The organism is Nocardioides sp., from assembly GCF_025964975.1.
GTDB lineage: Bacteria > Actinomycetota > Actinomycetes > Propionibacteriales > Nocardioidaceae > Nocardioides.
The window spans coordinates 1-55792 of record NZ_JAOPXV010000192.1 but is presented as its reverse complement, the minus strand read 5'-3'; the positions used below and the strand labels follow the sequence as shown (position 1 = coordinate 55792).

The window sequence follows — 55792 nt, the reverse complement described above, 5'->3', positions numbered from 1 at the left end:
TGCCTGGTCGGTCTGCCGCTGCACTACGGCTACCTCCTGTTCCCCGAGGCGATGCCGCAAGGTGGCACGGCCTACGAGATCGGCGCCGGCATCTCGCAGTACCTCGGCGTCGCGCACGGCTGGCTCTACCTCATCTTCCTCATCGTCGCGTTCATGCTGGGTCGGCGCGCAGGCTGGGAGATGCCCTACCTCGTGGTCACCCTCATCTGCGGCACCATCCCGCTGCTCTCGTTCTGGGCCGAGCACCGCGCCACCCAGCGGGTCCGGTCCGAGCACGCAGAGCTGGCCTGACCCGTGACCACCGCATTCGTGCTGGGCGGTGGTGGGGTGCTGGGGGCGGTCGAGGTCGGCATGCTCCGCGCGGTCTTCGAGCGGGAGATCACCCCCGACCTCGTGCTGGGGACCAGCGTAGGTGCCCTCAACGGCGCGATGGTCGCGCGCGACCCCACCCTCGCCGTGATCGACCGGCTCACCGACCTGTGGGCCACCACCGCGCAGGCGGGTTCGACCGACGGCGTCGACCTCTTCCGGGAGCGACCGCTGCGGACCGTACGCCGCGTCGTGGCCACCGGCGGTCGCAACATCTACTCCTCGAAGCCGCTCACCGAGCGCCTGATGGACGAGTTCGGCGACCTGACCTTCGAGGACCTCCCGGTCAGGTTCGGCGTCTGCGCGGCCAGCATCGAGCGAGCCGCCGAGCACTGGTTCACCAGCGGCCCGCTCGTGCCCGCCATCGTCGCCAGCGCGGCCGTCCCGGGCCTGCTCCCGCCCGCGCGGGCCACGACGGAGTACGGCGAGGAGCACTTCCTCGACGGCGGCATCGTCAACTCCATCCCCGTGGGCCGCGCTGCAGCGCTCGGAGCGACGCGGATCTTCGTGCTCCAGGTCGGCCGGATCGACCGCCCGCTCCAGGTGCCGAGACGACCGTGGGAGGTCGCCCGGGTCAGCTTCGAGGTGGCCCGTCGTCACCGCTTCATGCGCGAGCTGGCGGAGATCCCCGACGACGTCGAGGTGCACGTCCTACCCGCTGCCGGGACGTCGCCCAAGGACGACACCATGCTCGCCTTCCGCGACTTCAACTCCGTGCAGCGGCGCATCGATGCGACGTACGCCGCGTCTCGGACCTACCTCGACGAGCACCTGGCCGCCCGATGACCTGGGCGCTGCGACGGTTCGTGATCGCGCCGACGCTCGTGCTGATCACGACGTTCCTCGTGGTGACCCTGCCGCTGTGGCTGATCGCCACCCTGGCCCTGTCGCCGCTGCTGCCGGGACGCTGGCGCGCGCTGAGGCTGCTGTGGGTGGCGATGCTCTACCTCGTCGCCGAGTCGCTGCTGCTGCTGGTCCTGCTCGGGCTGTGGCTGGCCTCCGGCTTCGGCTGGCGGCTGCGCTCGCCCTACTTCGCCGGCATCCACTACGACCTGGCGCAGTGGGTGCTCGTGCTGTTCTTCGGTGAGGCGAAGCGGGTGCTCGCGCTGCGGATCCGCACCGACGGCCCGGGCCCCGACGCGCACCCGGACAAACCGATCCTGGTCTGCTGTCGCCACGCCGGCCCGGGCGACTCGTTCACGCTGATGTATGCCCTGCTGCACTGGTACGGCCGTGAACCCCGCGTGGTGCTGAAGGACACGCTGGCGTGGGACCCGGCGATCGACGTCCTGCTCAACCGGATCCCGTCCGCCTTCATCTCCACCAACCCCGGCCCCGGCGAGGACTTCGAGAGCAAGATCGCGCGACTCGCGAGCGGCCTCGACTCCAACGATGCCTTCGTGATCTTCCCCGAGGGCGGCAACTTCACCGCCGCGCGCCGCGAGCGGGCGATCGCCCGGCTGCGCAAGCTCGGACTGGGGAGGATGGCCGACCGGGCAGAGCAGATGACCAACGTGCTCGCGCCGCGTCCGGGCGGGTTCCTGGCCGCGCTCGACGCGGCGCCAGAGGCGGACGTGGTGCTCGTCGCGCACACAGGCCTGGACCACATGCTCACGGTCACCGACGTGTGGCGTGAGCTGCCGATGGACAAGGAGCTCATCATGCGCTGGTGGGAGGTGCCCCGATCGGAGATCCCGGACGGTCGCGACGAGCGGATCGAGTGGCTCTTCGACTGGTGGGAGAAGATCGACGCCTGGATCGACGACAACCGGCCGCAGGACCTGCCGCGGCGTTGACCTCGCGGAGCCTCGGACCAGTCGTTGTCCGGCGAGCGCCAACCGGAGCGTCAGCAGGCGGCGTACGGCGACTTCATCACGTCCGACGCGCCGGCGGTGGGTCTCGGACTCCATGGGCGGGTCGTCACCTTCACTCGTGTTGCAACCCGCGTGAACGTTCGATTCCCCCGGCTACCCGGGGGATCAGCGGGGCAAGCGCCACAACGCAGCGAGCCCCGGACCAGGACGGTCCGGGGCTCGCGAGCGGAAGGGTCAGGACTTCTTCTGGTCCGGCACGTCGTCGACGTCGACGACCTCGGCCGGGGCGTCGGGCGTCGACACCTCGTGCGGGGTGTCCACGGCGTCGCTGAGCGCCTCACCGGGCGCACCGCCACCGACGTCCTCGGTGGCGTCCGCCGCGTCCGTCGCGGTCGGGGTCGCCGGGTCGACCGAGGTGAGCGGGTCGCTCAACGGGTCACCATGAGGACGGGAGGAGGGTGCGGACGGCCTGGGTGCAGCAGCGGGCTTCGTCGGCGGGGTGGGCGCTGCCTTCGGTGCCGGCGGCGGGGTCGGGGTGTAGGACGACTGCCAGTTGTCCGTGCCGGCCGACTTCTTGCGCAGCTTGCCGGCGATCGCACCACCGATGGCGAGCAGACCGGTGAGAAGCAGGAGCTTCTTCCACTTCGAGGTGGGCTCGGGCTCGGGCTCGCGGCGCAGCTCGGCGACCTTGGCGGCGGCGAAGTCGCGGGACGCGGCTGCGGTGCCTGCTGCCATCGCGGCGGTCGCGACAGCGGCCTCGGCGGCGCGGGCACGTCCCTCGGTCAGGATCGGGCCGGCCTTCTCGTGGGCGTCGTGCAGGAGAGGTACGGCGCGATCGCGCGCGTCGGCGAAGACGGGTGCCGCCTTGTCGCGTGCGTCGGCGATTGCCGGGCCTGCCTTGTCTCGCGCTGTCTCCAGCGCGGCCTCGAGCTGCGGGATGACGGTCTCTGCGACGGACTCCACATAGTCGTGGGCCCGGTCCATGATCGACTTCTGCCTGCCGATGCGCATTGCGTGGCCTCCTAGATGGTTAGGTCTCCATCTCACCATGTCCCCCATGAGCCGACCAGCCCCCCGTCGGGTGAACGGCCTCATGGCAGGATCGAGGGCGAAGACCACCAACGCGAGAGGCACTCCCATGGCGGACCCCAAAGCCACCCTCAAGACCAACCAGGGTGACATCGTCATCAACCTGTTCCCCAACCACGCTCCCGAGACCGTTGACAACTTCGTCGGTCTCGCCGAGGGCACCAAGGAGTACACCGCGGGCGACCGCTCCGGCCCGTTCTACGACGGCCTCGGCTTCCACCGTGTCATCGAGGGCTTCATGATCCAGGGCGGCTGCCCCCAGGGCACCGGCACCGGCGGCCCGGGCTACACCTTCAAGGACGAGATCCACCCCGAGCTCGTCTTCGACAAGCCCTACCTGCTCGCCATGGCCAACGCCGGCCCCGGCACCAACGGCTCGCAGTTCTTCATCACCCTGGGGGCCACCCCCTGGCTGAACCGCAAGCACACGATCTTCGGCGAGGTCGCCGACCAGTCGTCGCGCGACGTGGTCGACAAGATCGGCAACACCCGCACCGGTGCGGGTGACCGCCCGGTCGACGCCGTGGTCATCGAGTCCGTCACGATCGAGCGCTGAATCACTCCCCCACACCGCCGATGAGTGCCACGACTCCTCCGGAGTCCGCCGCCGGCGTGCCGATCTGCTATCGGCACGCCGGCCGTGAGACCTGGATCCGCTGTCAGCGGTGTGAGCGACCGATCTGCCCTGACTGCATGCGCGACGCCTCCGTCGGCTTCCAGTGCCCCTCCTGCGTCAAGGAGGGCTCGAAGCAGACGCGGTCCGGGCGCGCGACGTACGGCGGACGCCGCTCGGACAACCCGACGCTCACCTCGAACGTCCTGATCGGTGTCAACGTCGCCGTCTGGCTGGCGGTGCTGGTGACGGGTTTCGCCGCCAGCCAATTGGTGGATCTGCTGGGGCTGCTGCCGCGTGGTCGTTGCGACGCGCCTGGCGGCGGGTTCTTCCCGGGCGCTGCGGACGCCCAGACGTGCGCCTTGGCGACCCCTGGCACATGGGTGCCCGGCGTCGCCGACGGAGCGTTCTGGCAGCTCGTCACCAGTCAGTTCCTGCACGTGCAGCCGTGGCACATCGCCGCCAACATGCTGGCCCTGTGGTCGCTGGGGCCCGAGGTGGAGCGGTCCTTCGGGCGGGCGCGCTTCCTCGCGCTCTACCTGCTGTCCGGCCTGGCCGGCTCCGTCGCCGTGCTGTGGTTCTCCGCGCCGGTCGATCTGACGCTGGGGGCCTCTGGGGCCATCTACGGACTCTTCGGGGCCATCGCGGTGATCACCTTCAAGGTGAAGGCTGACCTGCGCAGCATCGGCGTGCTGCTGGCAATCAACGTGTTCATCACGTTCGCCGTACCCAACATCTCCTGGCAGGGCCACCTCGGCGGGCTCCTGGGAGGCGCGGCGATCGCCGCGATCATCGTCTACTCACCCCGCGCGCGCCGTACACAAATCCAGGTCCTCGGCCTGGTCGGCATCACGGCCCTGCTCGCGGCGCTGATCGCGCTGCGCATCGACACCCTCGGCTGAGGCCTCGGGATCCTCCCTCGTCGCGTTCAGTTCCCCCGGCTACCCGGGGGAGTAGAAGGTTCGCACGTGTTGCAACACGTGCGAACATGACGGAACCCCGGCTACCCGGGGGATCAGCGGCGGTTGGGCGGTACGGCGACGGGCGTCGTACACAGGTGTGGAATGCCCTGTGGATAACTACACCCGTGTAGTTCACCTGCATCGGGCAACGAAATGCAGAGAGCCGCCGGCCCGACAGGACCGGCGGCTCTCGCGAGACGAGTGGGAGCGGGAGCCTACTCCCAGCGCGTGGCGTAGGTGAAGCCGACCGCCATGAAGGCGATGCCGACACCGAGGTTCCACTGGCCGAGGTCGTTGAAGACCCACAGCGGGGTGAGGTCGTCGGAGAAGACGTAGAAGGTGCAGATCCACAGCAGGCCGATCAGGAAGCAGCCGAGCATGCCGACCACGACGCCGCGGCCGCGACCCAGCGGGGTGCTCGGGTGCGCAGCGACGGCCAAACCGACGAGCAGCGCGCCGAAGCCGATGACGTAGTTCCACAGGCCGAGGTCGGCGATCGCCTTGGGCTTGCCCTCGGGGACCGGGAAGACCGAGGGATCCGGGCGCACGGAGACGTAGTAGAAGGCGATCCACGCGATGCCGCCGATGATCAGCAGCAGCGCGATCACGAACCTCACCGTGAGGATCTTCGCCTCGGTCTCGACGTACGCCGCGTTGGACTTGGCCACAACTACTCCCTGGAAGGCTGATGGGACTGCGGCGGGGGCACCCACCGGGGGGTTAGCGTAGTCGGCATGTCCCCGGAGTCCGACTCGCGCCCCACCGCTGGGGCGCACAGCCACCAGGGCAAGCGGCTGGCGCTCGGATGGCGGATCGGGACGCCGGTGATGGTGCTGCTCAGCGGCGCCCTGTTCGCCACCAGTGCCGAGCACAGTGGCGGCACCGACCTGCGTGCCGGGCGTTACACCGACCTCGCCTCGGTCGTGCTGGCAGAGCGCCGTACGGCCGACGAGCTGATCGCCGAGGTGACCAGCCTGACCACGCAGGTCCAGACCTTGAGCGCGGGGCTCGGCGACCGCAGCGTCGACCGTGCACAACGTCAGATCGAGCTGCTCTCCGACCCGGCCGGCCTCACGGCCCGGACCGGGCCTGCCGTCAAGGTGACCCTGTCGGACGCACCACCGGACGTGCTGGACGACACGACCCGCGACCCCCTCGACGTGATCGTGCACCAGCAGGACATCCAGGCAACGGTCAACGCCCTGTGGCGCGCCGGCGCCGAAGCGGTCACCGTCCAGGGCCAGCGGCTGATCTCCACGACCGGCATCAAGTGCGACGGCAACTCCGTGAGCCTGCAGGGACTCTCCTACTCCCCGCCCTACGAGATCGTCGCGATCGGCGTGCCGACCAGGCTGGTCACCTCGCTCGAGAGTGACAGCTATCTCGACATCTATCGCGAGGCGGCCGCCGATCCCCGGGGTGGTGTGGGCTACCAGGTCGAGGTCCTGGCCCAGGCGGTGGCGCCTGCCTACGACGGGCTGCTCGACCTCGGCTACGCGAAGCCGATGCCCGACGCCCAGCGCTGAGAGCCCCGAGCACAGAGCTCAGACCGGCGAGCTGGAGGACGGGGTCCCGGATCAGGGTCGCCGCCGAGCAGACGGCGTGGGCGCCGGCGTGGTCGGAACCGCGGTCGGCGTCGGGGTCTCGGTCGGCACTGGGATCGTCGGGGTCTCGGTCGGCACTGGGATCGTTGGGGTCTCGGTCGGTGTCTCGGTCGGCGTGGGCTCCGGCTTGACGAACGTCGAGACGAAGATCGTGATCGTGGCGCCCTGGTCGGCCGTGCCCCCCTCGGGGATCTGGCGGACCACCGTCCCCTTCGGCTCGGTCGTCTCGGCGGTCGTGACCACCTCGACGTCGAAGCCTGCGGCACGCAACGCGCTCTCGGCCGCCCCCTGCCTGAGCCCGACGACCCTGGGCACCTCGTTGGGGCCCAGGGAGACGAAGAGCGTCACCACGGTCCCCTCCGCCACCTGCTGGCCGCTCTCTGGCTCGGTACGCACGACCGTGTCCTTGGGCTGGTCGGACTCCTCGTCGACGAGCTTGACCTTGAGGTCGTTGCCCTCCAGCAACGTCCGCGCACTCTCCTTGGGCTGGCCGAGGACATAGGGCACCTCGACCTCGGGTGGTCCGAGGGAGAGGGTGAAGCCCACGGCGCTGCCGGGGTCGACGTAGAGGTCGCGGTTGGGGGTCTGCTCGATGACCCGGTCGACCGGCACGCTCTGCGAGGCCCGGGTGTTGACGGTGCCGACACTCAGCCCGGCCTTCCGGATCGCCGCGCGTGCCTCGTTCTCGGTCAGGCCGAGCAGGGACGGGACCTGCTCTCTGTCCACCGGCTGCTCGAACAGCCTCGGAGCGAAGTAGAGCCCAGCAGCGATGAGGCCCACGACGAGGAAGCCGAGGAAGAACAGCAACCCGGTGCGGGAGTCGGAGCCCTGCCCTGACGGCGGTGCGGCCGGCGAGCTGCCGGTGGCCGCTGCGGCCGGGAACAGGGCGGTCGCGGCGGTGGCCGGACCGGGGTCGTCGAAGCTCGCCAAGGGGGGCGGCGCGGCCTGGATCGGGTGGCCCGCGAGGTAGCGCTCGATGTCGGCTCGCATGGCCGCCGAGCTCTGGTAGCGGTCCTCGACCCGCTTGGCCAGCGACTTGAGCACGATCGCGTCGATCTCCGCGTCCAGCGAGTCGTCGTGGTCGGACGGCGGCGAGGGGTTCTCGCGCACGTGCTGGTAGGCCACAGCGACCGGACTGTCCCCGACGAAGGGCGGTCGCCCGGTGAGCAGCTCGTAGAGCAGGCAGCCGGTGGAGTAGACGTCCGAGCGCGAGTCCACCGTCTCACCACGAGCCTGTTCCGGTGAGAGGTACTGCGCCGTACCGACCACGGCGGCGGTCTGGGTCATCGTCGAGCTGGCGTCGGAGACGGCTCGGGCGATGCCGAAGTCCATCACCTTCACGTCGCCGGTCGGCGTGAGCATCACGTTGGCCGGCTTGATGTCGCGGTGGATGATGCCCGTGCGGTGGCTGTAGTCGAGGGCCGCCAGCACGTCGCTGGTGATCTCCAGTGCCCGCTCGGGCAGGATCTTGCGCCCCTCGCGGATGATGTCGCGCAGGGTCCGGCCCTGCACGCACTCCATGACGATGTAGGGCTGCGCCACGTCCGAGCCGTCGGTCGACATCTCCTCGCCGGTGTCGTAGACCGACACGATCGAGGGGTGGTTGAGCGAGGCAGAGGACTGCGCCTCGCGCCGGAAGCGGGCCTGGAAGGTGGCGTCGCTCGCGAGGTCGGTGCGGAGGCGCTTGACCGCGACCGTCCGGCCCAGCCGGGTGTCGCGGGCCTGGCGGACCTCTGCCATGCCGCCTCGGCCCAGCAGCTCGCCGAGCTCGTAGCGGCCGCCGATCACGATCGGCTCAGTGCTCATCGTCGTCTCTCACTCGGTCGTTGCCGTGTCGGTGGGGCTGGTGCCGGGATCCTCGGGCGGGACCGTCTCCTCGGGCTTGCCCGAGACCTTGCCCCAGTAGCTCAGCGTGACGGTGTCGCCCTCGGCCAGGGTCCCCGACGGCTGCACGCTCTCGACGGTGTCCTCCACCTGGTCGCCGGGATTGTCGAGCCGCACCTTCTGCACCTTGAGGCCGAGCTCGCGCAACCTGTCCTCGGCGTCCTTGAGGTCGGAGCCCACGTAGTCTGCCTCGTCCACCTCGATGCCGGTCTCGGCGGGAGGCTCCGTGGGCGTCTCGGTGGCGGTCTCGGCCGGCGGCTCGGTCTCGGCGGGGGCCTCGGTCTGCGTGCGATTGCTCTGCACCGGGGTGGTCGCTGCCTGCCGGCGCTCGGCGTCGTCCGCCGAGATGAGCTGCCAGATGACCAGCGCGCCGACGACGACGACCGCGGCCAGGAGTGCCCAGGGCACCCAGTTCGTACGCCGAGGGCCACCGTTCGCCGGCGGGGGCGTCGACTCCCGGGTGGTCGAGGTCTGCACCGCGGCGGGCGCGGCGGGCAGGACGCTGGTCGGCGGCGGGGCGACGGCAGCCGCGCCCAGCACCTGCGTGGGTGCCTGCGCTGTCGTCGGCGCCACACCGGCGGCCCACTCCGGGTCACGGAGCGCCGCCGCGAAGGCCGCCCCGTCGGCGTACCTCTCGGAGGGCTGCTTCGCCAGCGCCCGGGTCGCCACGGCTGCCAGCGGAGCGGGGACGTGGTCGGGGATCTCCGGGACGGGCTGGCGCAGGTGCGCGAGCGCGGTCGCGACGGCGGTGTCGGCGACGAAGGGCCGGCGGCCCACCAGGCACTCGAAGGCCACGACTCCGAGGCTGTAGACGTCGGAGGCGGCGGTGGCCGTCCCGCCCTCGGCCTGCTCGGGCGAGATGTAGGCCGGAGTGCCCATCACCTGACCGGTCTGGGTCAACGCCAACCCCTCGGCGGCGCGCGCGATGCCGAAGTCGGTGACCTTGATCCGCCGGTCAGGGGTGACGATGAGGTTGGCGGGCTTCACGTCGCGGTGCACGATGCCGGCACGGTGGGCGGCGCCCAGCGCGTCGGCGGTCTGCGCCATCAGGTCGCGCGTGACGTCGGGGTCCATCGGGGCACTCGGGCGCAGCAGGTCGGAGAGAGGCTGGCCCTCGACGAGCTCCATCACGAGGTAGGGACGCGGGGTGCTCGAGCCGTCGAGCGGGGAGGCCTCACCGAAGTCGAAGACGCCGGCGATGCCCGGGTGATGGAGCGAGGCGGCGTGCTGGGCCTCGGTCTCGAAGCGGGTACGGAAGAGCGCGTCGTCGGCATACTCGGCCTTCAACAGCTTCACCGCCACCGGCCGGCCCAGCACCTGGTCGCGACCGCGCCAGACCTCACCCATGCCACCAGTGGCGATCCGGGAGACGAGGGCGTAGCGGTGGGCGTCGTCGGCGAAGCGGTCGTGCTGGACGTTCACTGGGCCATCACCGCCTCCATGATCGCCTTCGCGATCGGCCCGCCCAGGCTGCCGCCCGCGATCTCCTCGCGGGCCGTCTCGCTCGCCTCCACCATCACGGCGACCGCGACCTGGGGGTCGTCGGCGGGCGCGAAGGAGACGAACCAGGCGTACGGCGGCCGGGAGCCGGTCGACTGGGCGGTGCCGGTCTTGCCGGCCACCCGGACCCCCGGGATGGCGGCGACGACAGCCGTGCCGCTGTCGACGGTGGCGACCATCATCTCGGTCAGCTCGTCGGCGGTGTTGCTCGAGACCGCCTGGGAGTACGTCGACGCCTCGGTCTTGTCGAGGAGGGAGGCGTTCGGCGCGCGCACCTCGTCGACGAGGTAGGGCCGCTTCACCTGACCGTCGTTGGCGATCCCGGCGGCGACCATGGCCATCTGCAGCGGAGTGGCGGTGACACTGGACTGGCCGATCCCGGAGAGGGCCGTCTGCGGCGCGTCCATCTCGGGGTAGAGCGAGGGAGCCTGACCCGGCAGGTCCTCGAGCGCGGTCGAGTTGAAGCCGAAGGCCTCGGCCTGCTCGGTCATCGCCTCCGCGCCGAGCTCGTTGGCCAGGCTGAGGAAGCTGACGTTGCAGGAGACCTGCAACGCCTGGGTCAAGGTGATCTTGGTGCCGCCGCAGTTGCCCTGGTCGTAGTTGCCGACCTTGCTGTCCGACTGCGGGAGCTGGAACTGGAAGCCCCCGGGAACGATGGAGTCCTTGTCGTAGTTTCCGGACTCGATGGCGGCGGCCGCCGTGACCAGCTTGAACGTCGAGCCGGGTGGCAGCGTCGTGCCGATGGCGCGGTTGATCAGCGGTGTGGCGGGGTCAGCCTCGAGCCGCTTCCCCTCCGCCTCGACGGCCTGGAGGTCGTGCGAGGCCAGGAGGTTGGGGTCGAACGTCGGCGTCGAGGCCATGGCCAGCACCTTGCCTGTGCTTGGCTCGAGCGCGACCACGGCGCCCTTCGCCTCACCGGACAGGGCCTGCAGCCCCTCGAAGGCGGCGGCCTGCGCGGCCGGGTTGATCGTCAGCTGGACGTTGCCGCCCTTGGGCTCGGCGTTGCTCAGCATGTCGACGAGCCGGGTGACGAAGAGGCGCTCGTCGTCACCGGAGAGCACGTCGCTCTGGGACCGCTCGATGCCGGTCTGGGCGTAGTAGGCGAAGTAGCCCGTGATCGGCGCATACATGAACCGCTGCGGGTAGGTCCGCTGGAAGTCGTACTTGTCGTCCGACGGGACGCTGCGGGCGACGGGGTCCTTGCCCACCAGGATCGCACCGCGCTCGCGGGAGAAGGCGGCGTTGATCACCCGCCGGTTCTTGGCGTCCGCGGCAAGCTCGTCGGCGCGGAAGTACATGACGTAGGAGGCGTTGACCAGCAACGCCAGGAACAGCAGGAGGCAGAAGATCGAGATGGTGCGGATCGGCTTGTTCACGTCAGCTTCACCACCTGGGTGGTCTCGCTGTCGAAGGTGCCACTGAGGTCGGTCATCCTCGGGATGGGTCGGCGGGCCTGGTCGGAGATGCGGATGAGCAGCGCGATGATCACCCAGTTGGCGACCAGCGACGACCCGCCATACGACAGGAACGGCGTCGTCAGGCCCGTGAGCGGGATCAGTCCGGTGACGCCGCCGACGACGACGAAGACCTGCAGCGCGACGATGCTGCCGAGGCCGACGGCCAGCAGCTTGCCGAACCCGTCGCGCGAGATCAGGGCGATGCGCAGGGCACGCTCGACGATGAGGCCGTAGCAGAGGATGACGGCCATGACAGCGGTCAGCCCGAGCTCCTCGCCGATCGCGGCGATGATGAAGTCGGAGTTGGCGTACGGCACGCTCGAGGGCGACCCCTCGCCGAAGCCACGGCCGATGAGCCCGCCCCAGCCCATGCCGAACATGCCCTCCACGAGCTGCCCGCTGCCGGGAGACTCGTAGTAGTAGTCCATCGGGTGCAGCCAGAAGTTGAACCGGTTCTGCACGTTGCCGACGAAGGTGTAGGCGGCCAGCGCGCCACCCGCGAACAGCAGGCCGCCCACGACCAACCAGCCCGGACGCTCCGTGGCGACGTAGAGCGTCACCAGGAAGAGCCCGAAGAAGAGCAGGGACGACCCCAGGTCGTTCTGCGCGACCAGGATCATCATCGAGACGGCGAACATGGCCAGGATCGGTCCGAGGTCCCGTCCGCGCGGCAGGTCGATGAACAGCACCCGTCGTCCCGCCAGTGCCAAGGCGTCCCGGTGCCGGACCAGGTAGCCGGAGAAGGCGACCACCAGGAGCAGCTTGGCGACCTCACCGGGTTGGAAGCTGAAGCCGGCGACGTTGATCCAGATCCGGGCGCCGTTGATCTCGTTGCCGACGATCGGCATGAACGGCAGCAGGAGCAGCGCGATCCCGGCGGCGCCCGAGGTGTAGGTCAGGCGCTGCAGGCTGCGGTGGTCGCGCAGCAGGATGATGGTGACAATGAACAGGACGATTCCCAGCGTCATCCAGGTCAGCTGTTGCTGGGCGAAGCTGTGGGGCTTGTCGACGGCTTCGTAGGCGAGGTCGAGCCGGTGGATGACCGCGAGGCCCAGCCCGTTGAGGGCTGCCACGAGCGGCAGGAGCACGGGATCGGCGTACGGCGCCACCAACCGCACCGCGACGTGGGCCGCGATCGTCAGCGCGGCCAGCCAGCCGCTGTAACCGATGATGTTCGCCGGGACCGTGCCCTGCACGCCCAGGCCGACCGCGACGTAGGCACCGATGCCGACCACCAGGGCGGCCAGCAGCAGGAACAGCTCAGCGCCGCGTCGTGGGCGGTGCACGAAGCCCGGGGCGCCGGGTTCACTCATCCGGGACGTCCTGGAGGGCTGCGTAGTTGTCCACCGTGGCGCGGGCGTCCTCGAGGTCGGTGGCCTCGATGCCCCGGGTCACGGCGTCGGCCTCGATCTCGCTCAGGTTGTTGACGTCGACGTCGCTGACTTCAAAGGGGTGCGCGATGTCGACACCGGGGATCTGGGCGTTGATCCCCCGGAAGATCGTCACCTTGTCGTCCTCGACGCCGACGAAGAACTGGCTCTGGCTCCACGACCACGCGAAGGCCAGGGCGATCCAGGCCAGACCCAGAACCACCGCGGTCGCCAGCAACCGCCTGGACCAGGTGAAGCGGGCCGGCGGGCGCGGGGCGTAGCGGGCAGCCTCGGGGTCGACGGGCTCGACCGGGTCGGCCGGGTCGGCCGGGTCGGGCACCGCGTCGATCTCACCGGTGTCGCCCGTCCGGTGGCCGTGCGCGGCACGGCTCTTCGCGGAGTCGCCGCCGGTGAGGGTGCGCGGCAGCTCGGCAGCAGCACCGACGAGCAGCGGCTCGAGCGGGGGGTCGGGGGGATTCGCGACGACCTCCGCCACGACGCACGTGACGTTGTCGCTGCTGCCCGCCTCGAGGCTGGCGCGGACGATCTCGACCGCGGCGTAGTCGGGCGAGCCGGTGCGCAGGATGTCGGCCATCCGGTCGTCGGTCAGGACACCGCAGGCCCCGTCGCTGCACACGAAGAGTCGGTCCCCGGCCTGGACCGGCAGCTCGAAGAGGTCGGGCTCCTCGTGCCGGATCCCGTCGACGGCCTTGAGGATGAGGTTGCGGTGTGGGTGGGTCCGCGACTGCTCCTCGGTGATCCGGCCCTCGTCGATGAGGCTCTGGACGAACGTGTGGTCGTGGGTGAGCTGGCGCAGCTCACCGTCGCGCATGAGGTAGGCCCGGCTGTCACCGAGGTGTCCGACCGCGACCTTGGTGCCGTCGAAGAGCAGCACGGAGGCGGTGGTGCTGGTGCCGTTGAGCGCGGGGTCCTCGTCGATGAGCTCGGAGATCCGGTCGTTGGCGCGGTGGATGGCGCCGGCGACCTGACCGAGGAGGTCGTCGCTGGGTCGCGCATCGAGCTTGCGCAGGGCCTGGACCGCGGTGGCCGACGCCAGGTCGCCACGAACGGCGCCGCCGACGCCGTCGCAGACGGTCAACAGCCACGGCCCGGCGTATCCGGAGTCCTGATTGTTCTTGCGGATGCGTCCGACGTCGGAGATCGCGGAGTAGTGGAGGAAGAGCGCGTCGGTGTCGGTCACTCGTCCCTCACTTCCGCAGCTCGAGGATCGTCTTGCCGATGCGCACCTGGACGCCGAGCCCGATGGTGGTCGGCTGGGTGATGCGTGCGGCGCCGACGTAGGTGCCGTTGGTCGAGCCGAGGTCCTCCACGAACCACTCGTCGCCGCTGGCGGCGACCCGCGCGTGCCGGGTGGAGACGTAGTCGTCGTCCAGCTTGATGGCGGCGTCGCTGCCGCGCCCGATTAGCAGGGGCGCCTGCGACAGCTCGGCGCGAGCGCCCACGTTGTCGCCCTCGACCACGACCAGGTGGGTCGGCGATCCGCGGCGCGGCGTCGACGCCTTGGCCTTGGACTTGCCAGCCTTGCCGCGGGCCGGGGTCGCGTCCCGGGCGGTCTCGGGCACGCGTGCGCCGAACATGTCGGAGCGGATGACCGAGATGGCTGAGAGGACGAAGATCCACAGGATCGCCAGGTAGGCGAAGCGGATCAGGAAGAGCGTCAGTTCGGACACGCGTCAGTCCCTGCCGTCGGTGTCGGTGAGGTGGACGATCACCGTGGTGCGGCCGATCTTGACCTCGGTCCCGTCGCGCAGGGCGGCGCGCGGGACCTTGGTGCCGTCAACGAGCATGCCGTTGGTCGAGCCGAGGTCGACGACCTCGAGGACGTCGCCGTTGACGAGGAACTCGACGTGCCGACGACTCACGCCGGGGTCGTCGATGCGCAGGTCGGCGTCGGTGCCGCGACCGACCACGAGGCTCGGCCCGCGGAGTGGGTGGCGGGTGCCGTTGACGTCGAGGATGGCCTTCGCCGCCCTCGTCCGGGTGTGGTGGTCGTTGTCGGTGACCTTTGCCTGGGCCTGGCTGCGGATCCGGAAGCGCCCGGTGGTGAGGTCGTCAGAGGCCTCGAAGCCGACGGTGACCGGGCCGGCGAACACGTAGCCCTGCGAGTCGGCGTGGTCCTTGAGCTGCTCGATGAGCTCGCGGCTCATCGCGTCGCCGTACCCCTGCAGGCGCTCGAGGTCGACGGCGGCGAGCTCGACGTGGAAGGTGTTGGGGACCAGGCGCCGGTCCCGGCTGAGGATCTGCGCGTTGTTGTCGCACTCGCGCTGCAGCGCGGCCGCGATCTCCACGGGTTGCACCGCGCTGCGGAAGGCGCGGGCGAAGGCACCGGAGATCAGCTGCTCCAGCCGGTGCTCGAAACGTTGCAGGGCGTTCATTCCTCCAGCGCCTCCTCTCCGGGGTCAGGGGTCAAGAGCGGTGGGTCGTGCGCGCGACAGCATCCGCCGTGGGGGTCCCGCGATGGTGCAGGTGTCGCCGATCGTACTCACCAGCCCCGGGAGGCCGGCTGGCCCGGGCGGCGCGCCTCCCATGTTCTCAGGTGTGCTCCCGTGCCGTGCCCTCGTCCGATTGGGAGCGCCGAGAGCCGTGGGATAGCCTGTGCTCGCTTCTTTGCGCGAGTGGCGGAACGGCAGACGCGCTGGCTTCAGGTGCCAGTGTCCGAAAGGGCGTGGGGGTTCAAATCCCCCCTCGCGCACGTACGTAGACGAAGGCCCCGGTTCTCCGGGGCCTTCGTGCCTGCCGGCTCATCGTGGTCATAGCGCGGGTAGCGCCTTCTCGAGCTGCGCGACGGTGAACACATCAGCGTACTTGTGGTGCAGATCGAACAGGCTCACCTTGTGGGAGAGCTCGCTGCGGTCGAACGTGCAGTCCTCGACGACCACTGCGTGCAGTCCGTAGGAATAGGCATCGACCGCGGTCGCTCGGACGCAACCGCTGGTGCTCTGTCCACAGATCACCAGGGTATCCACCTGCAACCGGGTCAGGTGAGTGATGAGCGGGGTGCCGAAGAAGCAGCTCGCGCGTTCCTTGAGGATGACCCGATCACCGTGTCGCGGAGTGAGTTCCTTGCGAATGTCGTACCACTCGGCCCGGTAGGAACTGTCCTGGCGCAGTGTCGCGCCAGCCGGGTCGGGGGCGGACGTGGAGTAGAAGACCGGAAACTGTCGCTCCCTCGCCATGGCCAGCAGTCGCTGTGTCGGTTCGATCGCTCGATGAGCATGGATTCCCGCGGAGCTCGGGTGCTCGCGAATCACGTCGCGCACCGGGCGGGCGCCCCCTTGATAGGCGAGTTCGTAGAGGTCCACGAGCAGCACCGCAGGCCGTGGTCCCACATGGAGCGGTCGATGGTAGGAACGGTAGATCTCCAGGAGTTCGTCATCGACGACGTCTTGCCAGCAGTGGTCTTCGAACGGGTCCAAGATCAGCATCCTTTTCGTTTGGGATGAGGCGTCACGGCACAAGAAACCGGTCGCTGTCGGCAGAAGTCTATGCAGACAACAACTGGCATGTGTATCGTATAGAGGACAGGTGTTCGCATCGCGCACACAAAGTGCCCGACTTCACAGCGTTTTTCGCCTCCCGGGTTCAACCGGCCGTCCTACGGAGTAGCAACCATGCGCAGACTTACCAAGAGCGTCCTCGGGGCCGCGACCACACTCGTTCTTCTTGCCGCCGCAGGATGCGGTTCCGATTCGAGCGGCGACGGGTCCACCGCCGACGGGACCGACGGCTTGCGCAAGGTCAGTGTCGGGATCATCCCGGTGGTTGATGTGGCGCCGCTGTACCTCGGCGTCGAGAAGGGCTTCTTCGCCGAGCGCAACATCGAGCTCTCGTTGGAGGCGGGCCAAGGTGGCGCTGCCATCATCCCCGGCGTCGTGAGCGGCCAGTTCCAGTTCGGTTCCAGCAACGTGACCTCGTTGATGTTGGCCCGCCACGAAGGGCTGCCGGTGAAGATTGTCGTCTCGGGCAATGCCTCCACGGGTCAGGACCCCGACATCAGCGCGGTGGTGGTCAAGGGCGACAGCGACATCAAGTCGGCCAAGGACCTCGAGGGCAAGACGGTTGCGGTCAACACCCTGAACAACCTTGGCGACACGACCGTGCGCCAGTCCATCCGCAAGGACGGCGGGGACCCCGACGAGGTGGAGTTCGTCGAGCTGGGCTTCCCCGACATGCCGGCGGCGGTTGCCAACGGTCAGATCGACGCAGCCTGGGTGGTGGAGCCGTTCGTGGCGATCAGCAAGAGCCAAGGGGACCGGGTCGTCGCCTGGAACCTGGTCGACACAGCGCCAGATCTGATGCTTTCGGGCTACTTCACGTCGGAGAAGCTGCTGCAGGAGGACCCGGAGCTGGTGGAGGACTTCGTCGCCGCCGTCACCGAGTCGCAGGAGTACGCCATGGAGCACCCTGAGGAGGCGCGTGCAATCGTCAAGACCTACACGGAGATTGCCGATGACGTCCTCGCCGCCCTCACCCTGCCCGTGTGGACCCCGGCCGTGAACCGGGAGTCGACCCAGACGCTGGCAGACCTCGCGATGCAGGACGGTCTCGTGGACCAGCCCGTCGACGTAGCCGCTCTCCTGCACTGACTGAAGTCTGACGCGACGAATGCGTAATACATTCGTGCTCAGGTGGGGGCAGGGCCTGATCGGGCTCGCCGCACTGATCGCAGTGCTCGAGCTCTTGCCGAGGACCAGCTTGGTCTCGGCGAGGTACCTGCCCCCCTTCAGCACCATGATGACGGCGCTGCGGCGCCAACTCGGGGAAGCGTCCTTCTGGTCGGCATTGCTGAACACGGCCCAGGCGTGGGCGATCGGTCTAACGATCGCGATGATTCTGGGCATTGTCCTCGGCCTGGTCATCGGCAGCTTCCCGCTGCTCCGCGAGCTCACGTTCTCGACGATCGAGTTCCTGCGCCCGATCCCCTCGGTGGCGCTCATTCCCCTGGTGGTGCTGATGTTCGGCACCCGCATGCAAGGGACGCTGGTGTTGGTGGTGTACGCCTCCCTGTGGCAGGTCCTGATTCAGGTCCTCTACGGGGTGCAGGACGTCGATCCGGTCGTCCGCGAGACCGCTAGGTCCTATCGCTTCGGGCGCATGGCGCAAGTGCGTCACGTCGTGTGGCCGACAGCCCTTCCCTTCGTCATGACCGGGTTCCGTCTCGCTGCAACCGTGGCTCTGGTGTTGACCATCACTGCCGAACTGGTGATCGGGAGCCCGGGCATCGGCAAGCAGATCGCAGTCGCCCAGTCCAGTGGTGCGGTGGCGACCATGTACTCCCTGGTCATCGTGACCGGGGCCCTGGGCGTTCTCGTCAATCTGCTCGCACGCGCACTCGAGCGGCGCGTCCTGGCGTGGCACCCATCGCATCGATCGGAGGTCATCGCGTGACCGCGGAGAAACTCGCACGCACGGCGACCCTGGGTGCCGCCCTGCCAGCCCTGCTGCTCGCGCTCTGGTGGGTGGCTACCGCTGACAGCACCGATCCATACGTCCCCCCGCTGAGCCTCATCTTCTCGACGTTCCCTGAGACCTGGACGGCCGAGCGGCTACAGCACGACGTCATACCCAGCCTTGCCCGGCTCCTGAGTGGATTCGTGCTTGCCGTCGTCATCGGTGTCGCAGCGGGTGTCGCCGTGGGCAGCTTCCACGGCCTGCGTCACACGCTCGAGCCCGTGCTGGAGTTCCTCCGGGCCATCCCGTCGCCCGTGCTCATCCCCGTCGTCATCTTGTTCGCGGGGATCGACGACACCATGAAGATCCTCGTGATCGTCTACGGCTGCGTGTGGCCGGTGCTTCTGAACACCGTGGAAGGCGTCCGCGCAATTGACAGCGTGCTGACCGACACCAGCCGGTGCTACGGCATCAACCGGTCGGCGAGACTCCGCCATCTCATCCTTCCAGGCGCAAGCCCGCACATCTTCGCCGGCATGCGCCAGGCCCTGTCGCTCTCGATCATCTTGATGGTCATCGGTGAGATGTTCGCGGCGAGCAACGGTCTGGGTTTCAGCATCGTCCAGTTCCAGCGGAGCTTCGCCATTCCCGAGATGTGGACCGGCATCATCGTCCTAGGTCTCGTCGGCATCGCCCTGTCCTTGCTCCTCGGGCTGATCGAGCGCCGTGCACTCGCGTGGTACTTCGGCCTGCGACGTTCCCAACGAAGAGAGTGATCCATGACTTCCACCGTTAGCAAGCCGCCCCTGACCGACACCCGTCCGATGCTCGACGTGCGTGGTCTGAAGAAGGTCTACGGCGGGGGGCGCACCGATCCGGTCGAGGCGGTGCGCGACCTGACATTCAGCGTCGCTCCAGGCGAACTGGTGTGCATCGTCGGGCCGTCGGGCGCCGGCAAGACGACCCTGCTCAAGTGCATCGCAGGACTGATGCAGCCCACAGAGGGAGAGGTCGTGCTCGGGGCACAGACCGTTTCCGGGCCGCCAGCCGGCATGGCAGTCGTCTTCCAGGAGTATGGGCGCAGCCTGTTCCCTTGGCTCACCGTGCGCCAGAACGTCGAGCTGCCGCTGAAGGAGAAGAAGCTCCCCAAGGCGCGACGTACGGAACTGGTGGTCAAGGCGTTGTCCGCTGTCGGGCTGGAGCACGTGCACGACTCCTATCCGTGGCAGCTCTCCGGCGGTATGCAGCAGCGCGTAGCGATCGCGCGAGCCGTCGCCTACGAGCCCCAAGTGCTGTTGATGGACGAGCCCTTCGCTGCCGTGGACGCACAGACGCGCGCGGATCTCGAGGACCTGGTCCGAGAGCTCTGGCGCCGGCTCGGCGTCACCATTGTCTTTGTCACCCACGACATCGACGAGTCGGTGTACCTCGGCCAACGTGTCATCGTGCTGTCCTCGTCACCGACCGTGGTCATGGAGGACGTCACCGTGGATCTGCCGGCCGAGCGGGACCAGATCGGCACTCGTTCGAGCCAGAGGTTCGGCGAACTTCGGACGCGGGTCTACTCGCTGATCCAGCAGGCCAAGCACCACCACGACCTCTGAGTCGTTCCGGCACGGCACCTCGGGCCGGTCGTGGGCCCAGCGCCCACGACCGGCCCGACGGCGTCTCGGGGCCGGGCTCGGCGAGCGTGCACCAGCGCGCCAGGCGTCCCCACCGAGCCACCGAGCCGGTGTGTTCGCGGTCGAACGGGACCTGGGGCTGGCGGAGTCCCGAAGGGGATGCGGCCGCGTGCCGGGAGGCTGTGCGGTGGTCGGAGCAGATCGCTCGGTTGGTGCGGCGCGACGCCGGCGGCGGCAGGTCGATATACGGGTCCCAACGAAGGACATGGGGGCGCCCCTGGGCGGGGGCGAGGCGCTGCGCCGTCGAGCCCCCACGCAGGCGGTGCTCGGCTCCTAGGCTACGACAGCACGCGCGAGCTCGACCAGGCCACCCGGCGCCAACGTCAGGACGACGACCTGGAGGGGAACGAGGACGACGAAGTCGTCACGCGGTCGGGTGATGCGCTGGAAGACGATGAAGTTGAGGAGGAGCAGCAGAGCCCCAACGGCTGCGAGCTGGACCAGAACACCGGAGAAGTACGAGATCGCCACAAGGATCTGGCTGAGGGGGACGACATATCCAATCTCCTTGGCTCGTGGCACCAGGAACCGGGCGACGAAGCTGCGGTAGAGCGCAACCGGGTGCCCCGCAGCGCGAACCCCGATGAGCTGGGCGATCAGGTGGGGCGTTCCCTTGGCAATCGCCTCGACGCCGGACATCAGCCACACGACGCCGGACACGACGGCCAGAAGGGATGCCCAGTGCTCCAGGACCAGATCGCCGGACCGGACGACGTCGTGAAGCGCGGCGACGCCGAACAGGACGGTGGACGACACGATCGCACGCTTGGTGTGCGCCGTCAGGGCCGTTGATCTCACGTGCAGGTGTCCTCGAGGAAGGGAGGTGGCGGCAGCCGATCTACGGCTTGGAGGTTGCGGGTGCTTCGGGCGTGCGGCGCGCCGTCTCTGAACTCCACTTGCGCCAGGTGGTGACGGAGATGTCGGGCCGGAACAGTTTCTCCGGCGGGATGCTCATCATGGAGACCATGCGATCGTCTTCCCACCGGTTGAGCATGATGTGGTGGAAGGGCCTGACGTAGGCGTGGTAGTAGAGCTTCCACCAGGCCTTGCCGAGACGGGAGGGCCACTTTGCCGAGACCATGACAGCGAGGTGATGGTGCTCGTCGACCGGCACGAAGAACTGGTAGTCACTCCAGGTCTTGTGGCTGATCCTGAAGATCGCGGGCAGCCGAGCAGCGAAAGTCGAGACGCCCCCGCCGACGCGCCACCACTCACGCCCGGGCCAGGACCCGAGCTCGCCGTACGTCTGGCTGTCGAAGACCTGCTTGCCGGTCCGGACGAGCCACTTGCCGTCCTCCGCGACCTCCATCCGGACGTCCGTGGAGTACACCGGGAACTTGCTGAAGAAATAGAAGGGGGTCCGGCGGTGAAGATACTTGGCGTGGGCCTCGTCGACGGCGTTCTCCATGCCGTAGCGCCAGTTGCCCTTGCGCGTCTCGACCATCACCATGGGGACAGTGCCCGCCTTGAGGAGTTCCTCCGGCACGTCCTCCTCGATCGGCGGAGCAGGTGCGTCCCCGATGTAGACCCAGATCAGGCCGGCACGTTCCTCGACCGGGTAGGCGGCGATCCTGACGGACCTCTTCCCACAGATCGGCGAGTCCGGCCCATCTGTGAGCGCAGCGACGAGGTTGCCGTCCTTCAGGTCGTAGGTCCACCCGTGGTAGGCGCACGAGATGGTTCCGGGGAACTGTCTACGTCCCATGGACAGCGGGACCCCGCGGTGGGGGCAACGGTCGTTGAGCGCGTAGGCGCGTCCGTTGTCGCGGACGAGAACGACGTCCTCCCCGAGCAGCTTGACCGCCTGCGGTCGCTTGCCCAGCGATGACGACGCCATGGCGGGGTACCAATAGTTGCGGAAGCCCAGGTGCGCCTCGGCATACTCGGGCCACTGGCCCGTCACCACTATCTTGCTAGCGGACTGTCGATCTTCCACCGCGGTGCGCTCCTTCTGTGACGTCGACCCGTTCGCGAGGTCCAGACCCGCCCGCGACCCGGGCTCTCCGGTTCCGGAAAGGCCCTGTGACCGGGCTTCGCCGTCCGCGGATCCTTGACGTGGGTCCTCGGCCGTCATGGTGCCCGGCAATGTGGCAGGGTCGACGGGTTCTGACGTCGACGAACGACACGAGTGTTCGCTATGCGTACGGTCGTGCCTATTACGAACAGAAGCATAAGTCGATGGTCGGCGTGCGTCAAATGGGTACGCCGTCTGTGCATTCTCGCCGCAACTGGCGCGGCGCTCGCTGCGTGCCGTGCCAGCGATCGGTGGGCGCACCCGACACGAGCGCGAACCCGTCGTCGGCGTCGCGAGCACCTACAACTCGAGCGACGCACATCGCGGACACCTCGTCGCGTCGTGGAGGTGACGACGCAGCTGGCCGTCGATGGCCGATGGACGCGTATGACCGGGGCGTCGCCGCCGATCAGGGGCTGGTCAGGACGGACGGAGGTCGGTCTCGATCCGCTGCGCCGCCTCGAGCAGGAGCGGGAGGAACTGGCGTCGGGCCTTGTCCTTGCTTAAGCGGCTCACGTGTGCCGACACGCTGATGGCCGCGATTACACGTCCTTGGCGGTCGTGCACGGGCGCTGCCAGGGCGCGCAGGCCTTGTTCGATCTCCTGGTCGACGAGGGAGAATCCCTGGTTCCGGACCTGTTTGAGCGCTGCGTGCAGGTCCTCGAGAGTGGCTGCTGCCCCCTCGGGCGCCGTGCTCAGGTCGATGCCGGCGAGGTAGGGATCCAGCTGATCCCTCTCCAGCCCCGCGAGAAGAACCAGGCCCATCGAGGTGGCGTGAGCCGGGAATCGGGTTCCGACGCTGATGGCAACGGTCATGATTCGTGTGGTGGGCACCCGCGCGACATAGACGATCTCGCTGGAGTCCAGAACCGACATCGAAGAGGACTCTCCGGTCTCGCGCACCAGCCACTCAAGGTGTGGTCCGGCGACGCGAGGCAGCGACAGGCTCGAGAGATAGGCGTACCCCAGCTCCAGGATCCGTGGTGCCAGCCGGAACAGCCGGCCGTCGGTGCGCATGTAGCCGAGATCGACGAGCGTCAGGAGGTAGCGACGCGCTGCAGCACGCGTGAGACCCCCTTCACGGGCCACGTCGCTCAACGACATCTCTGCGCGGTGCGGTCCGAAGACCTTGATGACTTGCAATCCTCGGGCAAGCGATTGGACAAAGTGGTCTTCGCGCGGTGAGTCGTCATTCACGTTCCTACCTTTGCACGCCCGGGCGGTTGACGCACGTGGGGGCGATATGAGTACAGTGTGTGCGTGGAAAGCACGTCTGTACGCCTAGCGAACAATGCACCCGTGGGCCGCCTCAGGGTCCCGATGCCTGACCGACCGACGGATCCCACGCCTTTTGCCACCGCTGCAACGGAAGAGGTGCAGGCATGACTGACTCACACGCCCAAGCGTCGTATCAGTGGGAGCACCGTCCGCGCCTCCCCGAGAGACCTGCGTGGTTCACCTCGTGGCCGCAGGGCGCCCGGATCGCCGTCAACATCACGATCCTTCACGAGTGGGAGTCGGTGCCACGCCCTGTGCGCCCGATGCCCGTAGGCGCCGCCCACCACTTCGACTACCTCGCACTCGGACAGCGCGAATATGGAGTCAGGGCCGGGCTGCCGAGGCTGTTGGACTGTGTCGAGAGGCACGGCGTCTCCGCGACCGTCATCTGCAACGGGCTCGTCGCCGAACTGTTCCCCGAGTCGGTGCAGGACGCTCAGCGACGTGGACACGAGATCGCGACGCACCAGTGGGACCAAGCGGTGCATCCGCCGGTCTACGCCACCAAGGAGATCGAACTCGAAGCCCTCGACCGCGCCGTGTCCGCTCTGGAGCGTGTGACGGGGGAGCGGACCGCGGGCTACATGTCGCAAGGCCCCAGGCCGACGATCAACACCCTCGAACTCGTCGCGGAGAAGGGTTTCATGTGGACCGGCGACTACGCCGACTCCGACTTCCCCTATCTGATCGACGTCAATGGCACGAAGATCGTCTCCGTCGGATACGGGATGCCCGCCTCGGTGGACTGGGACATCGCGTCCCTGGGGGCGCGGGGAACGCGCGACCAGCTGACCGCGGAGTTCGACGCAGTCTATGCCGAGTCCAGTCAGCATCCGATGATGTTCCGCTACGCGATCCACACGCACATCGGTGGTCGACCCGCCATGGCGAAGGTCCTCGATGACCTGCTTACGCACGTGGGATCGCACGAGGGCGTGTGGTTCTGCCGCAACATCGAGATGGCCACCTTCTGGCTCGAGCGGCAGGCGGCTTGGGAGCAGAGGCAATGAGCGGCGTCGCAGTCGTCACCGGCGGCATCGCCGGCATCGGCCGGGCCGTCTCCTTGGCCCTTGGCGACCGCGGATTCGACGTGGCCGTCCTGGATCCCGGACCAGACGACGAGCATGTGGTCAGCTCGCTCACCTCGTCGGGACGCAAGGCGCTGCACCTGCCGATCGACGTCTCCCATGAAGCAGACGTCGAGGCGGCGGCGGCGACCATCAGCGCGGAACTCGGCGACCCTGTGGTGCTCGTGAACAACGCCGGTGTCTTCCCGAGGTTCGCGGCGCTCGAGGGGTCCTACTCCGAATGGATGGACGTCGTACGCATCAACCTCGGTGGCGCGTTCCTCTGCAGCCGGACGTTTGCCCCCGGCATGCTTCGCGGCGGTCAGGGTGCGATCGTCAACCTGTCCTCGGGCCGTGCCCTGGCCGGTGCTCCGCGTGGCAGTCACTATGCCGCGTCCAAGGGGGGAATCATCGCCCTGACCCGAAGCCTGGCCCTGGAGTGGGCCCCGACAATCCGGGTCAACACGGTGATCCCCGGCTTGACAGACACCAGTCAGCCCCGGGTGGACATGAGCGAGGACGATCTGCAGGAGGCCGCGCGAGCCATCCCGCTGGGGCGTATCGGTCAGCCGAGGGACGCCGCGGAGCTGGTGTGCTTCCTGGTCAGCTCCTCGGCGGACTACATCACGGGTCAGAGCTATGCCGTCAATGGGGGGGCGATCCTCCAGTGAACGAAGACGTCGTCGAGCTCGAGCACCCCGGCAGCCTCGGGGCCTCGCAGCGCCACGGACGATTCGACTACTCGCCGATAGTTGCCCGCCCGCCTCTGCGATGGCCGGGGGGTGCACGTGTTGCCGTGTGGATGGTCCTCAACCTCGAGTATTTCCACTTCAGCGAGACGTTCCCAGGTAGCCCGGACCCCGGTGCGGTTCCGGACGTCCCCGGCTATTCCTTGCGGGAATACGGGAACCGGGTCGGTGTGTGGCGATTGATGGAGATCTTGGACCGTCACCAGATCAGGGCGACGGCCGCCGTGAACTCAGAGCTCTGCCTCCATGCACCCGCGATCATCGAGGCGGGACAGGCGCGGTCCTGGGAGTGGATGGGGCACGGCGTGTCGAACTCGGTCCGGATCCCTGGCCGGACCGCGTCGGAGCAGGGAGCGATGATCGAGTCGACCTTGACCGGCATCAGCGCTGCCACTGGCGTGCGACCCACAGGTTGGCTGGGCCCTGGACTGGCTGAGACGCAGGAGACTCCCGACCTGCTACGCCAGGCGGGCCTGACCTACGTTGCTGATTGGGTCAACGACGATCAACCGTTCCCTATGACGACCGCCTACGGCGATCTGTACAGCATCCCCTACACGTTCGAATTGAACGACAAGCTGATCTTCGGTTCCCGCGGTGCCCCTGCTTCGGAATTGCACGACATGATCGTCGACCAGTTCGACGTCCTGCACCGAGAAGGTGCCGACTCTGGCCGCGTCATGGCGATAGCGCTGCACCCGTACCTGACCGGTCAGCCGTTCCGTTCGGCGCACCTGGACCGCGCCCTCACGCACCTGCGGCAGCGAGACGACGTGTGGTGGGCCACGGGCAGCGAAATCATCGAGGCCTACCGCCGTAGCACCGAGATGCAGGAGCACGAGTGAGTGCCTCGCTCCCGGGCCCGCGACGGCGAATCCTGGGTCTGGCCGGCCCGTGTCGAGCGACATTTAGCGTCGAGGTGGACGAATGACTGACATCAACGTGGACATCCTCATCGTGGGTGCCGGCCCTGCCGGACTCTACGCCGCCTACTGCGCAGGGTTCCGGGGGATGCGCACCGCTGTGATCGACTCACTGCCCGAGGCGGGTGGTCAGATCACGGCGCTGTACCCGGAGAAGCGGGTCTACGACGTGGCTGGGCTCCCGGGAGTGAAGGGCCGCGAACTGGTGGCGGGGCTTCTGGAGCAGTGCAGGACCTTCGAGCACACCTTCCTCCTCGGAGATCAGGCGCGCACCCTCCAGTCGGGGGACCAGGAGGGACGCTTCGAGGTGGGCACGAGCGCCGGACGTCGCATCAGGTGCGACGCCATCGTTGTCACGGGTGGCATCGGGACGTTCACCCCCCGCCCGTTGCCCGCTGCCGCCGGTTTCACCGGTGCGGGCATCAGCTATTTCGTGCCCGACCCGACCCAGTTCACAGATCTCGACGTCGTCATCGTGGGGGGCGGCGACAGTGCCTGCGACTGGGCCCTGACGCTCGAGCCGCTGGCACGTTCGGTAACTCTGGTGCACCGACGTGAGCAGTTCCGCGCCCACGAGCACACCGTCGCGTTGATGCGTGAATCCTCCGTGGACGTGCGCACGTGCGCGAACGTGGGGCGGATCCTCGGCGAGGGAGCGGTCGAGGCCGTGGAGATCGTCGACATCTCCGGGAACACCATCGAGACGATCAAGGCCCAGGGCGTCATCGCCGCTCTGGGCTTCGTGGCCAACCTCGGTCCACTGCTGACGTGGGGGATCGAGACCAGGGACCGCCGCATCGTGGTCGACACCCACATGTCGACCTCGGTGCACGGGATCTTCGCCGCCGGCGACATCACCCAGTATCCCGGCAAGGTGCGCCTCATATCCGTCGGCTTCGGCGAAGCCGCCACCGCGGTCAACAACGCGGCCGTCCTGCTCGACCCCACCCTCGATCTCTTCCCGGGGCACTCGACCGACGCGGTCTAGGCCTCGTTCCCCACACGTTCCAGATAGGAGTCATCATGCCGTACGTTGTCTCAGGGTCCTGTGTCGACGTCATGGATCGCTCATGCGTCGAAGAGTGCCCCGTCGACTGCATCTACGAGGGCTCGCGCAAGATGTACATCCAGCCCGCCGAGTGCATCGACTGTGGCGCGTGCGCCCTCGTCTGCCCAGTGGACGCCATCCATTCCGACGGCACCCTCCCCGACGAGCAGGCACATCACAAGCAGGACAACCTGGCGTTCTTCGTCGAGATCCTCCCCGGTCTGACCGAGCCCCTGGGTGTACCAGGGGGCGCGACCGCACTGGGTCCGGTGGACGCCGACACGCCCTCGGTCTCGGTCATCGAGCGGAGCGGGTGAGGAACAAGCGCCCCAGGGACGCGGACGGCCCAGGACGCATCTCGAGAACTACCGCAGCCGGGGGCGCGTCGGCGTCCCCGCCCGGACATAAGGAGTTGAGTGGCTGTGTACGCATGGAGAGCCAGGATCGGGTTCATCAGTCCCACGCACCGTGGCAAGGTGTTCGCCTTCTGGTATCAGAACGCGCCGGACGGCGTCGAGATCATCCCGACGTACATCGGGTTCCGCCAGAGCACTCCGGAGACCTTCCGTGCCGGAATCCAGCGCGCCGAGGAGCTCGCCGAACAGTTGGCCGGCTACGGGTGCACGGCGATCGTCGTCAGCGGGAGCCCACCTTTCCTCCTGGAGGGGCCCGTCTTCGAGCAGGAGTGGGGCGAGGCGCTCTCGAAGCGCCTCGGCATCCCGGTGATCACGCCGATGGCTCCTCACATCGTTGCGTCGAAAGCGCAGGGCATCACGTCGGTGGCCATCGCTTCCTACTACGGCACGGAACTTGTCGACGCCATCGTCAGGTACTTCGACCACTTCGGGATCGATGCCCAGGCGTTCCCCGGCTACAGCAGGCCCGGGGCGGAACCGTCTGCGCTGTACTCGACCTCCCTGTCCGATCTGGATGCGGTGGATCGCTACGAGGTCTACCGCTATTGCAAGCAGGGCTTCGCGGAACTGGCGAGGCCGGTCGACGCGATCTACATCAACGGTGGTGGCTGGGATGCCGCTCCTGCGGTCGACCTGCTCGAACGGGACCTCCGGATGCCGGTGGTCTTCGCGCTTGCGGCCGAGATGTGGCGCACGTACCGAGTGCTGCAGATTGAGGCGGGCATCACCGACTGCGGTGCGCTTCTGCGCGGCGACACCTCCACCGCACAGATCAGGACCGCGGCCGCCGGGCGCGGAGACCGAGCAGGGCAATCGTGGCCGCAGGGGCGCGGCGAGGGCATGACCCAGTGACTGTCTTCATGGTCGTCTACACCTACCGCCAGGACGCGGCGGGCCGGGAGCACGTCCGAGATGCCCATGTGGAGTTCCTCCGCGAGCTCGCCGAGCAAGGCGTGAACCTCCTGTCCGGGCCGCTGGATGACGGCTCGTCCTCAGGCATGCAGCTGATGCGGTCCGACAGCGCACAGGGGCTGACCGAGCTGCTGTCACGCGATCCGTACGCCGTCCACGGATTCCTGACCAGTACCCAGGTGCACGAATGGAAGCCGATGCTCGGCTGGCTGACGTCGTATGTCGACCCTGCCGGTGGTCCGCGGTGAAGGTGGTCGTGACAGGTGGTCTCGGGAAGCTGGGCCGCTGGGTCGTCGACGAGCTCCTGACCGCTCGGGCCGGCCGCTGCGAGTACGACGTCATCGTCTTCGACCGTGCCGGCAGCGAGGCCCCGCAAGACGCTCGTCGGATCCACGGCGACATCCAGGACCTCGACCAGGTCGCGCGGGCGCTGGACGGAGCAGACGCGGTCGTGCACCTGGCAAGCGTGCCCACGAACGGACTCGTGCCCGACGAACAGACCTTCGGGGTCAACGTCATGGGGACGTTCAACGTCTACGAGGCGGCCCATCGCTCGGGAGTTCCGCGAGTCGTCACGGTGGGCAGTGAGGCGGTCCTCGGCTGGGCGCCCTCGGCACGGAACGAGACGACCGCACCTCGCTACTTCCCCATCGACGAAGAACACCCGACCGAGCCCCAGGACACGTACGGCTTGTCCAAGCTGGTCGTCGAGACGATCGCACGGTCCTACGCTGCGCGCTCGAACCTGGTGACCGTCGTGCTCCGACCGCCGTGGATCCTCGAGCCCCACGAGCTGGAACACCTGCGCGAGCAAGGTGGTGTGGTCCCGGAGGCGTTCAGCCTGCTGCACTACGTCGACGCCCGCGATCTCGCCCGCGCCTGTCGGTGCGCCCTCGAGCAGCCCCTGGTCGGTTGCCACGTCCTGTTTGTCGGCTCCGGCGAGAGCCTGGCGGCCGAACCGCTCAGCTCGTTGCTGCCGAGACTGAGACCACAGCTCGGACGCCTGGCCGACAGCTTGGAGAAGGGCGGGGGCTCGGTCTCGGTGGCGCGTGCGGCTGAGGTCCTGAACTGGCGACCGCAGCACTTCTGGCGCGAGGACTAGAGGGTATGGAGTGACCGCTCAGGCCTGCTGAGCGGTGTCTACCGAGCGTACGAGCGTTGTGCTCGATGTGCACGCACGACCGGTCGCGGCAGCAGCGATCGACGGCGTCACAGGCGAGCCCATTCAGGCGAAGCTGACCCCGTCACACGAGCACATCCGATCCTGGGTCCGGGGCCTGCCTGGTCCGGTAGCTGTGAGCAACGGTCACCACGGCCGCGACGCTGGTCGGCATGGACATGAGGGCCCGACGCGGATGCGCCCAGCCCTCATGCCGCAGCCGGTCAGATGAAGATGGACAGGTTCTTCGCCATCAGCACCGACTGGTCGAGCAGCAGGGTGCGCTTGACGACCTGCCAGTCCTCGCCGACCTGACGCAGGATGTCGGTACGACGGCCCACCATGATGTCCGTCTCGTCGGAGACGCGGTTGCGGTAGACGAGGAAGCGGCTCGAGACCTCGACCTCGGGCAGGGCGACGCGCTTGAGGCGAAGGTTGGTCACCAGGTGCGACACCCGCGACACCGGTTCCTCGGCCCAGTGGACGCCCGTCATCAACTGCATGACACGGCTCACCTGCGTGTCCTTCGGCTCGTCGAACCAGCACACCTCGGTGAGCGCCTTGGTCTCTTCGCGTGCGACGACGTCCTGGAAGGGGACGTTCATCCGCAGCGGCACGGTGTACCGGTAGTCGTCGGCCAGCAGGTCCAGCCACTCCGTGTACCGGCGCTCGTCGAGCAGGTCGGCCTCGCGGTACAGGAAGTCGCTCACGTCAGCGAGGAGGTCACGAAGCTCCGCCCTGCTCAGGCCGGTCTCGTTGACGAACTGGGGCTGGCCTTCGTTCGCGCTCAGCGTGCCGGTCATGACCGCGCCTCCTCAGCAGCATCAGCAGCCTGTCGTTCCTGGATCTTCGGTATGCGGTCGTCGACCGCTGCCGACGCCCGCAATTCGTCCTGAGGGGTGTTGTCGACGTATTCGACCCAGCGGCGGTAGAAGGCGCGGGCATTGACCTCGCCGGCGATGGCGTGGTCGGAGTGGACCGCACCTTCGAGGGTGCTCAACTGCTCACGTCCGAGGCCCTGCTGGTAGTTGTAGGCGTGGCGACGGGCCACGACACCCAGGCTCGCCTGCGTGGCGTAGTCCCAGTTCTCCATGTCGTCCTGCTCGGTCATGCCAGCGGGGCCGCCGTACCTCATGTAGTACTCACGCAGCCAGGTGCGCACGAAGTCGGGCGCGTCCTTGTCCACGAGGAACCAGCGCCACACCTCGGTCTCCGTCGCGCTGATCGGGTGCGCGACCAGGATCGAGCGCGGGAACCCTCCCGCGAACGACATGTTGGGAAACATCGTGGCTGGACCCCGACCGCCGAGCGGTCGGCCCTCAGCCCTGAGCTTCTCGGAACGCTTGTTCCACGCGTTGTCGAAGTACTCCGTCAGCTCGGGCTCTGCGAACTCCGGGTAGGGGAGCTCGTAGTCGAGGTTGTCCGAAGCGCCGTGCCCGAGGCGAAAGGAGGTCTTCATGCGGCCCTTCGAGAAGCCACCCTGGTTCTGGCGCTCACCGTGACGACGCTTGCCCCGGCCGCCCGGGCCGATTCCGACGGCCTCGACGGACGCGTGCGTCGAGGCGCCGTGGTAGGTGTCGCCGAGGAAGTTCTCCGAGACGAACTTCCAGTTCGCCTTGATGCGCCACTTCAGCACACCATGGAACACCTCGGTACCCGCCTCGGTGCCGTCGAAGGCATCGGCGAGGTTGTCGAGCCACCAGTGGAACTCGCCGACGTACTCGTCGAAGTCAGGCGCTTCCGAGTCCCAGGTCGCGAAGACCAGGCCCTTGTAGTTGTGGACGCGCGGCGCGCGGACCAGGCCCCACTTCGCCTTGTCGAGCATGCCTTGGTAGGCCGACTTCATGTGCGGGACGCCGTGGAGATCGCCAGGGACGTCGACGAGCGAACCGTCGATGCTGTAAGACCACGCGTGGTAGGGGCAGGTGAACTGCATCGTGTTGCCCTCGTCGTAGCGCGAGACCTTCATGCCGCGGTGGCGGCAGGAGTTGAGCAGGACATAGACCTCACCCTGGTCGTCTCGCGTGAGCAGCACCGGGTCCGAACCCATCCAGGAGCTGAAGTAGTCGCCTGGATTCGGAACCTGCGAGGCATGCCCGACGAAGAGCCAGGCTCGCGGGAAGAGGTTCGTGAGCTCTTGGCGGAAGATCGCCTCGTCGACGAAGATCTCGCGCGAGACCTCGCCGTTGGCGACGTCGACGAGCGGCGCCACCTCGCGGTTCGGCAGGGGGTGTGCTGGGGCGGCCAGACGCGGCGGCTGGGGAGATTCGCACGCGGCTGACGGGTCCCCGCGGGTGTGTTCGACGGTCATTGTTGATCCTTTCGTTGACGTCTCAGAGCGCAGCGGTGCGGCGGCGGTCGGCAAGTTCGGACAGCGTCGAGACAAGGGCGTCCACGTCGGCCCTCGCCTCCCACGCGTGGCGGCAGGCGGCGATGGCGCGCGGCCAGCCGAGGGTGACGGCAGCAGCGACCACGCCGTTCGCCTCGTAGATCGCCACGGTCTTCTCGGTGCCCGACACGTTGAAGCGATGCATGGTGACCGCGTCCGCCTCGGCCGGCCGGCCGACCATCTGGACCTTGAGGTCGAACTGGTCAGACCAGAAGTACGGCGCCTTGAGGGGCTGGGGCGCCGACGTCGGATCGACGATCTGACGCGCCACGGCGTGGGCGTGCTCGACGGCGTTGGTCCAGTGCTCGACCCGGTAGTCCTTGTTGGTCACCGGATCGACCTGGCGCGCGACGTCGCCGATGGCGTAGACGCCCTCTGCGTGCGGGCCGAATCCCTGGGCGAGAACCGCGCAGCCGGCGTCGACCCAGACGCCATCGGCGATCTTCAGGCCCGAGTCGCCGAGCCACTCGGTGTTGGGCGTCGCGCCGATGCCGACGACCACCGTGGCCGCCTCGACGCGGCGGCCGTCGGCGAGCCGGACGAGGGTGACGTCGCCGGACCTTTCGATCGTTTGGACCGTAGCGTCGGTCAGGAGTTGGACCCCATGGTCCTGGTGGAGCTCCGACAGCAGGCCGCCGACCTGAGCACCCAGCGCACGAGCGAAGGGCGCCTGCATCGCCTCGGTCATCGTCACCTCCGTGCCGAGGCTGCGGAAGGACGCAGCGACCTCGGCGCCGATGAATCCGGCGCCGACCACCGCCACCGGACCAAGGCTTGCGCGCGCCGCCAGCTCGCGCGCGTCGCGGAGTTCGCGGACGGTGAAGACGCTGTCAAGCTCGTTGAGCGCTGGCGAGAGGTTGCGCGGGCGAACGCCGGTTGCGATCACGAGGGCGTCGTACTCGACCTCGTCGCCATCGGCGAGGGCAACGGTCATGGAGTCGATGTCGAGGCCGGTCGCCCGCACGCCGAGGCGCGCCTGCGCACCCAGTGCCTCGAACCCGCCCTCCCCCAGCAGCAGGATCTGATCCTCGGTTTGGGTGCCCATGAGCACCTGCTTCGACAACGGCGGCTTGTCGTAAGGCTTCTCCTCCTCCTGACCCACCACGGTGATGTCGCCTCCGAAGCCGAGTCGACGTAGCTCCTGGACGGTGCGCACACCACCCACCGAAGACCCGACGACGACCACGTGGTCGCTCACCTCGCCCCCTCGATCCAGATGGCGGCGACCGGGCAGCTGCGGACGGCTTCCTCGGTGGTCTCCCGCTCGCCCTCGCTCACCTCCTGCTGCACCACGACGACCATTCCGTCGTCGTCAAGATCGAAGTGCTGTTCATCGATCGCCACGCAGTTCCCGTAGCCCTGGCACTTCCCGACGTCGCTGCCCAACTTCATGTCTACTCCTAATAGGTCAATGGAGGTACCATTACCGTATGACGACGGCCACCGCGTGTCAACCGACACCTTCCGAGGCCTGGTTCATGGGCTCGTGCGGAGCTCTGTTCTCGTTCGCGATGGGACTGTCCGCCGTCGCGATTCCGCTCTACGCGCTCGCTCGAGGGATCACTGCTGCCGAGATCGGGATGCTTGTCGCGTTCTCCGCCGCGGCCCAACTGGCGATGCGGTCCGTCATGGGGCGTCTCCTGCGTCGAGTGGCTGACAAGCACTTCATCGTCGCTGCAGGTGCGCTGATGGCCATGTCGTGCGCGCTGCTCGTGGGGTCCCCCGCGTGGTGGGCCTTCCTGCTGTCGCAGGTAGCGCAGGGTGCCGCCCGCGGGGTGTTCTGGACGGGTGGGCAGGTGCACGTCGTGCGGACCCACGACTCGTCGGTCACGGCGATCGCCCGCATGAACCTCACCTCCGGCGTCGGACAGACGCTCGGTCCTTTGGCCGCTGGTCCCCTGATCGCCCATGGCTCGGCGCTGTGGGCACTGGGAGTTGCCGCGCTGGCGGCGCTCGCTGCGATGATCCCCGCGGCACTTCTCGTCCGTCTGGACCCACCTCGGCCGGCGAGGCGGACCAAGGCAGGGCAGCACCGACCCGGTGCGGCGGACGTCGCACCGGGCGTCGGCCTCGCCAGCTGGGCAGGCGCGGTCGCCGGTGCATGGCGTTCGATGATGAACTCGTTCGTGCCGGTCGTGCTCGCCGAGGTCGGCCATGCTGCGCCCGCCATCGGCGCGGTGACGGCCGCTGCCAACCTCGCCTCGATTGCCGGGAGCTCGGTTGTCACCTGGATACGGCTGGCGCGACTGGCACCCGTCCTCGTCCTCAGCATCGCCTTGACCGGCGTCGGCCTGGCGGGCTTTGCAGGCCTCGCCCAGTGGCTCGGCGCCGCCGCGGTGGCCTTGTTCGTGTCCGGCATCGCAGCCGGACTGCTGCAGACAGCCGGCCCAGCCCTGGCGAGTGAGTCCGTCCTCGTGGACGAGCGCGGTGAGGCGTTGGCGAAGGCGGGGACCTACCGCGCCGCTGCCCTCCTCGCGGCGCCCCTGCTGGTCTCAGGACTGGTCGGTCTCATGGCGACACCGATGGCCGTGGTCGTCCTGGGCGGACTCATGGCTGGTCCGGTCGTTCTAGCACGAGGGCGGTCCTCGCCTACGATGGAGCCGAAAGAAGGAGAGCCGTGACCGCACACATGCATTCCGAGGCCGAGGCTGGGGCGGGGGGGATCGTGTTCGCTCCGGTCTCCAACGTCCGGATGTCGGCGACCATCGTCGAGCAGGTTCGCGGTCGCATCCGCTCGGGTGATCTCGCCGTGGGTGATCGGCTGCCGTCCGAGCGTGCTCTGTGCGAGCAGTTCGGCGTGAGCCGCAGGACGGTTCGAGAAGCCTTCCGGATGCTCGAGGCGACGGGTCACATCACGATCAAGCTCGGCAAGGAGGGCGGGGCTTTCGTCACGGCACCCTCGGCAGAGCTGGTCGGTGAGGGCATTACGGACCTGATCGCCTCCTCGGGCCTGACCTCGGCGGAGGTCACCGAGGTTCGCTCCCTGATGGAGATCGCATACCTCCCGCTTGCTGTCGAGCGTGCGACCGACGAGGACATCGACCGACTCCGCCTGATGTGCGATCGGCACGAGGCGGCACGCCTCGACGCGACGTACGGCGTCGAGATGTCCCTCGAGTTCCACCTGGCCCTTGCCGCATGCACACACAACGCGGCATCGGTGCTGTTGTTGGACTCCCTGCGCGAGTCGATCCTCCGCTCACTGTCGGACGCCCACCACAGCGGGACCTCCGGTGTCGCCGAGCATCGCAGCGTGGTCGACGCCCTGGCCGCGCGCGACGTGGACAGCGCGACGGCGACCATGCGAGCGCACCTCGACCGGACGGCCGCTGCGACAGCAGAGCACTGATTGTTTTGGTGTGACCATTGCCCTACATGGGTGTTCGGCCCTACGCTGATCAGAGATGATGTCTGCAGAGCGGGGCTTGGAATGAACTTCGGCATTGTCGGCCTGGGTCGCATGGGAACGGCCCTGGGTCGTTCGCTGGTGCTTCAGGGCGTGGCCGTCCACGGTTACGATCGCGAGCCGCAGGCTCGTCGCTGTGCCGCCGATGTCGGCCTCGTCGTCCACGACGAGCTCGCCGACCTGGCCAGTGCGTGCGACACCGTCGCCACGTCTCTTCCGACGACCGCCGCAGTGCGGTCGGTCGTCTTCGACCTCGGCGACGTCCTGTGCGAGGGCTCGCTCGTGATCGAGACATCCACCTCGTCGCCTGCGTTCGCACGGTCTGCGAATGAGCGGCTCGCGCGCCGTGGTGTCCGGTTCGTGGACGCCCCCGTCAGCGGCAAGGCACCGCACTTGACCATTCTCGTCGGCGGTGAACAGGGCGTGCTCGGTGATGCTGGGGACGTGCTCGAGCTGGCGGCCTCAGCGATCGTCTACCTGGGCCGCCCAGGTGATGGATACACGGCCAAGCTCCTTCAGCAGTACGTCAAGTACGCACGCTTCCTGGTGGCAGCGGAGGCGCTCACGTTCGCGCAGCACGAGGCCATGGATCTCAGCGCGACCTTGGCTGCGCTCCAGGCCGGCACCGGTGCCCTGCCAGGACTGGGAAGTGCCGAGGACTACTTCCTCGGTGACGGGCCGGCGGTGGCCGCTCGCGCTCCGGTGTCGACCATCACCAAGGACCTGGAGTTGACCCGAACGATGTTCGTGGAGGCGGGCTTTCGCAGCCCGTCGTTCGAATCGCTCGCTGAGTTCTTCCTGGCGGCGGACAGCGAGGCACTGCACGACCGCCCCTATCCCGAGGTCGTCGGACTCCTGGAGGCGTTTCGATACTCCCAGGAGGCACGCCGGTGAGCACCGTTGAGATGTACCCAGGCGCTGAGGACACGGAGGTGCTCCGCCGCGACGTCGCAACCGGCTGCCGCATCGCCGGCCACCGGGGGCTGTGCGAGGACATCCTGGGTCACATCAGCGTTCGGTCCGAGGACAGCCTGCTCATCCGCTGTCGTGGCCCGCGCGAGAGCGGTCTCATCTTCACTGAGATCACGGACGTGCGCCGTGCGTCGTACGAGGGCGGGTTGATGGAGAAGGCCGCCGGGTTCTCCGTGCCGAACGAGATCCACATCCACACCGAGATACTCAAAGTGCGGTCGGACGTGCAGGCGGTCTTCCATGCCCACCCACCCGCCATCGTGGCGCTGGACCTCGCGGGCCTCGAGCTCTTGCCGGTGGTCGGTGCCTACAACATCCCGGCCAGCCGGATGGCGGCGAAGGGTATTCCGCTCTACAGCCGCAGCGTCTTGGTCAACACCCCTGCGCTGGGGGCTGAAGTGGCCGAGGTACTGGGTGATTCTCCGGCCTGTGTGATGCGAGGCCACGGTCTCGTCACGGTCGGCCGCACGGTCGCGGAAGCGGTGAGCCGCGCGCTCAGCCTCAACTCGCTGGCGCGGATGATGCTGCGATCAGCGAGTGCCGGAAGGGTCCCGGCGGCTCTTCCCGCTCAGGACCTGGCCCAGCTGCCCGACCTCGGCGCCGGCTTCAACGATGCCCACCTGTGGCGGTTCGAGACGGCGGCGCTCCGCGCGATGGGGCTCGACCTCGCCGACTGAGGTGCCAGGGCCACTGAGCAGGCGGTGTGGGCAGGCCTGGGCCGACGCCTCGACGTCGAGGACTGTCGGGCCCCTGAAGCGATCTACGCCGATGGGTGCTCAGAGGTCCTCGTCGAAGACCTGCTGAGCGATCCGGAAGGCGGTGTTGGCGTCCGGGACGCCGCAGTAGATCGCAGTCTGGAGGATGACCTCCTTGATCTCTGCGACCGTCAGCCCGTTGCGCACCGCCGCGCGCACGTGCATCTCGAGCTCCTCGTGATGACCGCGGGCGATCAGGGCAGTGAGCACCGCGATCGAACGGTCGCGGCGCGCCAGGCCGGGTCGGGTCCAGATCGTGCCCCAGGCGTACTGCGTGATCAGCGTCTGGAACTCCTGGGTGAGGGATGTGGCCGCAGCGGTGGCCCGATCGACGTGGGTCTCGCCGAGCACCTCGCGGCGCACGACCATTCCGGCCTCGTAGACGTCCTGGAGCGTTGGCGAAGCCACCAGTTGGCCGCGCAGCAGGGCGGCGACTCCGTCGGGCGCCTCGGCGGGGGCGAGGTGCGCGACATCCCCGAGCACGACAAGCCGGCCGTGCGTCATGCCCGTCGCGATCTCGGACAGGGCGGTGGTCGGCGTGACCGCGTCATGGGCACCAGCCACCGCCAGCACCGGTGCGGTCACCTCTCCGAGCCGATCGCGCACATCGAAGGCGGCGAGCGCGTCGCAGACCTGGGAGTAGCCTTCCCTGTCAGCCAGCTCCAGCGCGTGAAGCAGAGCGGACGCGACCTCGGGCGAGCGGTCGAGGAACCCGGGGGCGAACCATCGCTGGGCCGAACCGCCCACTACCGCTCCGGTCCCGGAGGCACGCACCGTGGCGGCCCGTTCGGCCCATGCCTGCGGCGTGCCGATCCGGGCACCGGTGCACAGCAGCACGGCCCCCGTCACCGCCGCGGGTGCGTCGAGCAGGAGTTGCAGCCCCACAGCGCCGCCGACCGAGTCCCCGGCGTAGGCGAAGGGCCGATCATCGCCGCGCGCCGCACGGGCCCGGTCGATGTAGGCCAGTACGCCGTGGGCGAGCTCGGACATGGTGAACGGCTCGCCGACCGGGGCGTTGTCGTGGCCTGGGAGGTTCCAGCCCACGACGTGGAACTCATGGCCCAGCCGCTCGGCGACGTGGCCCCACAAGGTGGTCACGGTCGTCCCGAGCGACGGGCCGACGACGAGCAGGGGAAGGCCGGCGTCGCCAGCCAACTCGACGCCGGTGATCTGCGGGATGCTCACGATGCACTCTGCAGGTAGGTAGCCGCGCGGGCCAGCACGGCGTCGATGAGGGCGTCGCTGGTGCCCAAGTAGTTGTCGGTGCCGACGTCGGTGCCCGAGAAGGCGGCGATCGCGACGCGCTCGGCGGTGAGATCGGACCAGGCCCCGCGGGCGGTCGCGCGCATGCGGTCGCCATCGACGCGCAGGCCGGCGAGGAGGTCGGTAGCCTGCGAGCCGGCGACCACGGTGCGGCGAGCGAGGTCGCGGAGTGCCGCCCACTCGGCGTGCCAAGGGCCGTCGGGTCGTTCGTCCCCCGCCAGCGCAGCAGCGGTGTGGAGGGTGGCGGCCAATGGCGGGGCTGCGAGCGCGGCCCGCCGGATGAGCACCGACAACACGGGGTTCCTCTTGTGCGGCATCGTCGAGGACCCGCCGGGGGCCAGCTCGGACACCTCGCCGAGCTCGGGCCGCGAAAGCGTGACCACGTCGGTGGCGATTCGGCCCCACGCGTCGGTGCACGAGAGCAGCGCGTCGCCGGCGGCTGTGACCTTGCCTCGACTGGTGTGCCACGGCACGACCGCGACAAGGTCGAGCCGGGCGGCCGTCGCGTCGACGAGCGCGGTCGCGTCAGCCGCTGAGCCTGCCAGCTCCGTCACGGCAGACAGCGTGCCGGCGGCTCCGCCGAGCTGGGCGGGAAGCGCCAGCGCCCCCAGCCGATCAGCCGCGTCGAGGACCCCGGTCAGCCAGCCGGTGACCTTGCTGCCGAAGGTGATCGGCACCGCGTGCTGCGCCAGCGTCCGCCCGGCCATGAGTGTTGAGCGGTGTTCGCCTGCCAGCTCGGCCAGCCGGGAGACCTGGCCTGCCACCTCGCTCGCGATCGTGTCTGCGACGTCGCGCAGGCACAGGGCGAGCGCGGTGTCGACGACGTCCTGGCTGGTCAGACCCCGGTGCACCCAGGCCGACCCGGACCGTTCGCGCAGGGCCAGGGCGACGGGTTGCGCGGGATTGCCTCCGGCCTCGGCGGCCCGCGCCAACGCCGGGAGGTCGTCGGGACCGAGTAGACCCGAGAGATCGACGCGGGTCGGCGCCGTACCGGCGTCCACGAGCGCGTCGAGCCACGCCTGCTCGACCGCCACCATGGCCGCAAGCAGGGCTGCATCGTCGAACAGGCCGTCGGCGCGTTCGATGCCCGGCCAGAACAGGTCGCTCACGGCCGCCGCCTCTCCGAACCGTCGAAACGCAGGAACACCGTCTCGTCCTGGCCCTGGAGTCGGATGTCGAACCGGTAGCCCCGGTCGCCGGGCTGGGCGAGCATCGTCGCACGTCGCTCGTGAGGCAGTGAGGCGAGGAACGGATCGATGTCGATGTCGGGTCCCGGGATGTAGGCGCGGGTGAAGAGTCCGTCGAGCAGGCCGCGGGCGAAGACGGTGATGGCCCAGAAGGCCGGCCGGGCAGGCTCGGTCGGCCCCGGTTCCAGGGTCGAGAAGACGTAGCGGCCGTCGCGGCCGGTCGAGGTGCGGCCGAAGCCGGTGAAGGCCCACCCGTCACGGCGTATCGAACCCGCTTCTCGCGAGACGGTGCCGTCCGGACGTGCCTGCCACACCTCGATGAGGGCGTCCGGCACCGCGACCCCGGCTCCGTCGAGGACGACCCCGTGCAGCGCGATCGACCCGGTCGAGCCAGGAGGGACCAGGTTGCGGTCTCCGTCGTAAGGCAAGCCGTAGTGGAAGAACGGGCCGACGGTCTGGCCCGGCGTCGGTGCCAACCTCACTGGTCGTCCTCCTGCTCGAGAGGGGTCGAGGTGCCTCCGGACAACACCACATCCCAGCGATAGCCCGTCGCCCACTCGTGCGTCGTGACGTCGTGGTCGTAGGTCGCCACGAGCCGCCCGCGCGCCTCCGGGTCGGTGATGGACTGGTAGATCGGGTCCAGCGCCAACAGCGGGTCGCCCGGGAAGTACATCTGCGTCACCAGGCGTTGGGTGAAGTCCGTGCCGAACAGCGAGAAGTGGACGTGCGCCGGTCGCCAGGCGTTGTTGTGGTTGCGCCACGGGTAGGGGCCAGGCTTGATCGTGGTGAACCGGTACCAGCCGGCATCGTCGGTCAGGGTGCGGCCGGCGCCGGTGAAGTTGGGGTCGAGGGGCGCCGGGTGCTGGTCACCCTGATGGACGTAGCGGCCGCCCGCATTCGCCTGCCAGACCTCGACGAGCTGTCCCTGCACCGGGCGGCCATGGCCGTCGAGGACGCGACCCGTCACGATGATGCGCTCGCCGATCGGTTCTCCGGCGTGACCGATGGTCAGATCGGCCTCGAGCGGGTCGACGTCCCAGTGCCCGAAGCACGGCGCTGCGCGCTCGATCGTCTCCGGGTCGACGTGGTGAAGGTCCTTCGTCGGGTGGCGAGTGAGCGAGGAGCGGTAGGGCGCGAAGTCGAGGCGCGGTCGCTGCTGCGCGGCCCCGGCGCATCGTGGGTCCTGGTGGAGTGTGGCGATCTCCGCGCTGATCGCGGTCTGGGTCGGTAGGCGGGATGCCGGCACGGGGACGCTGCTCATGGCCGGAGGCTAGGGCCGATTACCTGGGAAGGTCTCCCCGTGCTTCCACTCAGTGGAAGAATGCAGGTCATGGCAGGCAACACCGGCAATCCGGGCGCGACCGTCACGGCCCGCGTCATCGCCGTCCTCGCCGCGTTCGACGAGCGTCATCGACGCCTGGGTGTCACCGACATCTCCCGCCGCTCGGAGCTACCGCTCTCGACGACGCACCGGCTCCTCGGAGAACTCGTCGCCCACGGCGCGCTCCAGCGTGAGGGCAGGGACTATGTGATCGGGCGAAGACTCTGGGACGTCGGGCTGCTGGCGCCGGTGCAGACCGATCTCCGAGAGGCAGCCTCGCCGTTCCTCCACGACATCTACGCCGCGACCCGGGCGACGGTCCACCTCGCCGTCCGCGATGGCAACGAGGCGCTCTACTTGGAGCGTCTCTCCGGTCGTTCGTCGGTGGCGATCGTCAGCACGGTGGGCTCGACGCTGCCGCTGCATGCCACGGGGGTCGGGAAGGTGCTGCTGGCGCACGCGCCTCAGGACCTATGCCGCGAGGTGCTCTCTCGCCTCAGCGCGGTGACGCCCCACACCGTCACCAGCCCGCGCACCTTGACCGCGCAGCTCGAGCGGGTCCGGAGCAACGGATACGCGACGACCGAGGACGAGATGAGCCTGGGCGCGTGTTCGGTCGCCGTACCCGTGCGGCGGCGCGGTGACGTCGTGGCTGCGATCGGCGTGGTCGTTCCGACCCTCAAGCGTGATCGGGGTCGGCTGGTGGCCGCGCTTCAAGTGGCCGGTCGTGGGATCGGGCGGCACCTGTGACGCGGACCGGGGGACACGCCATCGTCCGGATCGCCGCTACTGTCCGCTCCAGATGGGGCGCGAAGCTGTCAGTGCGATAGGCGACGGCGAGCTCGACGGTGGTGACCGGGCGCACCAGCGGGAGGTAGACCACCCCCTCCAGGGCCAGGGCGGTGACCGGCGCGGGCACGACGGCAACCCCCAGCCCGCCGGCGACCAATGTGATGAGGGTGGAGGTCTCGCCCACCTCGTGGCGCACGCGAGGTTCGACACCCGCGTCGCGCAGAAGCCCGAACACGACGTCGTGCATCACCGAGCGCCGATCGGCGGAATGGATGATCAGGTCGGCACCCCCGAGGTCCGCGGCTCGCACCTGTCGGGCGCTCGCCAGGGGGTGGTCGACGGGCACGGCGAGCACGAGGCGGTCCCGGCGCAGGGTGAGGACGGTCAGCGAATGGTCGGCGACCGGTGGTCGCAGCAGCGCGATGTCGATCACCCCTGCGCGCAGTGCCTCGACCTGGTCCGGGACCAGCATCTCGCCGCGGAAGGAGAAGTCGATGCCGGGCAGCTCCGCCGCCAGCCGGCGCGAGAGGGCCGGCAGCAGGCTGTATGTCGCCGACCCGACGCACCCGATCGCGAGATGACCCACCGCGCCGGCGGCGACGCGACGCGCCTCGTGCGCCGCGTCGTCGACGCTGGCCAGGATCGCGGACGCGCGGTCGAGGTAGGCCGCGCCGGCGGTGGTGAGGTCGACCCGGCGCGTGGTGCGATGCAGCAGTTCCACGCCCAACTCGGCCTCGAGCTGCCGGATCGCCTGGGAGAGTGGCGGCTGTGCCATGTGCAGCCGGGCGGCGGCGCGCCCGAAGTGTCGCTCCTCGGCGACCGCGACGAAGTAGCGGAGATGGCGCAGGTCCAAGACGCACAGCCTCTCAATCGCCGCGGATATTGATACTTCACGATATCAAGGTCGGCGCCTAGCGTGGGCAGCATGAGTTCTTATCTCTACGCTGCCGCTCGCACACCGTTCGGGCGCTTCTCCGGTGCTCTGGCCGGCATCCGCACCGACGACCTCGCCGCGGCAGCGATGACTGGTCTGCTCGCGAAGGTCCCCGCCCTCGAACCCGCGGCCATCGATGAGATCGTCTGGGGCAACGCCAACGGCGCGGGAGAGGACAACCGAAACGTGGGCCGAATGGCCGGGCTGCTCGCCGGTGTCCCGGTCAGCGTGCCTGCAACCACGGTCAACCGCCTGTGCGGGTCGAGCCTCGACGCGGCGATCATGGGGTCTCGCGCGATCGAGACCGGCGACGCGGAGATCGTCCTGATCGGTGGCGTGGAGTCGATGACGCGGTCCCCATGGGTGCTGCCGAAGCCCGAGCGCGCCTTCGCGGCGGGCGACGTCACTGCCGTTTCGACGACCGTGGGCTGGCGGCTGGTGAACCCGCGGATGCCCAGTGAGTGGACGGTCAACCTGGGTGAGGCGAACGAACAGCTCCGGGAGCGGTTCGCCATCTCCCGCCAGCGACAGGACGAGTTCGCTGCCCGCTCCCACCTGCTTGCGCACGAAGCGTGGGAAGGCGGGTTCTACACGGACCTCACCGTTCTCGTCGAGGGCGCCGACCTCAATCGCGACGAAGGTATCCGCCCCGACTCCACCGCGGCCAAGCTCGGCGGCCTCAAGGCGTCGTTCCGCCCCGCCGGCACCATCACCGCGGGCAACGCCTCCCCGTTCAGTGACGGTGCCTCCGCGGTGCTGCTCGGTTCCGCGGCGGCGGCCGCCGAGATCGGCTCGGACCCCCTCGCGCGTATCGCTGGGCGCGGCGCCTTCGCGCTGAGCCCGCAGGAGTTCGGCCTCGCCCCCGTCGAGGCCGCCAACCGTGCGCTGGCACGAGCTCACGTCAGCTGGGAGCAGGTCGGCGCCGTCGAACTCAACGAGGCCTTCGCCGTCCAGTCGTTGGCCTGTGTCGACGCGTGGAGGATCGACCCCGAGATCGTCAACGTCCGGGGCGGTGCCATCGCCATCGGCCATCCGCTCGGCGCGTCCGGTGGCCGGATCCTGGGCACGCTGGCCAAGATCCTCGTCGAGCGCAACCAACGCTACGGTGTCGCCGCGATCTGTATCGGCGTCGGGCAGGGCCTCGCGATCGTCCTCGAGAACGTGCGGAGCGCCGGATGAGCCGCACGCGGATCCTCGACACCAGCGACGAGGCGGTCGCCGACATCCAGGACGGCGCAACCGTCCTCGTCGGGGGTTTCGGCCTCGCCGGGATGCCGTTCGATCTCCTAGAAGCGCTCGTCCGGCAGGGTGCCAGCGACCTCACGATCGTGTCGAACAACGCGGGCAACGGCGAGGTCGGCCTTGCGGCTCTGCTCAAGGCACGGCGGGTGCGCAAGGTGATCTGCTCCTTCCCCCGGCAGAGCGACTCCTACGTCTTCGACGCCCTCTATCGTGCCGGCCAGATCGAGCTCGAGGTCGTCCCCCAGGGCAACCTCGCCGAGCGCATACGGGCTGCGGGAGCTGGCATCGGCGCGTTCTACTGCCCGACCGGGGTGGGCACGCCGTTGGCCGAGGGCAAGGAGACCCGCACCATCGAGGGCCGGCACTACGTCCTGGAGCACCCCATCAGTGGCGACTACTCGCTCATCAGCGCGCACCGGGCCGACGAGATGGGCAACCTCGTCTACCGCAAGACCGCCCGCAACTTCGGCCCGATCATGGCAAGCGCGGCCACGACGACGATCGTGCAGGTCAGCGACGTCGTGGCGACGGGCGGCATCGACCCGGAGACGGTGGTGACGCCGAGCATCTACGTCGACCGGATCGTCCGTGTCGAGGCCCGCCACCACATCGTCGGAGGAGCCCGCTGATGACGTCACCGACCGTGGAGCATCTCGATCGGGGGCCGCTGCACATGGACGAGCTGGCCCGCCTGATCGCCCGCGACATCCCAACTGGATCCTTCGTCAACCTCGGCATCGGCCAGCCCACCAAGATCGCCGACCACCTCACCCAGGAGCAGGGCGTCGTGCTGCACACCGAGAACGGCATGCTCGGCATGGGGCGCAAGGCCGAGGGCGACGACATCGACCCGGACCTGACCAACGCCGGCAAGGTGCCGGTCACCGAGACGCCAGGATGCTCCTACTTCCACCATGGCGACAGCTTCGCGATGATGCGCGGTGGCCACCTCGATGTCTGCGTGCTCGGGGCCTTCCAGGTCTCCGCCACCGGCGACCTGGCCAACTGGCACACCGGCCAGCCCGACGACATCCCCGCCGTCGGCGGCGCGATGGACCTCGCCATCGGCGCCAAGGACGTCTACGTGATGATGACCTTGTTCGCCAAGGACGGAAGCGCCAAGCTCGTCGACAGGTGCACCATGCCGCTGACCGGGCTGGCGTGTGTGAGCAGGGTCTACACCGACGTCGCCGTCTTCGACCTCGGCCCCGACGGAGTGGTGGTGCGGCAGACGTTCGGCATCACCCTCGACGGACTCCGCGACAGGCTCCGATCGACGGGCGGCCACACGGTCGTCCTGGCACGGACCTAGCGCTGGACTTCCTGGGAGAGGCGCTCGCAGTCCAGGCCGGTGGTGCCCTCAGGGTCGACACACCCGTACGCCGCGTCGGCGCGCTGAGCAGGGCGAACTGCCCGGTGCCCTCGTGCGAGCGCTCGGGATGGGGACTATTCGCGGGTGAAGTCCGGGATCGCGTTGAAGTCGATCGCGGAGTAGCGGCCGCGGTTGCGGTAGGGCTTCAGGCAGCCACCTTGGGCACCCTGGGCGCGGAGACCGGCGAGGTCACCCGCCTCGAAGTTCGCGTGGTAGCCCGTAGGAGCGGGCGACCGGTCGCCAGGGTGCATGACCTGGATGTCGTCGGCGAAGTGGTCGAGCCCGAAGGCGTGGCCGAGCTCGTGGATCAGCACGAGGCCCATCGGCTCGTCGGTCGGGAAGTCGTAGGCGAACGGGTACTGACCGGCGTACGCCATGTTCATCGTGACGCCGGGCTGCTTGATGTCCAGGACGATCTTGTTGGTGGACCTGCGTCGCGCCGGAGCCAGGCGGCCCGGTCCGCCGCGGCCGACGGCCTCGACCAGCTCGGGGTAGTCGTTCTGGTGCGCCCAGGCGATCACCATGTCGGTGCCCTTCGGGTAGCGCTTGTCGTCCAGCGGCACCGCCGAGGTCGTGCCGACGTACTTGGCCTTGAACCCGGTCGCCCGCTCGAGTCGGGTCACGGCCTCCTGGGTGAAGGCGATGGCCGCCTCGCCGGCGTAGCCGGTGTTGACGCGGTACTTGATGGTGTCGCACGGGTCCCACTGGAAGTTGTAGCCCTTGTGGCTCATCCGCAGGTAGGACGAGCGGGACCCGCGCGGGACCCACGACGTCGTGACCGTGAACTTCTTGGTCTTGAACACCTTCGCCTTGTCACGCCGCGCCTGCGGCACCACGACGCGGACCTTGTGGGCGCCGTACCAGTCGAGGGTCCCGGTGATGGTGAACGTGCCCTTCTTCTTGGTCTTCGACTTGTCGATGGTGTGCCAACCGTCGGACCACTTGACCTGGAGCTGCACCTTGCGGCCCTTGCGGCCGCTGGCCTTGCCGGAGATCGAGTAGCCGGACGTGCCGGCGACCCACGACGTGACGCCGTAGTCGACCTTGCCCTTGGTGCGGTCCTTGCCGGCGTGGGCCGGGGCGCTGCCGAAGCTGGTGAGGAGCAGGCTCAGCACGGCCACCATGGCCAGCGAGCTGATGCGAGAGGGACGAGTCATGGGAAACCTTTGAGAGAAGTGGAGTGCTCCATGCTCGTGCCCACTGCGTCACTCTCCAAACCCGCGAGGGACAGGTCGCGTCGCCTGCGATTCCGTTCAGCCTGTCCGCGCCGGAGGTGCAGGTCAGGACCAGTCCCGACCCACGAGGTCGGCGACCGAGTCCACGACGTCGACTGCCCCGGCCGCGGACAGCTCGTGGGCGGAGAAGCCGCCGGTCAGGACCGCCACACAGGACATGCCGGACCGGATTGCTGCCTCCACGTCCCACGTCGTGTCGCCCACCATCAGGCCGCGCGTGCCACCAGCCTTCTCCAGGGCGACGTCGAGGAGGTCGGGAGCCGGCTTGGACTGCTCGACGTCGTCCGCGGACGTGACGGCGTCGACGTCGTCCGCGCTCACCTGTAGGAGATCCAGCGCCATCGCCGTGAAGCGCTCCATCCCCGACGACGCCAGCGCGACGCGTAGGCCCTGGCGCCGCAGCTCCACGATCAGGTCTCGCGCGCCCGGCACGACGGCCACCTCGTCGAACACCGCGGCGTACTCCTGCTCCCATCGCGAGCGCAGGTCGTCGCCGTGCACCTCCTCGCCGGCCGCACCGAGCACGTGTGTGACGAGCTTGTCCCCGCCCAGGCCGATGGCCCGGTGCACGCGCACCCAGGACGGCTTCTCGGAGACGGAGCGGAAGGCGCGCGACCATGCCAGTGCGTGGAGGAACGTGGAGTCGACGAGAGTGCCGTCTACGTCCAGAAGGATGGTGTCAGGGGTAGGGGTCACCAGCCCATGATGGGAAGCATGACGCGATTCGGCTACACCCTCATGACGGAGCAGAGCGGACCGAAGGACCTGGTCACCTGGGCCGTCGGTGCCGAAGAGGCTGGCTTCGACTTCGAGGTCAGCAGCGATCACTACTTCCCGTGGTTGAAGGCGCAGGGACATGCGCCGTACGCCTGGAGCGTGCTCGGTGCGGTCGCCCAAGCGACGCAGTCCGTCGAGCTGATGACCTACGTGACCTGTCCGACCATCCGCTACCACCCCGCCGTGGTTGCCCAGAAGGCCGCCACGATGCAGCTGCTTGCCGACGGCCGCTTCACCCTCGGTCTCGGCTCGGGGGAGAACCTGAATGAGCACGTCGTCGGCCAGGGCTGGCCAGCGATCGACACTCGCCAGGAGATGCTGGAGGAGGCGATCCACATCATCCGGCGGCTGCACGAGGGCGGTCTCGTCGACCACCGGGGGGAGTTCTTCGACGTGGCGTCCGCGCGGATCTGGGACCTTCCCGAGGGTGGCGTACCGCTGGCCGTGGCGGTGTCGGGCGACGTCGGGCTGGAACGACTGGCGCCGTTGTGCGACCACCTCATCGGCGTGGAGCCGAAGGCCGAGCTGATCTCGGGGTGGAACGAGGCCGGCGGTCCGCAGATCGGGGCCGGAGGTGCCAGGGCCATCGGTCAGCTGCCCATCTGCTGGGACCCCGATCGCGACACCGCCGTGAAGCGCGCGCACGAGCAGTTCCGCTGGTTCGCCGGCGGATGGGCGACGAACGCCGACCTCCCCACCACTGCCGGGTTCGCAGGCGCCACCCAGTTCGTCCGGGAGGAGGACGTGGCGGACACCATCCCCTGCGGGCCCGACCTCGACCAGGTCGTCGAGGCGGTCCGGGAATACGTCGACGCGGGCTACACCGACGTGGCGATCGTCCAGGTCGGCGGCGACCACCAGGGCGAGTTCCTCGAGACGGCAGCCCGGCCGTTGCTGGCGAAGCTGCGCGAGATCGGCTGACCAAGGCTCCCTGACGGGAGTGAGTCAGGTGCCGACGGGGTGGCGGTGGCGTGTTCCGACGTCCCTCCTGCACCCGGGATACTTGGCGCCGTGACGACCCCGAGTGAGCGACAGCCGAGAGCACCGCAGCCGGGGGCAGAGGCACTGTCCGAGCCGCTGCGGTCTCGCTGGAGCCCGAGCGTGTACGACGACGCGCACACCCTCACCGGCCCGGAGATCGACCAGCTGCTGGCCGCTGCGCAGTGGGCGCCCTCCGCCGGCAACTCCCAGCCCTGGATCCTCTTCGTCTGCGAGCGGGGCTCGCCCAACCATGCCCGCCTCGTGGCGCGACTGAGCAGGGGCAACTCCGGTTGGGTGCCGCGGGCGTCGGTCGTCTTCGTCACCGCAGCACACGTGCGGACGGGGACGGAGGCTGATGCTCCCGCCTACAGCGACTACGCGCTCTACGACGTCGGCCAGGCCGCCGCGCACCTCACCCTGCAGGCCCGGACGATGGGCCTCCACACCCACCAGTTCGCCGGCTTCGACCACGAGGCGCTGGCCGTGGACCTGGCGCTTCCCGGCACGCACCTGCTGCTGACCGGCATCGCAGTCGGCCGGCAGGGTGATCCGACCGACGTCGACGAGCGGACCGCCGCGCGCGACCACAAGGTGCGCGAGCGTCGCGCGGTCGCCGAGATCGCGCGCGCGGGGACCTGGACGGAGCCGTGGGCGGTGGGACACCAGTGAGGATGTCCCGCTCCAGCATCGTGCTCATCCTCGTGGTGGTCGCGCTGGTGAACATGCCTCTGGTGCTCGCCACCTGGACGCGGTCCTCGGTGGAGCGCAACGGCGTGGAGGTCCAGGCAGAGATCAACGAGACGAAGAACCTCGGGACCTCGAGGGAGCCGAGCTGGTGGTTGAGCTACACCCTGCCGGAGTCCATCGACCCCGAGCAGGCCAGATGGTCGGCGGAGGTCGACGCTGCGACGTACGAGGAGGCCGAGCGGGACGGCACGGTCGCCGTGACTGCGGTCGAGGGCGAGCCGGAGAGCGCCATCGTGGCCGGCGAGGTCCGCAGCTCGACCGCGCTGGTCGGCACCCTGGTCGCCGACGCGGTCATGCTGGCGTGGGGGAGCCTCCTGTGGCGTTCTCGGGGCGGGAGGGTCCGCGAGGTGATGACCCTCGAGGCGCTCGAGGACGTCGCGCCCGCTGTCGGCGGTGGCTCGTGGGAGGACCTGGTCGACGGGACCGTCCGGGTGCGGGGCGTCGTGCTCGAGGCCGACCAGCACGAGGTGCTGCTGGAGCTCGGGGACCGGCTGGTGCGAGTCGTCCTGGACGGTCATGCCGGCGCGGTCGACGTCCAGCAAGGCGCCCAGGTGCGGGCGCGGCGCGCGAACAACCCGAACGGGCCCACCAATCCGGCAACCCGCTGACGACGAAGGCCAGACATGACGACGATCAACGACTTCTCCGCGCCCGCCATCGACGGGACCGCGACGGACCTGTCGGCATACGCCGGGAAGGTGGTGCTGGTGGTCAACACCGCCTCGAACTGTGGCTTCACGCCCCAGTACAAGGGACTCCAGGAGCTGCAGGACAAGTACGGCGCCGACGGCTTCACCGTGCTGGGCTTCCCGTGCGATCAGTTCGGCCACCAGGAGCCCGGGGCTGACGACGAGATCGCGTCCTTCTGCGAGCGCAACTTCGGTGTCGACTTCCCGCTCTTCTCCAAGGTGGAGGTCAACGGTGACGGCGCGCACCCGCTCTTCGTGTGGCTGCGCAAGCAGAAGGGCGGCCTGCTGGGCGGCAAGATCCGGTGGAACTTCACCAAGTTCCTGATCGCTCGTGACGGGACGGTCATCTCCCGGCACGCGCCCGCCACGGACCCGACCAAGCTGGCCGACCAGATCGAGAAGGCACTCAGCGGCGGGGGTCGTCGGCGCAAGGCGTCCTAGCCGCCGGCCGGACGTACTTGCCCGTAACCCACGCCGGGGAGGAAGGTGCGGGCATGGCCGCCACAGCTTCCTCCTACTCGATCACCATGCGACTGCACACCGCGCCCGACCACGGCGTGGTGGGCACCGTCGCCACGACCGTGGCGAGCGGGGGCGGGATCGTCACGGCCATCGACGTCGCGGAGTCGCGCCACGACCGGCTGGTCGTGGACCTCACCTGCTCCGCGGTCGACCAGACCCACTCCGAGCAGCTGGTGGCCGCGGTCGAGGCGATCGAGGGGGTGCAGGTCCACAAGGTCTCCGACCGGACCTTCCTGCTCCACATCGGCGGCAAGATCCGGGTCGAGTCGAAGGTCCCGCTGAAGACCCGCGACGACCTGTCGATGGCCTACACCCCCGGCGTGGGGCGGGTCTCGATGGCGATCCACGAGAATCCCGAGGACGTACGCCGCCTGACCATCAAGGGCAACTCGGTCGCGGTCGTGACCGACGGCTCCGCCGTGCTCGGCCTGGGCAACATCGGCCCCGGCGCGGCACTGCCGGTGATGGAGGGCAAGGCCGCCCTCTTCAAGCGGTTCGCCGACATCGACGCCTGGCCGATCTGCCTGGCGTCGCAGGACACCGACGAGATCGTGCGCGCGGTGGAGATGATCGCCCCCGGGTTCGGCGGGATCAACCTCGAGGACATCGCGGCGCCACGATGCTTCGAGATCGAGCGCCGCCTGCGCGAGTCGCTCGACATCCCCGTCTTCCACGACGACCAGCACGGCACCGCCATCGTCGTCCTGGCCGCGCTGACCAACGCCCTGCGGGTGGTCAAGAAGCAGCTCCCCGACGTGCGGATCGTGGTGTCCGGGGGAGGGGCGGCTGGTACGGCGATCGTGACCCTCCTGCTCGCGGCGGGGGCCGGCGATGTGGTGGTCGTCGACCGTCATGGAGCGCTTGTCGGCTCCGACGAGACCCTGGCACCGGCGCAGGCCGAGCTCGCCCGGGCCACGAACCCACGCGGGGTCACCGGGTCGTTGCACGAGGTGCTGCGCGGCGCTGATGTCTTCGTCGGCGTGAGCGCGCCCGGTGTCCTGGACGCCGAGTGGATCGCCGACATGGCCGACGACGCCGTCGTGTTCGCCCTCGCGAACCCCGACCCCGAGGTGGACCCCGCAGCCGCGGCGAAGTATGCCGCCGTGGTGGCCAGCGGACGCTCGGACTACCCCAACCAGATCAACAACGTCCTGGCCTTCCCCGGCGTCTTCCGCGGGCTGCTCGATGCACGCGCCGAGGACGTGACCGTCGACATGCTGCTGCGCGCGGCCGACGCCCTCGCGAAGGTCGTGAGCGACGAGGAGCTCCACCCGTCCTTCATCATCCCGAGCGTCTTCCACCCCGACGTCGCCAAGCGGGTCGCGTCCGCGATCAGCGGCAAGGCGCCCACCACGCCGACGGCTGGGGACACCTCACCCGTCTGACTCTCTAGGGTGGTGCCCGGAAGCGACCGCTGGGGCCGCTTCGAGAACGGGGAGACGCCATGACCAACGACGGCACCAGCACGCCTGATCCTTACCGCGAGCCCAACTACGGCACCACGCCTGACCCGTACGGCCAGCCCAACGTCCACGGGCAGTACCCCGACCACGGGGCGCCGACCGGCCCGGTCGAGCAGCCCTCGTCGATCACGACGGCCGTGATGCTCATGCGTATCGGTGCCCTGCTGTCGCTGCTCAGCCTGCTCTCGGCGTTGCTGTTCCGCGACGCCATGCGCGACACCGTCACGGAGTCGCTGCGCAAGACCGACCCCAACGTGTCCTCCGCCACCATCGATGCCGCCTTGGCGATCGGTCTCGGCCTGGCGGTCGTCTTCGGCCTGCTCGGGGTCGGACTGTGGCTGTGGATGGCCAGTGCCAACGGCAAGGGCCACTCCTGGGCGCGCATCGTGGCCACCATCTTCTTCGCCATCTCGGTCCTCTCGACCCTGGCCAGCCTCGCCCAGCCGCAGCCGGGCCTGCAGCGCATCCTCGGCCTGGCCGGCCTCGTTCTCGGCGCCGTGATCATGGTCCTGCTCTGGAAGAAGGAGTCCACGGCCTACTACAACGCGACGACGGCCTCACGGGTGATGCGCTGACCCGCGCGGTCAGCCGCAGTACTCACGCTCCGGGGCCACCAGAACCTCTCGCCAAGCGCAAACGCCAGGGCGGGCACGAGGACCGTCCGCACGATCAGGGTGTCGAGCAGCACCCCGATGCAGATGATCGTGCCGAGTTGCGCCAGCACCACGAGCGACAGCACGCCGAGCACGGAGGAGACGGCCGCCAGCAGGATGCCCGCGCTGGTGATCACCCCGCCCGTGGACGTCAGCGCCCGCAGCATGCCGCCGCGAGCGCCGTACCGCGGAGCCTCCTCGCGAGCCCGCGTCACGAGGAAGATGTTGTAGTCCACGCCGAGCGCCACCAGGAACAGGAAGGCGAGCAGCGGCACCCCCGAGTCGAGCGCCTCGAAGCCCAGCGGTCCGGTGAAGATCCACCACGAGAGGCCCATGCTTGCGGCGTACGTCGCCAGCACGGTCGCCACCAGGAGCAACGGGGCCACGATCGAGCGCAGCAGGACGAAGAGCGCCCCCAGCACCAGCGCGAGGATCAGCGGCAGGATGAGCAGGCGGTCGCGAGCGGCGCTGCTCGCCTGGTCGATCGCACTCGCCTCGGTGCCGGTGACGTGGGTGTCGTCGAAGGACTCCACCGCCTCGCGCAGTGCCTCGATCGTCGAGCGTGCCTCGTCGATGCCGGAGCCCGTGCTCAGCACCGCATCGATCTGCGCGATGCCGGCGCCCTGCTGGGTGATCCGGGCGACGTCCACGCCGCTCACGCCGGCGACCGCCTCCCGGACCCTGTCGGGGTCGTCCTCGGTCAGCACCTGGGTCGGGTCGGAGACCCCTGCGGGAAGCGACTCGCCCAGGCGCTCGGCGGCAGCGATGGCCTCCGGCTCGACGAGGAACTGGGCGGCCTGGTCCAGGCCGGTGTCGATGCTGCACGCCGAGCGCCATCGCTGCCAGCAGCACCGACGTCCCGGCCACGAAGGCAACGGGCCACCCGCTCGCCGACCTTGTGCCAGAAGGAGTCGGTGTCCACCAGGGCGGGATCGCCGACGTTCGGGATCCGGGGCCAGAACACCCAACGGCCGAACAGCACCAGGACAGCCGGCAGGACGACCAGCACGAAGGCCGCCGCGATGACGACGCCGATCGCGCACGCGAGGCCGAGCCCGCGGGTGGTCGACACGACCGACAGCGACAGGGTCAACAGACCGAGGACGACGGTGGTCGCGCTGGCCAGGACGGCCTCCGCGGTGCGGCGTACGGCGACGCTCATCGCCACCCGCCGTTCCGCGTAGGTCCGGAGCTCGTCGCGGTAGCACGAGATCAGCAGCAGGGCGTAGTTGGTGCCGGCTCCGAAGACGAGGACGGACAGATCCCCACCGTCGACTCGTCCCACGCGACGTCGAGGGCGGCCATCACCTGGGTGGCCAGAACGGCAGCGAGCCGGTCGGCGGTCCCGACGACGATGAGCGGGACCAGCCCCAGCACCGGGCTGCGGTAGGTGATCAGGAGCAACAGGGCCACCACCCCGGCGGTCACGAGCAGCAGGTTGGTGTCGGCGTCCTAGGAGCTCGCCCGCGAGGAGACGAGCGCGGCCCCGATGATGCCGGCCGCGTTGCGCAGCTGGGCGGCCACGATCGGCGTCTCGATGTCGAGCAGTGGGAGGAACGCGTCGCTGGACTTGCTCACTCCGCCACCGACCACGAACAGCTCGGGGGAGAAGAGCCGCTCGACCGCCCGGTAGTAGGTCGTCAGCCGCTCGGCCCAGTCCTCCCAGGACAGCTGCTCCTTCTCCCGGACGGAGTTGGCGGCGCGCGACTCGGCGTTGAAGCCCTCGATCTCCAGGTGTCCCAGCTCGGAGTTGGGGACGAGGACGCCGTTGTGGATCAGCGCGGAGCCGATGCCCGTGCCGAGCGTGGTGACGATGACCAGACCTCGCTGACCCTTCGCTGCGCCGTACTCCACCTCGGCCAGGCCCGCTGCGTCGGCGTCGTTGACGACGTGCACCTCGCGACCCAGGGCGGCGGTGAAGACGGCATCGGCGTCGGTGTTGATCCAGGCCGGATCGATGTTCGCGGCCGAGTGGACGATGCCGTGGCGGACGACGCCGGGGACAGTGACGCCGACCTGGGACGTCGAGGCGGGGAAACGTCCGACGAGCTCGGCGAAGACCTCGGCGACCGCGTCGGGGGTGGCCGGCTGCGGGGTCTGGATCTTCTCGCGGTTGCTGGCGAGATCACCGGCGCCCAGGTCGACGACGGCCGCCTTGATGCCGGTGCCGCCGAAGTCGATGCCGATCGGGTGGTCGTTGCTCATGGGAGCAGCCTGCCTGAGCCGCGTCTGCCGTGTCACCGGGGGTCTGCCAACTTGACAAAGCACTGACTATTGTCAAATCAGTGTACAAACCCTATGGTCTTGTAAACGTCCCCAGCAGGAAGGCCAGTCCCGTGAGCCTCAGCGACTCGATGAGTGGCACAGTCCCAGCCGGATCGACCGACGGTTGGAAGGACAAGAAGCGTTTTCTGTGGCTGATCGGCCTGGTGGTGCCGAGCCTGGCCTTCGTCGGCGTCGGGCTCCACGTGCTGACCGGCTGGGGCGTGTGGTTCTGGATCGGGCCGGTCGTGGTGCTCGTGATCGTCCCCGTGATCGACCTCGTCGCCGGACTCGACCGCTCCAACCCACCGGACGACGTGATCGAGGCATTGGAGAACGACAGGTACTACCGCTGGATCACCTACCTCTTCCTGCCGATCCAGTACGTCGGCTTCGTCGGTGCCTTCTACCTCCTCGCAAACCCGGAGGTGATCGGCGGGCTCTCGATTCCGGACAAGATCGGGATGGCGATCTCCATCGGGTGCATCGGCGGCATCGGCATCAACACCGCCCACGAGCTCGGTCACAAGAAGGAGGCCAACGAACGCTGGCTCTCCAAGATCGCCCTCGCCCAGGTCGCCTACGGTCACTTCTACATCGAGCACAATCGCGGCCACCACGTCCGGGTCGCCACCCCCGAGGACCCGGCCAGCAGCCGGCTGGGCGAGAACTTCTACCAGTTCTGGCCGCGGACGGTCTTCGGCTCACTGAAGTCCGCGTGGCGCATCGAGAAGCGTCGGTACGCCCGCAAGAAGCAGCACCCGTTCCAGCTCGGCAACGACGTGCTCAATGCCTGGTTGATGACCGCGGTCCTGTGGGGCGCGATGATCGCCTGGCTCGGGATCGAGATTGCGCCGTACCTCGTGCTGCAGGCGATCGTCGGCTTCTCCCTCCTCGAGGTCGTCAACTACATGGAGCACTACGGGATGCTGCGCCAGAAGGTCGGCATCGGCGAGCGCCAGCGCTACGAGCGGGTGCTGCCGAGCCACTCCTGGAACTCGAACAACATCGCGACCAACGTGCTGCTCTACCACCTCCAGCGGCACAGCGACCACCACGCGAACCCGACGCGGCGCTACCAGGCGCTGCGCGACTTCGAGGAGTCCCCGGTGCTCCCGACGGGCTACGCCGGGATGATCATCCTGGCGATCGTGCCGCCGATCTGGCGTCGGGTGATGGACCCGCGGGTCGTCGCCCACTTCGGTGGTGACGTCACCCTGGCCAACGTCAGCCCTCGCAAGCGCGCCGCCTACCTCGAGCGCTACCCCGCCCCGACGGCGGCCGAGCGGAAGGCCGCCGAGGACGCCACGCCCGGCCTGCTCGCCGCCGAGGTGCTCACCGCTCGATGCCCCGGTTGCTCCTACGTCTACGAGGTCGCTGCCGGTGACGAGCACGAGGGCTTCGCCGCCGGCACGGCGTGGGCGGACATCCCCGCCGACTGGTGCTGCCCCGACTGCGGCGTGCGGGAGAAGTTCGACTTCGTCGTCCTGGATCCTTCGGCCAGGCAG

At 68.8% G+C, this 55792-nt stretch carries 61 protein-coding genes, 1 tRNA gene and 1 pseudogene (1 of these 63 cut by a window edge); 34 read left to right on the top strand and 29 right to left on the bottom strand.

Going from position 1 to position 55792, the window contains the following annotated elements; all coding sequences use genetic code 11:
• The 3 genes in view from JWN68_RS15035 to JWN68_RS15025 are tightly spaced (at most 3 nt apart) and all read left to right on the top strand, a layout consistent with a single transcriptional unit that may run on beyond the window.
• Positions 1–291, top strand: the 3' portion of a protein-coding gene (locus JWN68_RS15035) for a DUF3817 domain-containing protein (protein ID WP_297740333.1). 66 nt of this gene lie to the left of the window's left edge; the window shows 291 of its 357 coding nt (coding positions 67–357); its start codon lies beyond the left edge, outside the window; the stop codon is at positions 289–291.
• A gap of 3 nt (positions 292–294) precedes the next feature.
• Positions 295–1155 carry a patatin-like phospholipase family protein gene (locus JWN68_RS15030; RefSeq protein ID WP_297740332.1) on the top strand — a complete coding sequence of 287 codons (861 nt, stop codon included), beginning with the start codon at positions 295–297 and terminating at the stop codon, positions 1153–1155.
• Entirely contained in the window at positions 1152–2165 is a 1014-nt protein-coding gene (locus JWN68_RS15025; RefSeq protein ID WP_297740331.1) for a 1-acyl-sn-glycerol-3-phosphate acyltransferase, read from the top strand. Before JWN68_RS15030 ends, JWN68_RS15025 begins: the two co-directional genes overlap by 4 nt.
• Positions 2166–2417: 252 nt before the next feature.
• On the opposite strand, the gene JWN68_RS15020 is transcribed toward JWN68_RS15025, so the two are convergent.
• Positions 2418–3194 (bottom strand): hypothetical protein, encoded by a 777-nt coding sequence (locus JWN68_RS15020; protein WP_297740329.1) that lies wholly within the window; start codon positions 3192–3194, stop codon positions 2418–2420.
• Between the two features lie 127 nt (positions 3195–3321).
• Here JWN68_RS15020 and JWN68_RS15015 point away from each other — a divergent pair, with 127 nt between their 5' ends.
• Complete coding sequence (locus tag JWN68_RS15015; RefSeq protein WP_297740327.1) at positions 3322–3828, top strand: peptidylprolyl isomerase; 507 nt, start codon at positions 3322–3324, stop codon at positions 3826–3828.
• A 137-nt stretch (positions 3829–3965) separates the two neighbouring features.
• Complete coding sequence (locus JWN68_RS15010) at positions 3966–4787, top strand: rhomboid family intramembrane serine protease (protein ID WP_297740325.1); 822 nt, start codon at positions 3966–3968, stop codon at positions 4785–4787.
• A gap of 275 nt (positions 4788–5062) precedes the next feature.
• On the opposite strand, the gene JWN68_RS15005 is transcribed toward JWN68_RS15010, so the two are convergent.
• Positions 5063–5515, bottom strand: coding sequence for a cell division protein CrgA (locus JWN68_RS15005; RefSeq protein ID WP_297740323.1), 453 nt, complete (start codon positions 5513–5515; stop codon positions 5063–5065).
• Between the two features lie 66 nt (positions 5516–5581).
• Between JWN68_RS15005 and JWN68_RS15000 the strand changes: the two genes are divergently transcribed.
• Complete coding sequence (locus JWN68_RS15000) at positions 5582–6373, top strand: DUF881 domain-containing protein (protein WP_297740321.1); 792 nt, start codon at positions 5582–5584, stop codon at positions 6371–6373.
• Between the two features lie 51 nt (positions 6374–6424).
• Here the strand turns inward: JWN68_RS15000 and pknB are convergent, their stop codons facing one another.
• The 7 genes from pknB to JWN68_RS14965 are packed head-to-tail and all read right to left on the bottom strand — an operon-like array spanning position 6425 to position 15058.
• On the bottom strand, positions 6425–8257 hold the full coding sequence (gene pknB / locus JWN68_RS14995) for a Stk1 family PASTA domain-containing Ser/Thr kinase (RefSeq protein WP_297740319.1): 1833 nt from the start codon (positions 8255–8257) through the stop codon (positions 6425–6427).
• 9 nt (positions 8258–8266) lie between these two features.
• Positions 8267–9757 (bottom strand): protein kinase, encoded by a 1491-nt coding sequence (locus JWN68_RS14990; RefSeq protein ID WP_297740317.1) that lies wholly within the window; start codon positions 9755–9757, stop codon positions 8267–8269.
• On the bottom strand, positions 9754–11211 hold the full coding sequence (locus JWN68_RS14985) for a penicillin-binding protein 2 (RefSeq protein WP_297740315.1): 1458 nt from the start codon (positions 11209–11211) through the stop codon (positions 9754–9756). The genes JWN68_RS14990 and JWN68_RS14985 overlap by 4 nt, the downstream gene beginning before the upstream one ends.
• Complete coding sequence (locus JWN68_RS14980) at positions 11208–12605, bottom strand: FtsW/RodA/SpoVE family cell cycle protein (protein WP_297740313.1); 1398 nt, start codon at positions 12603–12605, stop codon at positions 11208–11210. The genes JWN68_RS14985 and JWN68_RS14980 overlap by 4 nt, the downstream gene beginning before the upstream one ends.
• Positions 12598–13863, bottom strand: a complete 1266-nt coding sequence (locus JWN68_RS14975) for a protein phosphatase 2C domain-containing protein (protein WP_297740311.1) — start codon at positions 13861–13863, stop codon at positions 12598–12600. The genes JWN68_RS14980 and JWN68_RS14975 overlap by 8 nt, the downstream gene beginning before the upstream one ends.
• Before the next feature lie 7 nt (positions 13864–13870).
• Positions 13871–14353, bottom strand: a complete 483-nt coding sequence (locus JWN68_RS14970) for an FHA domain-containing protein (RefSeq protein ID WP_297740309.1) — start codon at positions 14351–14353, stop codon at positions 13871–13873.
• 3 nt (positions 14354–14356) lie between these two features.
• Positions 14357–15058 carry a DUF3662 and FHA domain-containing protein gene (locus tag JWN68_RS14965; RefSeq protein WP_297740306.1) on the bottom strand — a complete coding sequence of 234 codons (702 nt, stop codon included), beginning with the start codon at positions 15056–15058 and terminating at the stop codon, positions 14357–14359.
• Between the two features lie 234 nt (positions 15059–15292).
• On the opposite strand from JWN68_RS14965, the gene JWN68_RS14960 reads away from it, so the two are divergent.
• Positions 15293–15375: transfer RNA gene (locus tag JWN68_RS14960), tRNA-Leu, on the top strand.
• Positions 15376–15433: 58 nt separating this feature from the next.
• Here JWN68_RS14960 and JWN68_RS14955 read toward each other — a convergent pair.
• Complete coding sequence (locus tag JWN68_RS14955; RefSeq protein WP_297740304.1) at positions 15434–16108, bottom strand: isochorismatase family protein; 675 nt, start codon at positions 16106–16108, stop codon at positions 15434–15436.
• Positions 16109–16294: 186 nt separating this feature from the next.
• Here JWN68_RS14955 and JWN68_RS14950 point away from each other — a divergent pair, with 186 nt between their 5' ends.
• From JWN68_RS14950 to JWN68_RS14935, 4 genes are read left to right on the top strand one after another with little or no spacing between them, the layout of a single operon-like run.
• Positions 16295–17269, top strand: coding sequence for an ABC transporter substrate-binding protein (locus JWN68_RS14950; RefSeq protein WP_297740302.1), 975 nt, complete (start codon positions 16295–16297; stop codon positions 17267–17269).
• A gap of 19 nt (positions 17270–17288) precedes the next feature.
• Complete coding sequence (locus JWN68_RS14945) at positions 17289–18071, top strand: ABC transporter permease (RefSeq protein ID WP_297740300.1); 783 nt, start codon at positions 17289–17291, stop codon at positions 18069–18071.
• A complete protein-coding gene (locus tag JWN68_RS14940) occupies positions 18068–18850 on the top strand; it encodes an ABC transporter permease (RefSeq protein WP_297740298.1) in 783 nt (260 codons plus the stop codon). Before JWN68_RS14945 ends, JWN68_RS14940 begins: the two co-directional genes overlap by 4 nt.
• Positions 18851–18853: 3 nt before the next feature.
• Positions 18854–19678, top strand: coding sequence for an ABC transporter ATP-binding protein (locus JWN68_RS14935; RefSeq protein WP_297740296.1), 825 nt, complete (start codon positions 18854–18856; stop codon positions 19676–19678).
• A 351-nt stretch (positions 19679–20029) separates the two neighbouring features.
• On the opposite strand, the gene JWN68_RS14930 is transcribed toward JWN68_RS14935, so the two are convergent.
• From JWN68_RS14930 to JWN68_RS14920, 3 genes are all read right to left on the bottom strand, one after another.
• Complete coding sequence (locus JWN68_RS14930; protein ID WP_297740294.1) at positions 20030–20554, bottom strand: hypothetical protein; 525 nt, start codon at positions 20552–20554, stop codon at positions 20030–20032.
• Between the two features lie 40 nt (positions 20555–20594).
• Entirely contained in the window at positions 20595–21659 is a 1065-nt protein-coding gene (locus JWN68_RS14925) for a Rieske 2Fe-2S domain-containing protein (RefSeq protein ID WP_297740292.1), read from the bottom strand.
• A 531-nt stretch (positions 21660–22190) separates the two neighbouring features.
• Positions 22191–22967, bottom strand: a complete 777-nt coding sequence (locus tag JWN68_RS14920; RefSeq protein ID WP_297740290.1) for an IclR family transcriptional regulator C-terminal domain-containing protein — start codon at positions 22965–22967, stop codon at positions 22191–22193.
• 185 nt (positions 22968–23152) lie between these two features.
• Between JWN68_RS14920 and JWN68_RS14915 the strand changes: the two genes are divergently transcribed.
• The 8 genes from JWN68_RS14915 to JWN68_RS14880 all read left to right on the top strand — a co-directional run bounded on the left by JWN68_RS14915 (position 23153) and on the right by JWN68_RS14880 (position 29265).
• Positions 23153–24058 carry a polysaccharide deacetylase family protein gene (locus JWN68_RS14915; protein WP_297740288.1) on the top strand — a complete coding sequence of 302 codons (906 nt, stop codon included), beginning with the start codon at positions 23153–23155 and terminating at the stop codon, positions 24056–24058.
• Complete coding sequence (locus tag JWN68_RS14910; protein WP_297740286.1) at positions 24055–24786, top strand: SDR family NAD(P)-dependent oxidoreductase; 732 nt, start codon at positions 24055–24057, stop codon at positions 24784–24786. Before JWN68_RS14915 ends, JWN68_RS14910 begins: the two co-directional genes overlap by 4 nt.
• 131 nt (positions 24787–24917) lie before the next feature.
• On the top strand, positions 24918–25709 hold the full coding sequence (locus JWN68_RS14905; protein ID WP_297740284.1) for a polysaccharide deacetylase family protein: 792 nt from the start codon (positions 24918–24920) through the stop codon (positions 25707–25709).
• Positions 25710–25791: 82 nt separating this feature from the next.
• The gene (locus JWN68_RS14900) at positions 25792–26775 is read left to right on the top strand and encodes an NAD(P)/FAD-dependent oxidoreductase (protein WP_297740282.1); all 984 of its coding nucleotides are present in this window, start codon (positions 25792–25794) and stop codon (positions 26773–26775) included.
• A 35-nt stretch (positions 26776–26810) separates the two neighbouring features.
• Positions 26811–27152 carry a ferredoxin gene (gene fdxA, locus JWN68_RS14895; protein WP_297740280.1) on the top strand — a complete coding sequence of 114 codons (342 nt, stop codon included), beginning with the start codon at positions 26811–26813 and terminating at the stop codon, positions 27150–27152.
• A 159-nt stretch (positions 27153–27311) separates the two neighbouring features.
• A complete protein-coding gene (locus tag JWN68_RS14890) occupies positions 27312–28103 on the top strand; it encodes a hypothetical protein (protein WP_297740278.1) in 792 nt (263 codons plus the stop codon).
• Positions 28100–28411, top strand: coding sequence for a YciI family protein (locus JWN68_RS14885; RefSeq protein WP_297740276.1), 312 nt, complete (start codon positions 28100–28102; stop codon positions 28409–28411). The genes JWN68_RS14890 and JWN68_RS14885 overlap by 4 nt, the downstream gene beginning before the upstream one ends.
• Before the next feature lie 8 nt (positions 28412–28419).
• Positions 28420–29265 (top strand): NAD(P)-dependent oxidoreductase, encoded by an 846-nt coding sequence (locus JWN68_RS14880; protein WP_297740274.1) that lies wholly within the window; start codon positions 28420–28422, stop codon positions 29263–29265.
• A 281-nt stretch (positions 29266–29546) separates the two neighbouring features.
• On the opposite strand, the gene JWN68_RS14875 is transcribed toward JWN68_RS14880, so the two are convergent.
• From JWN68_RS14875 to JWN68_RS14860, 4 genes are read right to left on the bottom strand one after another with little or no spacing between them, the layout of a single operon-like run.
• Positions 29547–30125 (bottom strand): 3-phenylpropionate/cinnamic acid dioxygenase subunit beta, encoded by a 579-nt coding sequence (locus JWN68_RS14875; RefSeq protein WP_297740272.1) that lies wholly within the window; start codon positions 30123–30125, stop codon positions 29547–29549.
• Positions 30122–31633 carry an aromatic ring-hydroxylating dioxygenase subunit alpha gene (locus JWN68_RS14870; protein ID WP_297740270.1) on the bottom strand — a complete coding sequence of 504 codons (1512 nt, stop codon included), beginning with the start codon at positions 31631–31633 and terminating at the stop codon, positions 30122–30124. The genes JWN68_RS14875 and JWN68_RS14870 overlap by 4 nt, the downstream gene beginning before the upstream one ends.
• A gap of 22 nt (positions 31634–31655) precedes the next feature.
• The gene (locus tag JWN68_RS14865) at positions 31656–32909 is read right to left on the bottom strand and encodes an FAD-dependent oxidoreductase (protein WP_297740268.1); all 1254 of its coding nucleotides are present in this window, start codon (positions 32907–32909) and stop codon (positions 31656–31658) included.
• Positions 32906–33103: a ferredoxin gene (locus tag JWN68_RS14860; protein WP_297740266.1), complete on the bottom strand. Its 198-nt coding sequence runs from the start codon at positions 33101–33103 to the stop codon at positions 32906–32908. Before JWN68_RS14860 ends, JWN68_RS14865 begins: the two co-directional genes overlap by 4 nt.
• 38 nt (positions 33104–33141) lie before the next feature.
• Here JWN68_RS14860 and JWN68_RS14855 point away from each other — a divergent pair, with 38 nt between their 5' ends.
• From JWN68_RS14855 to JWN68_RS14840, 4 genes are all read left to right on the top strand, one after another.
• Entirely contained in the window at positions 33142–34332 is a 1191-nt protein-coding gene (locus tag JWN68_RS14855) for an MFS transporter (protein ID WP_297740264.1), read from the top strand.
• Positions 34329–35060, top strand: coding sequence for a FadR/GntR family transcriptional regulator (locus tag JWN68_RS14850; RefSeq protein WP_297740262.1), 732 nt, complete (start codon positions 34329–34331; stop codon positions 35058–35060). The genes JWN68_RS14855 and JWN68_RS14850 overlap by 4 nt, the downstream gene beginning before the upstream one ends.
• 81 nt (positions 35061–35141) lie before the next feature.
• On the top strand, positions 35142–36011 hold the full coding sequence (locus JWN68_RS14845; protein ID WP_297740260.1) for an NAD(P)-dependent oxidoreductase: 870 nt from the start codon (positions 35142–35144) through the stop codon (positions 36009–36011).
• Complete coding sequence (locus JWN68_RS14840) at positions 36008–36766, top strand: class II aldolase/adducin family protein (RefSeq protein ID WP_297740258.1); 759 nt, start codon at positions 36008–36010, stop codon at positions 36764–36766. The genes JWN68_RS14845 and JWN68_RS14840 overlap by 4 nt, the downstream gene beginning before the upstream one ends.
• Positions 36767–36865: 99 nt before the next feature.
• Here the strand turns inward: JWN68_RS14840 and pcaC are convergent, their stop codons facing one another.
• The 5 genes and pseudogenes from pcaC to pcaH form a co-directional block, all read right to left on the bottom strand.
• Positions 36866–37252: a 4-carboxymuconolactone decarboxylase gene (gene pcaC / locus JWN68_RS19410; protein WP_366519819.1), complete on the bottom strand. Its 387-nt coding sequence runs from the start codon at positions 37250–37252 to the stop codon at positions 36866–36868.
• 48 nt (positions 37253–37300) lie between these two features.
• Positions 37301–37942, bottom strand: a pseudogene (locus JWN68_RS19405) (alpha/beta fold hydrolase); the annotation flags it as partial.
• An 83-nt stretch (positions 37943–38025) separates the two neighbouring features.
• Entirely contained in the window at positions 38026–39216 is a 1191-nt protein-coding gene (locus tag JWN68_RS14830) for a lyase family protein (RefSeq protein ID WP_297740254.1), read from the bottom strand.
• Positions 39213–39776: a protocatechuate 3,4-dioxygenase subunit alpha gene (gene pcaG, locus JWN68_RS14825; RefSeq protein WP_297740252.1), complete on the bottom strand. Its 564-nt coding sequence runs from the start codon at positions 39774–39776 to the stop codon at positions 39213–39215. Before pcaG ends, JWN68_RS14830 begins: the two co-directional genes overlap by 4 nt.
• Positions 39773–40555 (bottom strand): protocatechuate 3,4-dioxygenase subunit beta, encoded by a 783-nt coding sequence (gene pcaH, locus JWN68_RS14820; RefSeq protein ID WP_297740250.1) that lies wholly within the window; start codon positions 40553–40555, stop codon positions 39773–39775. The genes pcaG and pcaH overlap by 4 nt, the downstream gene beginning before the upstream one ends.
• Before the next feature lie 69 nt (positions 40556–40624).
• Here pcaH and JWN68_RS14815 point away from each other — a divergent pair, with 69 nt between their 5' ends.
• Positions 40625–41365 carry an IclR family transcriptional regulator gene (locus JWN68_RS14815; RefSeq protein ID WP_297740248.1) on the top strand — a complete coding sequence of 247 codons (741 nt, stop codon included), beginning with the start codon at positions 40625–40627 and terminating at the stop codon, positions 41363–41365.
• On the opposite strand, the gene JWN68_RS14810 is transcribed toward JWN68_RS14815, so the two are convergent.
• The gene (locus tag JWN68_RS14810) at positions 41295–42260 is read right to left on the bottom strand and encodes a LysR substrate-binding domain-containing protein (RefSeq protein WP_297740246.1); all 966 of its coding nucleotides are present in this window, start codon (positions 42258–42260) and stop codon (positions 41295–41297) included. The two genes, JWN68_RS14815 and JWN68_RS14810, sit on opposite strands and share 71 nt — an antisense overlap.
• 72 nt (positions 42261–42332) lie before the next feature.
• On the opposite strand from JWN68_RS14810, the gene JWN68_RS14805 reads away from it, so the two are divergent.
• The 3 genes from JWN68_RS14805 to JWN68_RS14795 are packed head-to-tail and all read left to right on the top strand — an operon-like array spanning position 42333 to position 44895.
• Entirely contained in the window at positions 42333–43520 is a 1188-nt protein-coding gene (locus JWN68_RS14805; RefSeq protein ID WP_297740244.1) for a thiolase family protein, read from the top strand.
• The gene (locus tag JWN68_RS14800; RefSeq protein WP_297740242.1) at positions 43517–44212 is read left to right on the top strand and encodes a 3-oxoacid CoA-transferase subunit A; all 696 of its coding nucleotides are present in this window, start codon (positions 43517–43519) and stop codon (positions 44210–44212) included. Before JWN68_RS14805 ends, JWN68_RS14800 begins: the two co-directional genes overlap by 4 nt.
• Positions 44212–44895, top strand: a complete 684-nt coding sequence (locus JWN68_RS14795; RefSeq protein WP_297740240.1) for a CoA-transferase — start codon at positions 44212–44214, stop codon at positions 44893–44895. The genes JWN68_RS14800 and JWN68_RS14795 overlap by 1 nt, the downstream gene beginning before the upstream one ends.
• Positions 44896–45029: 134 nt before the next feature.
• Here JWN68_RS14795 and JWN68_RS14790 read toward each other — a convergent pair whose 3' ends face one another.
• A complete protein-coding gene (locus JWN68_RS14790; protein WP_297740238.1) occupies positions 45030–46112 on the bottom strand; it encodes a hypothetical protein in 1083 nt (360 codons plus the stop codon).
• Positions 46113–46235: 123 nt separating this feature from the next.
• On the bottom strand, positions 46236–46886 hold the full coding sequence (locus JWN68_RS14785) for an HAD family hydrolase (protein WP_297740237.1): 651 nt from the start codon (positions 46884–46886) through the stop codon (positions 46236–46238).
• Between the two features lie 18 nt (positions 46887–46904).
• On the opposite strand from JWN68_RS14785, the gene JWN68_RS14780 reads away from it, so the two are divergent.
• The 6 genes from JWN68_RS14780 to JWN68_RS14755 all read left to right on the top strand — a co-directional run bounded on the left by JWN68_RS14780 (position 46905) and on the right by JWN68_RS14755 (position 51944).
• Complete coding sequence (locus JWN68_RS14780) at positions 46905–47888, top strand: LLM class F420-dependent oxidoreductase (protein WP_297740235.1); 984 nt, start codon at positions 46905–46907, stop codon at positions 47886–47888.
• Between the two features lie 90 nt (positions 47889–47978).
• Positions 47979–48617: a nitroreductase family protein gene (locus tag JWN68_RS14775; protein WP_297740233.1), complete on the top strand. Its 639-nt coding sequence runs from the start codon at positions 47979–47981 to the stop codon at positions 48615–48617.
• Between the two features lie 2 nt (positions 48618–48619).
• On the top strand, positions 48620–49303 hold the full coding sequence (locus JWN68_RS14770) for a hypothetical protein (protein WP_297740231.1): 684 nt from the start codon (positions 48620–48622) through the stop codon (positions 49301–49303).
• A 15-nt stretch (positions 49304–49318) separates the two neighbouring features.
• Positions 49319–49825, top strand: a complete 507-nt coding sequence (locus tag JWN68_RS14765; RefSeq protein ID WP_297740229.1) for a glutathione peroxidase — start codon at positions 49319–49321, stop codon at positions 49823–49825.
• A 53-nt stretch (positions 49826–49878) separates the two neighbouring features.
• Entirely contained in the window at positions 49879–51291 is a 1413-nt protein-coding gene (locus tag JWN68_RS14760) for an NAD-dependent malic enzyme (protein WP_297740227.1), read from the top strand.
• Between the two features lie 59 nt (positions 51292–51350).
• Complete coding sequence (locus tag JWN68_RS14755; protein WP_297740225.1) at positions 51351–51944, top strand: hypothetical protein; 594 nt, start codon at positions 51351–51353, stop codon at positions 51942–51944.
• Here JWN68_RS14755 and JWN68_RS14750 read toward each other — a convergent pair.
• Genes JWN68_RS14750 through ppgK form a run of 4 tightly spaced genes read right to left on the bottom strand, consistent with a single transcriptional unit; the run spans position 51908 to position 54227 of the window.
• Positions 51908–52729: an MMPL family transporter gene (locus JWN68_RS14750; RefSeq protein ID WP_297740223.1), complete on the bottom strand. Its 822-nt coding sequence runs from the start codon at positions 52727–52729 to the stop codon at positions 51908–51910. The two genes, JWN68_RS14755 and JWN68_RS14750, sit on opposite strands and share 37 nt — an antisense overlap.
• Positions 52723–53307 carry an MMPL family transporter gene (locus JWN68_RS14745; RefSeq protein ID WP_297740221.1) on the bottom strand — a complete coding sequence of 195 codons (585 nt, stop codon included), beginning with the start codon at positions 53305–53307 and terminating at the stop codon, positions 52723–52725. The genes JWN68_RS14750 and JWN68_RS14745 overlap by 7 nt, the downstream gene beginning before the upstream one ends.
• Positions 53235–53450, bottom strand: a complete 216-nt coding sequence (locus tag JWN68_RS14740) for an MMPL family transporter (RefSeq protein ID WP_297740219.1) — start codon at positions 53448–53450, stop codon at positions 53235–53237. The genes JWN68_RS14745 and JWN68_RS14740 overlap by 73 nt, the downstream gene beginning before the upstream one ends.
• A gap of 24 nt (positions 53451–53474) precedes the next feature.
• Complete coding sequence (gene ppgK / locus JWN68_RS14735) at positions 53475–54227, bottom strand: polyphosphate--glucose phosphotransferase (RefSeq protein ID WP_297740217.1); 753 nt, start codon at positions 54225–54227, stop codon at positions 53475–53477.
• Between the two features lie 131 nt (positions 54228–54358).
• On the opposite strand from ppgK, the gene JWN68_RS19400 reads away from it, so the two are divergent.
• The coding region (locus JWN68_RS19400; RefSeq protein ID WP_366519818.1) for a fatty acid desaturase at positions 54359–55792 on the top strand (1434 nt) is incomplete at its 3' end.

Bases quoted from the DNA above. Each gene is read 5' to 3' on its own strand.
- JWN68_RS15025 (WP_297740331.1), top strand. From the start codon at position 1,152: ATGACCTGGGCGCTGCGACGGTTCGTGATCGCGCCGACGCTCGTGCTG.
- JWN68_RS15020 (WP_297740329.1), bottom strand. From the start codon at position 3,194: ATGCGCATCGGCAGGCAGAAGTCGATCATGGACCGGGCCCACGACTAT.
- JWN68_RS15015 (WP_297740327.1), top strand. From the start codon at position 3,322: ATGGCGGACCCCAAAGCCACCCTCAAGACCAACCAGGGTGACATCGTC.
- JWN68_RS15010 (WP_297740325.1), top strand. From the start codon at position 3,966: ATGCGCGACGCCTCCGTCGGCTTCCAGTGCCCCTCCTGCGTCAAGGAG.
- JWN68_RS15000 (WP_297740321.1), top strand. From the start codon at position 5,582: ATGTCCCCGGAGTCCGACTCGCGCCCCACCGCTGGGGCGCACAGCCAC.
- pknB (WP_297740319.1), bottom strand. From the start codon at position 8,257: ATGAGCACTGAGCCGATCGTGATCGGCGGCCGCTACGAGCTCGGCGAG.
- JWN68_RS14980 (WP_297740313.1), bottom strand. From the start codon at position 12,605: ATGAGTGAACCCGGCGCCCCGGGCTTCGTGCACCGCCCACGACGCGGC.
- JWN68_RS14965 (WP_297740306.1), bottom strand. From the start codon at position 15,058: ATGAACGCCCTGCAACGTTTCGAGCACCGGCTGGAGCAGCTGATCTCC.
- JWN68_RS14955 (WP_297740304.1), bottom strand. From the start codon at position 16,108: ATGCTGATCTTGGACCCGTTCGAAGACCACTGCTGGCAAGACGTCGTC.
- JWN68_RS14950 (WP_297740302.1), top strand. From the start codon at position 16,295: ATGCGCAGACTTACCAAGAGCGTCCTCGGGGCCGCGACCACACTCGTT.
- JWN68_RS14945 (WP_297740300.1), top strand. From the start codon at position 17,289: ATGCGTAATACATTCGTGCTCAGGTGGGGGCAGGGCCTGATCGGGCTC.
- JWN68_RS14935 (WP_297740296.1), top strand. From the start codon at position 18,854: ATGACTTCCACCGTTAGCAAGCCGCCCCTGACCGACACCCGTCCGATG.
- JWN68_RS14915 (WP_297740288.1), top strand. From the start codon at position 23,153: ATGACTGACTCACACGCCCAAGCGTCGTATCAGTGGGAGCACCGTCCG.
- JWN68_RS14910 (WP_297740286.1), top strand. From the start codon at position 24,055: ATGAGCGGCGTCGCAGTCGTCACCGGCGGCATCGCCGGCATCGGCCGG.
- JWN68_RS14905 (WP_297740284.1), top strand. From the start codon at position 24,918: ATGGTCCTCAACCTCGAGTATTTCCACTTCAGCGAGACGTTCCCAGGT.
- JWN68_RS14900 (WP_297740282.1), top strand. From the start codon at position 25,792: ATGACTGACATCAACGTGGACATCCTCATCGTGGGTGCCGGCCCTGCC.
- fdxA (WP_297740280.1), top strand. From the start codon at position 26,811: ATGCCGTACGTTGTCTCAGGGTCCTGTGTCGACGTCATGGATCGCTCA.
- JWN68_RS14875 (WP_297740272.1), bottom strand. From the start codon at position 30,125: ATGACCGGCACGCTGAGCGCGAACGAAGGCCAGCCCCAGTTCGTCAAC.
- JWN68_RS14870 (WP_297740270.1), bottom strand. From the start codon at position 31,633: ATGACCGTCGAACACACCCGCGGGGACCCGTCAGCCGCGTGCGAATCT.
- JWN68_RS14860 (WP_297740266.1), bottom strand. From the start codon at position 33,103: ATGAAGTTGGGCAGCGACGTCGGGAAGTGCCAGGGCTACGGGAACTGC.
- JWN68_RS14855 (WP_297740264.1), top strand. From the start codon at position 33,142: ATGACGACGGCCACCGCGTGTCAACCGACACCTTCCGAGGCCTGGTTC.
- JWN68_RS14845 (WP_297740260.1), top strand. From the start codon at position 35,142: ATGAACTTCGGCATTGTCGGCCTGGGTCGCATGGGAACGGCCCTGGGT.
- pcaH (WP_297740250.1), bottom strand. From the start codon at position 40,555: ATGAGCAGCGTCCCCGTGCCGGCATCCCGCCTACCGACCCAGACCGCG.
- JWN68_RS14815 (WP_297740248.1), top strand. From the start codon at position 40,625: ATGGCAGGCAACACCGGCAATCCGGGCGCGACCGTCACGGCCCGCGTC.
- JWN68_RS14805 (WP_297740244.1), top strand. From the start codon at position 42,333: ATGAGTTCTTATCTCTACGCTGCCGCTCGCACACCGTTCGGGCGCTTC.
- JWN68_RS14800 (WP_297740242.1), top strand. From the start codon at position 43,517: ATGAGCCGCACGCGGATCCTCGACACCAGCGACGAGGCGGTCGCCGAC.
- JWN68_RS14795 (WP_297740240.1), top strand. From the start codon at position 44,212: ATGACGTCACCGACCGTGGAGCATCTCGATCGGGGGCCGCTGCACATG.
- JWN68_RS14790 (WP_297740238.1), bottom strand. From the start codon at position 46,112: ATGACTCGTCCCTCTCGCATCAGCTCGCTGGCCATGGTGGCCGTGCTG.
- JWN68_RS14780 (WP_297740235.1), top strand. From the start codon at position 46,905: ATGACGCGATTCGGCTACACCCTCATGACGGAGCAGAGCGGACCGAAG.
- JWN68_RS14770 (WP_297740231.1), top strand. From the start codon at position 48,620: ATGTCCCGCTCCAGCATCGTGCTCATCCTCGTGGTGGTCGCGCTGGTG.
- JWN68_RS14765 (WP_297740229.1), top strand. From the start codon at position 49,319: ATGACGACGATCAACGACTTCTCCGCGCCCGCCATCGACGGGACCGCG.
- JWN68_RS14760 (WP_297740227.1), top strand. From the start codon at position 49,879: ATGGCCGCCACAGCTTCCTCCTACTCGATCACCATGCGACTGCACACC.
- JWN68_RS14755 (WP_297740225.1), top strand. From the start codon at position 51,351: ATGACCAACGACGGCACCAGCACGCCTGATCCTTACCGCGAGCCCAAC.
- ppgK (WP_297740217.1), bottom strand. From the start codon at position 54,227: ATGAGCAACGACCACCCGATCGGCATCGACTTCGGCGGCACCGGCATC.